Origin of the sequence: Acinetobacter sp. S40 (assembly GCF_016624705.1) — a bacterium.
Classification (GTDB): domain Bacteria; phylum Pseudomonadota; class Gammaproteobacteria; order Pseudomonadales; family Moraxellaceae; genus Acinetobacter.
In genome coordinates this window covers 1-55,074 of the sequence record NZ_JACVTU010000016.1, presented here as the reverse complement: position 1 = coordinate 55,074, position 55,074 = coordinate 1, and the positions used below count along the sequence as shown (strand labels likewise).

At 38.3% G+C, this 55,074-nt stretch carries 53 protein-coding genes; 30 read left to right on the top strand and 23 right to left on the bottom strand.

Annotated elements, in window-relative coordinates:
- Positions 1 to 390 precede the first annotated feature (390 nt).
- Both IAE19_RS14735 and cysK read left to right on the top strand, forming a co-directional pair.
- Positions 391 to 2,007 (top strand): Na/Pi cotransporter family protein, encoded by a 1,617-nt coding sequence (locus IAE19_RS14735; RefSeq protein WP_200461667.1) that lies wholly within the window; start codon positions 391 to 393, stop codon positions 2,005 to 2,007.
- Positions 2,008 to 2,177: 170 nt separating this feature from the next.
- Positions 2,178 to 3,176, top strand: coding sequence for a cysteine synthase A (gene cysK / locus IAE19_RS14730; protein WP_200461666.1), 999 nt, complete (start codon positions 2,178 to 2,180; stop codon positions 3,174 to 3,176).
- A gap of 57 nt (positions 3,177 to 3,233) precedes the next feature.
- On the opposite strand, the gene IAE19_RS14725 is transcribed toward cysK, so the two are convergent.
- From IAE19_RS14725 to IAE19_RS14695, 7 genes are all read right to left on the bottom strand, one after another.
- Positions 3,234 to 3,734 (bottom strand): lytic transglycosylase domain-containing protein, encoded by a 501-nt coding sequence (locus tag IAE19_RS14725; RefSeq protein WP_320159391.1) that lies wholly within the window; start codon positions 3,732 to 3,734, stop codon positions 3,234 to 3,236.
- Positions 3,735 to 3,988: 254 nt separating this feature from the next.
- On the bottom strand, positions 3,989 to 4,933 hold the full coding sequence (locus tag IAE19_RS14720; protein ID WP_200461664.1) for a phosphatidate cytidylyltransferase: 945 nt from the start codon (positions 4,931 to 4,933) through the stop codon (positions 3,989 to 3,991).
- A complete protein-coding gene (locus IAE19_RS14715; RefSeq protein WP_200461663.1) occupies positions 4,930 to 5,616 on the bottom strand; it encodes a lysophospholipid acyltransferase family protein in 687 nt (228 codons plus the stop codon). The genes IAE19_RS14720 and IAE19_RS14715 overlap by 4 nt, the downstream gene beginning before the upstream one ends.
- Positions 5,617 to 5,629: 13 nt before the next feature.
- Complete coding sequence (locus tag IAE19_RS14710; RefSeq protein ID WP_200461662.1) at positions 5,630 to 6,070, bottom strand: hypothetical protein; 441 nt, start codon at positions 6,068 to 6,070, stop codon at positions 5,630 to 5,632.
- A complete protein-coding gene (locus tag IAE19_RS14705) occupies positions 6,067 to 7,431 on the bottom strand; it encodes a phosphatase PAP2/dual specificity phosphatase family protein (protein ID WP_200461661.1) in 1,365 nt (454 codons plus the stop codon). The genes IAE19_RS14710 and IAE19_RS14705 overlap by 4 nt, the downstream gene beginning before the upstream one ends.
- Before the next feature lie 8 nt (positions 7,432 to 7,439).
- Positions 7,440 to 9,185, bottom strand: a complete 1,746-nt coding sequence (locus IAE19_RS14700) for a bifunctional alpha/beta hydrolase/class I SAM-dependent methyltransferase (protein WP_200461669.1) — start codon at positions 9,183 to 9,185, stop codon at positions 7,440 to 7,442.
- Positions 9,186 to 9,206: 21 nt separating this feature from the next.
- Positions 9,207 to 9,851 (bottom strand): CDP-alcohol phosphatidyltransferase family protein, encoded by a 645-nt coding sequence (locus IAE19_RS14695; protein WP_200461660.1) that lies wholly within the window; start codon positions 9,849 to 9,851, stop codon positions 9,207 to 9,209.
- A 166-nt stretch (positions 9,852 to 10,017) separates the two neighbouring features.
- Here IAE19_RS14695 and ybaK point away from each other — a divergent pair, with 166 nt between their 5' ends.
- The 7 genes from ybaK to IAE19_RS14660 all read left to right on the top strand — a co-directional run bounded on the left by ybaK (position 10,018) and on the right by IAE19_RS14660 (position 16,577).
- Positions 10,018 to 10,485: a Cys-tRNA(Pro) deacylase gene (ybaK, locus tag IAE19_RS14690; protein ID WP_200461659.1), complete on the top strand. Its 468-nt coding sequence runs from the start codon at positions 10,018 to 10,020 to the stop codon at positions 10,483 to 10,485.
- A 285-nt stretch (positions 10,486 to 10,770) separates the two neighbouring features.
- Complete coding sequence (gene mtlD / locus IAE19_RS14685; RefSeq protein WP_200461658.1) at positions 10,771 to 12,912, top strand: bifunctional mannitol-1-phosphate dehydrogenase/phosphatase; 2,142 nt, start codon at positions 10,771 to 10,773, stop codon at positions 12,910 to 12,912.
- A 93-nt stretch (positions 12,913 to 13,005) separates the two neighbouring features.
- Positions 13,006 to 13,644, top strand: coding sequence for a 2'-5' RNA ligase family protein (locus IAE19_RS14680; RefSeq protein ID WP_200461657.1), 639 nt, complete (start codon positions 13,006 to 13,008; stop codon positions 13,642 to 13,644).
- A gap of 3 nt (positions 13,645 to 13,647) precedes the next feature.
- Complete coding sequence (cobU, locus tag IAE19_RS14675; RefSeq protein ID WP_200461656.1) at positions 13,648 to 14,169, top strand: bifunctional adenosylcobinamide kinase/adenosylcobinamide-phosphate guanylyltransferase; 522 nt, start codon at positions 13,648 to 13,650, stop codon at positions 14,167 to 14,169.
- Entirely contained in the window at positions 14,166 to 15,218 is a 1,053-nt protein-coding gene (gene cobT, locus IAE19_RS14670) for a nicotinate-nucleotide--dimethylbenzimidazole phosphoribosyltransferase (RefSeq protein WP_200461655.1), read from the top strand. Before cobU ends, cobT begins: the two co-directional genes overlap by 4 nt.
- A gap of 7 nt (positions 15,219 to 15,225) precedes the next feature.
- Entirely contained in the window at positions 15,226 to 15,831 is a 606-nt protein-coding gene (locus tag IAE19_RS14665; protein ID WP_200461654.1) for a histidine phosphatase family protein, read from the top strand.
- A 5-nt stretch (positions 15,832 to 15,836) separates the two neighbouring features.
- Positions 15,837 to 16,577 carry an adenosylcobinamide-GDP ribazoletransferase gene (locus tag IAE19_RS14660; RefSeq protein ID WP_200461653.1) on the top strand — a complete coding sequence of 247 codons (741 nt, stop codon included), beginning with the start codon at positions 15,837 to 15,839 and terminating at the stop codon, positions 16,575 to 16,577.
- Positions 16,578 to 16,591: 14 nt separating this feature from the next.
- Here the strand turns inward: IAE19_RS14660 and IAE19_RS14655 are convergent, their stop codons facing one another.
- A complete protein-coding gene (locus tag IAE19_RS14655) occupies positions 16,592 to 17,284 on the bottom strand; it encodes an LrgB family protein (protein WP_200461652.1) in 693 nt (230 codons plus the stop codon).
- Positions 17,281 to 17,715: a CidA/LrgA family protein gene (locus tag IAE19_RS14650; RefSeq protein WP_200461651.1), complete on the bottom strand. Its 435-nt coding sequence runs from the start codon at positions 17,713 to 17,715 to the stop codon at positions 17,281 to 17,283. Before IAE19_RS14650 ends, IAE19_RS14655 begins: the two co-directional genes overlap by 4 nt.
- A 110-nt stretch (positions 17,716 to 17,825) precedes the next feature.
- On the opposite strand from IAE19_RS14650, the gene IAE19_RS14645 reads away from it, so the two are divergent.
- The gene (locus tag IAE19_RS14645) at positions 17,826 to 18,725 is read left to right on the top strand and encodes a LysR family transcriptional regulator (protein ID WP_200461650.1); all 900 of its coding nucleotides are present in this window, start codon (positions 17,826 to 17,828) and stop codon (positions 18,723 to 18,725) included.
- Here the strand turns inward: IAE19_RS14645 and IAE19_RS14640 are convergent.
- From IAE19_RS14640 to IAE19_RS14630, 3 genes are all read right to left on the bottom strand, one after another.
- Positions 18,722 to 19,528, bottom strand: a complete 807-nt coding sequence (locus tag IAE19_RS14640; protein ID WP_200461649.1) for an alpha/beta fold hydrolase — start codon at positions 19,526 to 19,528, stop codon at positions 18,722 to 18,724. The genes IAE19_RS14645 and IAE19_RS14640 overlap by 4 nt on opposite strands.
- Before the next feature lie 5 nt (positions 19,529 to 19,533).
- A complete protein-coding gene (locus tag IAE19_RS14635; protein ID WP_227612280.1) occupies positions 19,534 to 20,259 on the bottom strand; it encodes a hypothetical protein in 726 nt (241 codons plus the stop codon).
- A 145-nt stretch (positions 20,260 to 20,404) separates the two neighbouring features.
- Positions 20,405 to 22,015 (bottom strand): purine-cytosine permease family protein, encoded by a 1,611-nt coding sequence (locus IAE19_RS14630; RefSeq protein ID WP_200461647.1) that lies wholly within the window; start codon positions 22,013 to 22,015, stop codon positions 20,405 to 20,407.
- Positions 22,016 to 22,235: 220 nt separating this feature from the next.
- On the opposite strand from IAE19_RS14630, the gene IAE19_RS14625 reads away from it, so the two are divergent.
- From IAE19_RS14625 to IAE19_RS14600, 6 genes are all read left to right on the top strand, one after another.
- Positions 22,236 to 22,487, top strand: a complete 252-nt coding sequence (locus tag IAE19_RS14625; RefSeq protein WP_200461646.1) for a hypothetical protein — start codon at positions 22,236 to 22,238, stop codon at positions 22,485 to 22,487.
- A gap of 6 nt (positions 22,488 to 22,493) precedes the next feature.
- On the top strand, positions 22,494 to 23,240 hold the full coding sequence (locus tag IAE19_RS14620; RefSeq protein ID WP_200461645.1) for a zeta toxin: 747 nt from the start codon (positions 22,494 to 22,496) through the stop codon (positions 23,238 to 23,240).
- Positions 23,241 to 23,341: 101 nt separating this feature from the next.
- Entirely contained in the window at positions 23,342 to 23,761 is a 420-nt protein-coding gene (locus IAE19_RS14615) for a YeeE/YedE family protein (RefSeq protein ID WP_200461644.1), read from the top strand.
- Positions 23,758 to 24,168: a DUF6691 family protein gene (locus tag IAE19_RS14610; protein WP_200461643.1), complete on the top strand. Its 411-nt coding sequence runs from the start codon at positions 23,758 to 23,760 to the stop codon at positions 24,166 to 24,168. Before IAE19_RS14615 ends, IAE19_RS14610 begins: the two co-directional genes overlap by 4 nt.
- Before the next feature lie 5 nt (positions 24,169 to 24,173).
- Positions 24,174 to 25,052, top strand: a complete 879-nt coding sequence (locus IAE19_RS14605) for an MBL fold metallo-hydrolase (RefSeq protein WP_200461642.1) — start codon at positions 24,174 to 24,176, stop codon at positions 25,050 to 25,052.
- A gap of 3 nt (positions 25,053 to 25,055) precedes the next feature.
- On the top strand, positions 25,056 to 25,415 hold the full coding sequence (locus IAE19_RS14600; RefSeq protein ID WP_200461641.1) for a YidH family protein: 360 nt from the start codon (positions 25,056 to 25,058) through the stop codon (positions 25,413 to 25,415).
- Between the two features lie 197 nt (positions 25,416 to 25,612).
- On the opposite strand, the gene IAE19_RS14595 is transcribed toward IAE19_RS14600, so the two are convergent.
- On the bottom strand, positions 25,613 to 27,325 hold the full coding sequence (locus IAE19_RS14595) for an electron transfer flavoprotein-ubiquinone oxidoreductase (protein ID WP_200461640.1): 1,713 nt from the start codon (positions 27,323 to 27,325) through the stop codon (positions 25,613 to 25,615).
- 137 nt (positions 27,326 to 27,462) lie between these two features.
- Positions 27,463 to 28,686: an MFS transporter gene (locus IAE19_RS14590; RefSeq protein ID WP_227610909.1), complete on the bottom strand. Its 1,224-nt coding sequence runs from the start codon at positions 28,684 to 28,686 to the stop codon at positions 27,463 to 27,465.
- A 381-nt stretch (positions 28,687 to 29,067) separates the two neighbouring features.
- Here IAE19_RS14590 and IAE19_RS14585 point away from each other — a divergent pair, with 381 nt between their 5' ends.
- Together IAE19_RS14585 and IAE19_RS14580 are read left to right on the top strand one after the other, a co-directional pair.
- Positions 29,068 to 30,285 carry a CaiB/BaiF CoA transferase family protein gene (locus IAE19_RS14585; protein WP_200461639.1) on the top strand — a complete coding sequence of 406 codons (1,218 nt, stop codon included), beginning with the start codon at positions 29,068 to 29,070 and terminating at the stop codon, positions 30,283 to 30,285.
- 134 nt (positions 30,286 to 30,419) lie between these two features.
- Entirely contained in the window at positions 30,420 to 31,265 is an 846-nt protein-coding gene (locus tag IAE19_RS14580) for an IclR family transcriptional regulator (protein ID WP_200461638.1), read from the top strand.
- A 48-nt stretch (positions 31,266 to 31,313) separates the two neighbouring features.
- Here the strand turns inward: IAE19_RS14580 and IAE19_RS14575 are convergent, their stop codons facing one another.
- Positions 31,314 to 32,495: an MFS transporter gene (locus IAE19_RS14575; protein ID WP_200461637.1), complete on the bottom strand. Its 1,182-nt coding sequence runs from the start codon at positions 32,493 to 32,495 to the stop codon at positions 31,314 to 31,316.
- Positions 32,496 to 32,691: 196 nt separating this feature from the next.
- On the opposite strand from IAE19_RS14575, the gene IAE19_RS14570 reads away from it, so the two are divergent.
- Positions 32,692 to 33,915 (top strand): CaiB/BaiF CoA transferase family protein, encoded by a 1,224-nt coding sequence (locus IAE19_RS14570; RefSeq protein ID WP_200461636.1) that lies wholly within the window; start codon positions 32,692 to 32,694, stop codon positions 33,913 to 33,915.
- A gap of 40 nt (positions 33,916 to 33,955) precedes the next feature.
- Here the strand turns inward: IAE19_RS14570 and IAE19_RS14565 are convergent, their stop codons facing one another.
- The 5 genes from IAE19_RS14565 to IAE19_RS14545 all read right to left on the bottom strand — a co-directional run bounded on the left by IAE19_RS14565 (position 33,956) and on the right by IAE19_RS14545 (position 39,293).
- Positions 33,956 to 34,801 (bottom strand): IclR family transcriptional regulator, encoded by an 846-nt coding sequence (locus tag IAE19_RS14565; RefSeq protein WP_200461635.1) that lies wholly within the window; start codon positions 34,799 to 34,801, stop codon positions 33,956 to 33,958.
- A gap of 115 nt (positions 34,802 to 34,916) precedes the next feature.
- Positions 34,917 to 36,122, bottom strand: a complete 1,206-nt coding sequence (locus IAE19_RS14560) for a 3-oxoadipyl-CoA thiolase (protein ID WP_200461634.1) — start codon at positions 36,120 to 36,122, stop codon at positions 34,917 to 34,919.
- Positions 36,123 to 36,140: 18 nt separating this feature from the next.
- A complete protein-coding gene (locus IAE19_RS14555; RefSeq protein WP_200461633.1) occupies positions 36,141 to 37,658 on the bottom strand; it encodes a 3-hydroxyacyl-CoA dehydrogenase in 1,518 nt (505 codons plus the stop codon).
- Between the two features lie 51 nt (positions 37,659 to 37,709).
- Positions 37,710 to 38,471, bottom strand: a complete 762-nt coding sequence (locus IAE19_RS14550; RefSeq protein WP_200461632.1) for an SDR family oxidoreductase — start codon at positions 38,469 to 38,471, stop codon at positions 37,710 to 37,712.
- Between the two features lie 33 nt (positions 38,472 to 38,504).
- On the bottom strand, positions 38,505 to 39,293 hold the full coding sequence (locus tag IAE19_RS14545; RefSeq protein WP_200461631.1) for an enoyl-CoA hydratase: 789 nt from the start codon (positions 39,291 to 39,293) through the stop codon (positions 38,505 to 38,507).
- A 316-nt stretch (positions 39,294 to 39,609) separates the two neighbouring features.
- Between IAE19_RS14545 and IAE19_RS14540 the strand changes: the two genes are divergently transcribed.
- The 6 genes from IAE19_RS14540 to IAE19_RS14515 all read left to right on the top strand — a co-directional run bounded on the left by IAE19_RS14540 (position 39,610) and on the right by IAE19_RS14515 (position 46,089).
- Positions 39,610 to 40,764, top strand: a complete 1,155-nt coding sequence (locus IAE19_RS14540) for an acyl-CoA dehydrogenase family protein (RefSeq protein WP_200461630.1) — start codon at positions 39,610 to 39,612, stop codon at positions 40,762 to 40,764.
- A gap of 64 nt (positions 40,765 to 40,828) precedes the next feature.
- The gene (locus IAE19_RS14535; RefSeq protein WP_200461629.1) at positions 40,829 to 42,109 is read left to right on the top strand and encodes an MFS transporter; all 1,281 of its coding nucleotides are present in this window, start codon (positions 40,829 to 40,831) and stop codon (positions 42,107 to 42,109) included.
- Positions 42,110 to 42,156: 47 nt separating this feature from the next.
- The gene (locus IAE19_RS14530) at positions 42,157 to 42,825 is read left to right on the top strand and encodes a 3-oxoacid CoA-transferase subunit A (RefSeq protein ID WP_200461628.1); all 669 of its coding nucleotides are present in this window, start codon (positions 42,157 to 42,159) and stop codon (positions 42,823 to 42,825) included.
- Entirely contained in the window at positions 42,825 to 43,475 is a 651-nt protein-coding gene (locus IAE19_RS14525; protein WP_200461627.1) for a 3-oxoacid CoA-transferase subunit B, read from the top strand. The genes IAE19_RS14530 and IAE19_RS14525 overlap by 1 nt, the downstream gene beginning before the upstream one ends.
- A gap of 99 nt (positions 43,476 to 43,574) precedes the next feature.
- Positions 43,575 to 44,843, top strand: coding sequence for a DcaP family trimeric outer membrane transporter (locus IAE19_RS14520; RefSeq protein WP_200461626.1), 1,269 nt, complete (start codon positions 43,575 to 43,577; stop codon positions 44,841 to 44,843).
- A 19-nt stretch (positions 44,844 to 44,862) separates the two neighbouring features.
- Complete coding sequence (locus tag IAE19_RS14515) at positions 44,863 to 46,089, top strand: MFS transporter (RefSeq protein WP_200461625.1); 1,227 nt, start codon at positions 44,863 to 44,865, stop codon at positions 46,087 to 46,089.
- 12 nt (positions 46,090 to 46,101) lie between these two features.
- On the opposite strand, the gene IAE19_RS14510 is transcribed toward IAE19_RS14515, so the two are convergent.
- A complete protein-coding gene (locus tag IAE19_RS14510) occupies positions 46,102 to 46,533 on the bottom strand; it encodes a PaaI family thioesterase (protein WP_200461624.1) in 432 nt (143 codons plus the stop codon).
- Positions 46,534 to 46,865: 332 nt separating this feature from the next.
- On the opposite strand from IAE19_RS14510, the gene IAE19_RS14505 reads away from it, so the two are divergent.
- Genes IAE19_RS14505 through IAE19_RS14490 form a run of 4 tightly spaced genes read left to right on the top strand, consistent with a single transcriptional unit; the run spans position 46,866 to position 51,238 of the window.
- Positions 46,866 to 48,668, top strand: coding sequence for an acyl-CoA dehydrogenase C-terminal domain-containing protein (locus IAE19_RS14505; RefSeq protein WP_200461623.1), 1,803 nt, complete (start codon positions 46,866 to 46,868; stop codon positions 48,666 to 48,668).
- A gap of 56 nt (positions 48,669 to 48,724) precedes the next feature.
- Positions 48,725 to 49,513 carry a 2-(1,2-epoxy-1,2-dihydrophenyl)acetyl-CoA isomerase PaaG gene (paaG, locus tag IAE19_RS14500; protein WP_200461622.1) on the top strand — a complete coding sequence of 263 codons (789 nt, stop codon included), beginning with the start codon at positions 48,725 to 48,727 and terminating at the stop codon, positions 49,511 to 49,513.
- Positions 49,514 to 49,559: 46 nt separating this feature from the next.
- Positions 49,560 to 50,318 (top strand): class II aldolase/adducin family protein, encoded by a 759-nt coding sequence (locus tag IAE19_RS14495; protein ID WP_200461621.1) that lies wholly within the window; start codon positions 49,560 to 49,562, stop codon positions 50,316 to 50,318.
- Positions 50,315 to 51,238, top strand: a complete 924-nt coding sequence (locus IAE19_RS14490; RefSeq protein WP_200461620.1) for a 2-hydroxyacid dehydrogenase — start codon at positions 50,315 to 50,317, stop codon at positions 51,236 to 51,238. Before IAE19_RS14495 ends, IAE19_RS14490 begins: the two co-directional genes overlap by 4 nt.
- Before the next feature lie 77 nt (positions 51,239 to 51,315).
- Here IAE19_RS14490 and IAE19_RS14485 read toward each other — a convergent pair whose 3' ends face one another.
- Positions 51,316 to 52,209 (bottom strand): LysR family transcriptional regulator, encoded by an 894-nt coding sequence (locus tag IAE19_RS14485; RefSeq protein ID WP_200461619.1) that lies wholly within the window; start codon positions 52,207 to 52,209, stop codon positions 51,316 to 51,318.
- 118 nt (positions 52,210 to 52,327) lie between these two features.
- On the opposite strand from IAE19_RS14485, the gene IAE19_RS14480 reads away from it, so the two are divergent.
- Positions 52,328 to 53,524, top strand: a complete 1,197-nt coding sequence (locus IAE19_RS14480; protein ID WP_200461618.1) for a YbfB/YjiJ family MFS transporter — start codon at positions 52,328 to 52,330, stop codon at positions 53,522 to 53,524.
- A 377-nt stretch (positions 53,525 to 53,901) separates the two neighbouring features.
- On the opposite strand, the gene pcaU is transcribed toward IAE19_RS14480, so the two are convergent.
- On the bottom strand, positions 53,902 to 54,726 hold the full coding sequence (gene pcaU / locus IAE19_RS14475) for an IclR family transcriptional regulator PcaU (protein ID WP_200461617.1): 825 nt from the start codon (positions 54,724 to 54,726) through the stop codon (positions 53,902 to 53,904).
- Between the last annotated feature and the right edge of the window lie 348 nt (positions 54,727 to 55,074).

The following is a 55,074-nucleotide window of genomic DNA, read 5'->3' as shown; positions in this document are numbered from 1 at the left end:
ACTAGCCAGTGACGGGGCTTCTTTTTTTACTAAGTATTATGCTGAAATAAAAATGAAATTTATAAATATATGGATATATATTTATCTATTGATAAAATTGCATGAGCTGCGATAAAAATTCATCTATTTAAACTATAGAGGGAGCTATCCACCTCTATATAAGATTTTTAGTAAATTTACTTATCACCGAAGTGATTGGCTATTGAGTTAGGATCTGGGAATGGTGAAAAAGAGCTATAAAGTTAAAATTTATAATTTTTAGAGCATCATCAATTATGAAACACTTTATTCTAAGACATAAATCCAATATAAATATTAAAATAAAACAACTGCTGTTAATTTTAACTCTGTAAAGGCTTTCAATCTGCAAATTATAAAAAGGATGCTTTTGTGCTCAATGTCATTGTTCCGTTAATGGGTGGAATAGGTTTATTTCTTTTAGGTATGTCTTTGATGACTGATAGCTTAAAAGCAATTGCGGGCGAGGCATTACGACAATGGTTAGTTCGTTTTACAAGTTCACCAATGAAAGCTGTTTTATCTGGGATTGGTTTAACCGTTGTGGTGCAGTCTTCAACTGCTACGACTTTGGCAACAATTGGTTTTGTGAGTGCTGGAGTGCTCAGTTTTAGTCACGCGATTGGTGTCATTATCGGTGCCAATATTGGGACAACCAGCACGGGCTGGATGGTAGCCTTACTTGGATTGAAATTTTCTATTTCGAGTTTTGCTTTACCTTTGATTGGCATTGGCGCTTTACTAAAATTATTAGGTAAGGAGAAAATTGCATTTATTGGACTGACTTTGGCTGGTTTTGGTCTATTATTTTTTGGTATTCAGCTGCTACAAGATGCCATGAGTGATGTCGCAGAGTTAATTGATCTGTCACGCTGGGCAGAACCGACTTTGTTAATGCGGTTATTTTTAGTATTGATCGGTATCTTTATGACCATCGTATTACAGTCTTCTAGTGCTGCAATTACAACGACACTGGCTGCTTTGTCGACTCAGACAATTAATCTGGAACAAACATTAGCATTGGTGATTGGTCAAAATATCGGAACAGTGGCCACAGCGGTTCTGGCTGCGATTGGAGCAACGACAAGTGCAAAACGAACTGCTGCGGTTCATGTTATTTTTAATATCGTGACAGCTTTTTTTGCTTTTATTCTCTTATCACCTGCATTTGTATGGGCATACAACCATATCGAAAGTATTCATCAGTTAGGCTCAGTTTTATTGGTGGCTGCATTTCATACGTCTTTTAGCTTATTAGGGGCATGTATTTTTATGCCACTTTTGCCTAAATTTGAACAATTGATTATGCGATTATTGCCAGAGAAAGAGCATTCAACGACACGCTATCTCGATGAATCACTTTATAGTGTTCCTGCACTTGCCATCGCTGCGGTAGAACGGGCACTTTTACAATCAATATCAGATATGTACTGTATTTTTGTAGGTTGTATTCAGGGCAGAGTGGTCGCAACATTAGTCAAAACAGATGAGTTTGATTATACGTTGGGAAAAATTGAAAACTATCTCGATAAGATGTCTGTTCCACAATCTTTAGCAGATCAACATCGCTTGGTTATTTTATTGAGGCTAGTTGTGTATGTGCGTGTGCTCAAAAATGATTTAAGTAATGTGGCGCATATTGAGACGATTCAGAATCAAAGGAATATTGATCAGCTAGCCACCCAATTCGCAATCATTCTTGAGCAATATATTCCACATTTACTACATGAACCATTTATTAAAATTCCAACAATACTTGTGGGTGAGTTGGTTAATTTTGCAGCAGGTATGCAAGCACAACAGGAGTTGGTTCGACAGCAAATTATTGAGGTTTCTTCGTCGAAAACGCTGTCAGCAACTTATACTTTAGAGCAACTTGCTGCACAACGTTGGTTAGAGCATTTAGTGATTCATTGTAGTCGTGTTGCTGTTTTATTGGGTGATACTGAACAGATATCAGTGAATGAAGAATTAGGGATAACGCAATAATAAAGTTGAATGTTTTATATGAACTATTACTTCTGGAGTAATAAGCTTTTAAGTGCATCTTAAAACTTTATAAATCAAAATTTTGCATAAATCTTGGTTTTTCTACTTTCCTCCTTAGCTGACAGGCCTATAATATTTGAGAATCATTCCAAATCTAATAAGGAAATAACATGTCGACCGATCAACAATTTAAGGCACCTGCGAACTTAGGTATTGCAGTTTATTCTGACAATGCAGAAGCAATCGGTAATACTCCATTAGTACGTATTAATCGTCTTATCAAATCTGGTGCAACTGTTTTAGCAAAAGTGGAAAGTCGTAATCCTGCATTTTCAGTCAAATGTCGTATTGGTGCTGCACTAATCGCAGATGCGGAAAAACGTGGTGCACTGAAAGCTGGAATGCATATTGTAGAACCGACCAGTGGAAATACGGGTATTGCTTTAGCATTTGTTGCGGCAGCAAAAGGTTATTCAATTACATTGACGATGCCTGCCAGTATGAGCCTTGAGCGTCGTAAAGTGCTTAAAGCTTTTGGTGCAAATTTGGTGTTAACTGAACCAGCAAAGGGAATGAAAGGAGCTGTCGATGAAGCCGTGCGTTTAGCTACTGAGCAGCCAGACCTATATTTTCTTCCACAACAGTTTGAAAATCCAGCCAATCCTAAAATTCATGAAGAAACTACAGGTCCCGAAATTTGGGATGCAACTGATGGAAAAGTTGATATTCTAGTTGCTGGTGTAGGAACGGGTGGAACGATTTCAGGTATTTCGCATTATTTTGAAAATATCAAAAATAAAGCACTTTATTCTGTAGCAGTTGAACCTGCGGAATCTCCGATTATAAGTCAAACTAAACGGGGTGAAGAGATTGCACCTGCGCCCCATAAAATTCAGGGTATTGGTGCTAACTTTATTCCAAAAAATTTAGATTTGAATATTGTGGATGAAGTAATGCCAATTGGTAGTGAAGAAGCAATTGAATGGGCACGTAAATGTGCAACTCAAGAAGGCATTTTGGTCGGTATTTCAAGTGGGGCAGCACTTGCTGCTGCGGCAAAAATTGCAGAACGCCCAGAGAATGACGGAAAAACTATCGTGGTGATTTTACCCGATAGCGGTGAGCGTTATTTATCTTCTGTATTGTTTGAAGGTTTATTTGAAGAATAAATAACTGGGGATAGAAAGGTTATTCAATATAAGCTTTCTATCCAAATCGCCTAAGTTCTATAGTTCTTTCTTTAGGGCTTTTTCAAAATGTTTAACGGAACGTGCATATTTTTTTGCTTTATGCCGTGTCCAAAAGCTGGATTTATAGCCAGTTGGACCAACATTATAATAAGCACTGGCTTTAAACCAGCTTCCAGCCATCTCATTATAATGACCTAAAATATAAGCACTACATTGAATATTGGTATATTCATCTGCCAAATTTCCTGGACAAGGTTGTCGCCAATAGCTAGGGATAATTTGTGCAAGACCGACTGCACCGCCCGAGGAACGTGCATAAGAATTATAGTTTGACTCCTGACGAATGGTGGCAGCTATCAATAATGGTGGAACACTATAGCGATCGGCGCTTTGGATTATCATGGGAGATAAACGATTGGCTGTCGCCGGTGAAACAGCATACGCTTTTTGTAATCCACTAGAAAGTTTATTTGAGCGTTTTTCTAAGGAACCACTCTTAGGGCCAAGGGTTGTGCAACCTGTAAATAGAATACATATAAAAAGACTAAAAAAAGCGTTTACTGAAGAAAAATAGGTATAAGTTTTTTGCTGTAAATGAGGTTGTAAATATGAAATCAAGCTATGCAACCTATCCAAAATTTTGACTCTAGGATGGTAGTTTGATGTTATCAACTCGTCAATATTTTATAACTTTTCAATAACAAGAGAAAAGCAGAGTTCTTGAGCTGACAATCTAATTTTTCTCCATATTTATCAAGAGTCTTTATCGAGTATTTTATAACATTAGGTCATCAACTCCACCAATATCTTAAAATATGAAAGAAAATAGGAGCAGAAAAACAAATAGAATCAATACGATCTAGCATACCGCCATGTCCTTGAATAAGCTGTCCCCAATCTTTAACGCCACGATCGCGTTTAATTGCGGACATGACTAAACCGCCAAAAAATCCAAAAATACAAACGGTGAGCCCAATCCCAGCAGCTTGCCAATAATTAAACGGAGTGAGCCATTTCATTGTAATGCCCAACAGCGTTGCCAATACAATACCGCCTAATAAGCCTTCAATAGTTTTTGAGGGTGATAAAATAGGCGCTACTTTATGTTTTCCAAACAATTTTCCGCAGATGTATTGCAAGACATCTGATGCCTGTACCACCATAATAAGCCAGATTGCTAGCCAAATTTTATCCCCCTGAAAATCTGAAAGTTTTAAATTTAGTAGGGCGGGAACATGTGAAATACAGAATACACACACCATAAGTCCCCATTGTATTTTTGCGCTTCGCTCTAGAAAATGAGTCGTATCTTCTTGTTTTAGACTGGCAATTGGAATCAATAGGAAAACATAAAGTGGAATAAAAATAGAATACAGACCATACCAGTCGATATAAACTAAATAATATTGATAAGGTATGACAAAATAAAAGCCGATGAGTAATGGAAAATAATCCCCACGCCGCGTGGGTAAAAGACTAATAAACTCGCGCAAAGCAAACAGGGAAATTAAAGCAAACAGAATAATAAATGCAATTTTTCCTAGAAGAATGGCTGCTGCGAGTACAATTAGCATAACCCACCACGCATTAATCCTGGCATTGAGGTTATCAATAACAGATACAGATCGTTCGCCTGCACGTTGTTTTAGAATAAAGCCAACACTAGAAGCAAAGACTAAAATCGAGGCAAAAATTGCAAATAGTAGATACGTTTGATACACGTTATTGGTGATCATTGATATTCAGCCTCTTTAAGTTTTAACAGCTCTTGTCGGGCATGAGTTAAGAAATTTTCTTTATCCAGTGTATTAATATTTTTTAGGGGGCATCCAAAAATAACTGTGGAAAGTAAAGGTAAGGGAATAAAAGCACCTTTTGGCATGACTCTTTTTAAATTTGAGATCCATACTGGAACTACTTCAACCTGTGGAAATGCTTGACTCAAATGATATAAACCGCTTTTAAAGTCTAAAAGTTCAACATCATCATTTAAATTTCGAGTTCCTTCAGGGAAGAAAATAATCGAATATCCTTGTGCTAGTACCTCTTTTACAGGTTGCAAAGGATCTTCATTGTTCTCACGACTGCGGCGAATAGTTACCCCTGAAAAAGTATCCTGAATAAGAAAACGGCGAAAACCATCTTTTAACCAATAATCAGACGCTGCAATAGGTCGGGTTTGTCGTCGAATGGCCTTAGGTAATGATGACCAGAGTAAAATGAAATCAATGTGGCTATTGTGATTTGCATAGTAAATACGTTGTTTGAGTTCAGGTTGACATCCCACCCATAAACTACGCGCGCCTGTAAGCGATCTTGCGCCACGTCGTGTTAAAAAAGCGATAAATCTGGCAATAGTTTTACTGATCATATTTTTATATTTGGAACAATTAATTGAATTAGGTATGAATGGATTCATGGTTTCCTCAGATTTATTGATTACAGAGGAAGCCAATAAATACAATAAGTATAAGGTATTGTAATATAAGCAACAGTATTTGCAGTTTGAATAACTTTAGACAGCCTTTCAGGCGCAGTTGCCATGAGCGTCCAACTTTTGCTAGTGGTATAAGTTTGAGCCCAATAAGAGCTTGATCTAGTTCTTCAGTGGCTTTATCTAAAGATTGTGACGAGGAAAAGCCTGTTTCGGTAATGAACAGGATTAAATCTACATCAAATTTGACTCGAATTGAAAGGTAATGATGCATACATAAAAGTAAAAATATAATAAGCAGGTAAGCCCAGAGTTCTAACGTTTGGCCTCCATAAAAGAAGGTCGCCATGACAGATAGAACAAAAGCCACATAGCCTGAGAGTAATAAAGAAATGGTGTTATTCAGCAATTTAGAAATAATAGTTAATTGCAAAATCATGGTGATAGCCCCATTTGCTTAAGCTGATAGAGGTTAATCTGCTGAATATGTGATTCGTTCAGCTTGACCCATGGCCGGCCTTTTCGCACGATTTGTAACGCATTTTTACTGTTCACTGCATGTTTATGTTTAATAAGCCATGCACATAAAATCGATGTACTTCTTGAATAACCCAAAGCGCAAAATATCAGGATTTTCTTTTGGTGTAAGGTATTAGATCTATTCAGGTTCAGCAAAAGATGATCGAAAGCCTCTACCGCATATTCGAGTTGATTCGCTTGTAATGGGATTAGATCCAGACTTAAATATTGACCATAATCTTTTGTGGTGTGGACTGGCAACTCAGCACAACAGTCAAAAATGCCATTGTATAGCTGTATTTGGTCAGGAGATGGAATTCGTCCAAGATAAATGGTGAGTTGATCTATATGGATAATTTCTGAATCATTAGGATGCTTATATGTCCGGATTCGACTATTTAACCATGCGAATAATAAATAAGGAAAAAATAATATAAGTGTGGCAGGGCTCATCTTTCCATCTGATTGTTTTTGAAAGAAATAAGGTCGTACCAATACATAAGCAAATCCCACTAAAAACAAACTCAATGCAGGATAAAATAACCATAGTGCCCAGCTTTGTAAGTACGATGCTAGCGCGGCTAAAAGAATGGAAGCTAGGATATAGTAACTTCCAAGTTTAATATGTTTTATTGTTCTTTGTTGCTGATTTTGCTTAGCGTATGGTGCTTTTATATTGAGTGGATATAACCATACGCACCATGCACCCACAATTAATCCTGTAGGAATATCAATAAAATGGTGTTGCCATGTAGTCAGTACAGAGAGTCCAATCAGTACTGACCAAAAATCAACTAGCCATTTAAAAGGTGATCGAATATGGCGACGGTAAAAGTCCCATAAAATAACCAATAATACAATGTGCAGAGAAGGGGCCTGATTAAAAGGTTTGTCAAAACCCATCAAAATATCAAACCAGACGCCAAAAAAACCATGAAGTTCAGGACGTTCAAAACTAAACTTGAGCGGAAATAGTAAGAAACAGCAAATGGATAAGAGTTGGGCTGTAAACAGCCGTAACACATGCTGTCTCAGTTCAAACTTATTCCAGCATAGAAGTAAGGAAAGACCGTAAAAAAAATCGATTGACCAATAGGGAATAATGGTCCAAGGCCAAAGAGGAATATTTTTTTCCCATGCAAAAACGATACTCGGCACATGGCGTAAGCTAGCTGTATAATGATTGGCAAACCCATAACTTAAAAAGAAAAAGGGTGCAAGAAACATCAGACACAAAAGTCCCCATTTCCATGTTCCTTGCTGCTTTTGTAATGCTTGCATAGCAGACCTTATAATTTTTGGGCAACTGAAACAGTGAAAATGCCATATTCATCAATAGATTGATCAATTTTCTTGAAACCTGCTTGTTCCACGAGCGCATCCATTTCAGCTTGAGATCTTAAGCGCATCACCCATGCTTCACCTTGACGATGTGATGTTAATGCACGGGCAATAAATTCCTGCTGAGGATGCCAGATTTGCCCGGTATAAATGATATAGCCCTCTTGTTCAATTGCATGCGAAAGACCTGCTAAAGAACGTCTTATTAAATCATTGTCGCTAAAAAGTTCGTATAGGCCAGAAACCACTGCCAAATTAACTTTAGGTTCTATACTCGCAAGTGAGTTTTCATCAAATGCATCCCCTAGTTTAAACTGTGCAATATCCTGAAGATTACGTTGTTTAATCAGTTCAGCGCCAGATTCAACATTCAATTCGCTATAATCACGTAACAGAATGGAATCTGGTCGCTGACTGAATTGACTTACTGCATCCAGAATATAACGACCGTGTCCTGCTGCTATATCCAGTATTTTAAGTGGCTTTTGAGCCTGTATAAGTTTTTCGGCATATTTTGATAAAAGCTGTTCAAGGTGTTGTTTACGTACACGTATACCACGCCAGCCAATTGCATTTAAATATTGCTGATCAATGATTTTGCCAAGGATATTGCGACTTTCAGGAGCATTTCGATAAACAAAGTCAAGCGTACTGCCAGAGTCATAGCCAGTTTCTTCACCAATTTTTAAACCCTGTGATAAATGACTTCCGATCTTCAGGTTTTTCTTGGTAATGGACCAGAACCAGTTTTTGAGGGAATTTGGCGGCAAAGGTGAACTTAATTGTTCCGCAGTTGCACAGCTTGGTCCAATTTTGTCAGCATGGAGTACGTCAATTTTTTCAGGGTTTTGGACAAAACTTTGTTGAATAAAACGGCGAATTTTTTGAAAGGCAATTTCACGATCTTTTTCACCAAGCGTGTCGTGATAAAAACCTTCAAGAATATGAAACTCTTTTTGTGGATGTGGTAAACGTTCATAAAACAAACGTTGGGGTTTTTGTTCAACAACAAAATCTGAACCTGAACATAGTATTTGAGTGGGAATAAAAATATTTTGAGCATCTTCCACAATACGTTTAGATGTATTATATAATCCAAGCAACATACGCACTGAAATGGCTTTAGCAATTTGCGGGTCAGATTCATACTCCTTGGCGCGTTGTGAATCATGAGTGAGCATTTTTGCTTTGACATAACTTGTGATAAAGAAATTACCACGCAATTTACTCAGTAAAGTCAAACCTGGCTTGGCAAAAGGTACGTAAAGTTTAATATCAAAAGCTGGAGAAGCTAGACATAAAGCCCGAAGGTTAGGGGCATAATCATGTACCCAAGTTGCCGCCAAGACTGCGCCTACACTTTGTCCAATCACCACCATATTTTGGGGCTGAATTTTATACTGATCTGTAATATGCTGGATAAAATATTGAATATCTTTAACGCATGCAGAAAAGCTGGGTGCATCACCACGTTCGCCTGGTGATTGACCATGGCCGCGTGCATCCCATGCAAAAAAATCAAAATCAGGAAGTTTAAGTTCCACGACTAAATGTGCCATACGCTGTGAATGTTCATGACCGCGATGAAATAATACAATGGCTTTATGATCTGGATTTTGCAAAGACGCCCAACGTTGATAAAATAAACTAGTGCCGTCATGGCTCACAAATTGATGTTGTGTATTGTTATGCATCATTATTTTCCTAAATAAAATTTAAGTTATCAAAATCGCATTTTTTATACGGTTATAAATTGTTAGAACCAATAATATACTTATGATAATCAACATACCGTTGCTACTATAATTGAATAAGGTTTGGGGAATGAATGGAGTGAAATAAGAGCCAATGACTATAAAGATAGCTAAAACACTAAACCAAAATGCACGATCACTTTTACCCATTGGCCCATCATAACGCCGCTGTTGACCAATTAAAGGCGCTATAACACCTGCGTATTCACTTAAAAGTGCTAAAAAAATAACAAGAAAAAGCAGAGAAGGAGAAATAAAGTTGATTACGATAAAGCACCCATATAAAGCTGTATCAGAAATAACATCACAAAGCTCATTGAAATATGCCCCTAATCGAGTCTGTTGGTTAAATTCCCGAGCCAAAATGCCATCAATCGCATTGAAAGCCATTCGAATAAGCATCCAGAAGGGAATGAGCAAAAAGCCTAAATAGTGAGACTGACGATCTGGTTCATATAAATAAAAAAGTCCACATGAAAGTCCAACTGAAATCAACATGGCAACCAGAGTGACTTGATTAGCGGTAATACCGAACTGATATAAGCGATTCACAAATGGACGTAAGAAGTTTTGAAAGGCTGGTTTTAATTGATAAATGGACGCCATTGTTATTTTAAATTTAAAATCAAAAACTTATTCTAATCATTTTAATTGATAAGTTGCAAGTCTATATTTTGTAAAGGTATACGCTGTAAAATAGTCGAGTTAAATTTAAAAATTTTTTAAAAGAAATTATAATAAAATCCTTTTTTATACTCTTACTACAGAAATTATGACGCCTGCTTGTAAACTACTTAAAACCAATAAGATTGAATATAGTATCCATGAATATGAGCATGATATTCATGCAAAAAGTTTTGGTCTCGAAGCAGCGGAGAAATTAAATTTAGAAGTTGCAGATGTGTTTAAAACATTATTGGTCACGGATGATAAAAATTATTTTGTAGCGATTTTGCCTGTCAATCATCAGCTCAATTTGAAAAAAGTTGCTTCTGCATTGGGTTGTAAAAAATTACATATGGCAGATCCGAAGGATGCTGAACGTTTAACGGGTTATTTAGTGGGAGGAATTAGCCCATTAGGTCAGAAAAAACGGCTTAAAACAATAGTTTGTCAAAGTGCCGAAATAAAAGAAAAAATATATGTCAGTGGAGGCAAACGAGGACTGGATATTGGATTAAATCCACAAGCTTTGGTTAGGCTTCTAGAAGCTAAATTTGCTGATATTATTGATGAATAAAAAGGATACCGTCATACCTTTTCAAAAAGAATGTGAATGAATGGTCTATCTTAGTCGAAAAATATCTGCACCAGTCTTCTTATGCTATGCATTTTATTTTTCCAGTTTTATTTTCACATTTTAAAAAATTAATCAATAATTTGGGATGGATTTAAACAAAATTTTTTTAATTTTTGATCTTAAGGACAAAAAATAACCAAAACTGTTTCATTTGATAACAAAGCATATTTTTTGCACGTTTTTTGTATACCCTACATAAAAGGAACTAAAAAACGAGGTAAATCAATGCTGATTTTTCATGGATCTCCTGTTCAAGGTGCACTTTTTGATATGGATGGAACAATGTTTGATACTGAAAGATTACGGTTTCAAACATTGAAACAGGCATCTCAAGAACTCATTGGACAAGCATTTTCCGATGAATATTTAATGCAATGTCTGGGACTGAGTGCCACCACTGCGGAACAACTAGCCAAAGCACAGTATGGTGCAGAGGTGCCTTATAAAACCATTCGTCAACGTGCTGATGAGTTAGAGCTTGAATTGGTTCGCAATGAAGGAGTTCCTATTAAAAAGGGGCTTGTACAGGTTTTAGAACGGTTAAGAAAATCAGGATTGCGTATGGCAGTGGCGACTTCGAGCCGCCGTGCAATAGCAGAAGAATATTTAATTAATGCCAATGTTTATAAATTTTTTGATGTGTTGGTGTGTGGTGATGAAGTTGAAAGAGGTAAACCACACCCTGAAATTTTTGAAAAAGCCGCTGAAAAATTAAATTTGGAAACAACAAAATGTTTGATGTTTGAAGATTCTGAAAATGGGATTTGCTCTGCACATGCAGCAGGCGGCATGACGATTTTGCTGAAAGATATTAAAGCACCCAATGAGCATATGTTGTCCAAAGCCAATTTTTACTTTGAGACAATGTATGACTGCCTGGAAGATCTGGATCAATATGTATCCGCAATGGAAATGCCTATTTTACAGGAGTCATTTCCCCAAACAGTGAATCAGCTTACTGTTGGAATTCACGGATTCGGTGCAATTGGTGGTGGTTATATCGCTCAGATTTTATCACATTGGGATGGTTATACGCGTCCTCAGCGTATTATTGCCTCAACTCGTAATAGCTTATACCGTGAAGCGGTGAATGCCTTTGGTACTTATTGCATTCGTTATGGGCAAGTTTCTTATGATGAACGAATTGAATACATGTCAGTCATTGATGCAGATAATGAACAGCATATGCTGGATATGTATATGGAGTCGTCTTTAATTGCACTGTGTTTGCCTGAACACGCCATTGCAACAGAAGCGAAAATTATTGCCAAAGGATTGTATGCACGTTTTGCTTCACAAACGATGCAAAATACACGTCCACTGACGGTTTTAATTATTTTAAATAAAGTCGGTGCTAAAAAACTGGTCGTATCTCATATTCGTGAGCAACTTATTGCTTTATCGAATGTTGAGATTGCCGACCAAATTATGACTCAGCATTATTTTTGCGATACTGTCGTCAACCGTATGGTTTCCAAACTTTCTGAACAAAATCTGTATCGTCAACTCAAAATTAAATATAACTTTTTCAAACAACATCAATCAGATGCTGAAGATGAAAATGTTGAAATTGAAGATACCGCCAAACTTTCAACTGAACAGGAACATCAGGCATCCTTATATATTGATGATATGCGCCGTAATTTTCAACCGAGTCATATCTTACAGACCATGGACTTGATTCTGTTCAATAGTGAAACAGATATGCCGATCTATGTGGAGAATAACAGTCCATTATTAATAAAAATGCGTCAAATGATTTTGGTGGATAATATTGCCGATATTCAACTGATCAAAAATCGTCTTTGGAATGGCGTTCATGCCATGATGTCATGGTACGCCTCATTGGTAGGGCATGAAACTATTGGTGTAGCAATGGGAGATGCACGTGTACAGTCTCTGGTTGAACATTTAATTCAAGAGGTGAGGCAAGGTCTAGCTGCATATTTACCAACACGTGCCAAAGATTTGGAGAGACTGGCAAAAAGTTTCGTAGAGTCTTGTCAGTATGCTTACAAGGATCCATGTCAGCGTGTAGCGCGTGATCCATTACGAAAATTAAATCATAATGAACGGGTTATGGGTTCAATCGCAAATAATCTACATTTTGATCAACCCATAGACAGCTTATTATGGGGTGCAAGTCTGGGCTACTTCTACGCAATGAAAATGTTCAACATCAGTCTTGAAGATATCAATGAGCATTTGCAATCAAATATTGCTCTATTTGATTTAACGTCTGCCCAAAAACAAAAAATTGAGTTAAAGATACAGCAACATCTGGATCAATTACAGGAGAATCCCACGTGTTTAAAACAATTCAAAAGCTTTGCTTTGCCTCAAGATACACAATCTTCCTATGCTTAAATACCTAAAAAGCTTTACTGCTAGCTGATAATTTGAGTTTCTCACACCAAAAACCATGCTTTAATAAAGCACTTTGATTTTTGGTGTTTTTTCTTGTATTTGAAATCTCATGGTTGGGTTATTCCAACCTTAAGTCGTGATTATCCAGAGTGGCATCGTGGACGTACTACCTATGCACTGTGGTACATCTTAATTGATCGAGAAAAATATCCAGAATTAGTCGATAAGCTAGACCAATTACAAGCTTCATTTTCAGATCTGTTATTGAAAAATACGCAGCGTCAATATCATATTACTTTATATATTTGTGGCTTTTTGACTGAGCAAAAGCCCTTATATAATGATGATTTTTCAATGCAGTGCTTTGAACAGCAACGTTGGCAACTTTTAAATCAATGCAATAAAACCTCATTTCAACTTGAGATAAATGGTTTAAACAGTTTTACTAGTGCCTTATTTATAAATGTAAATGACGATAATAATCAACTCACGGATATTAGGCAAAAACTGCATCTACCAGATCATCAGGAAATTGCCGCTTTACAATATCATCCGCATATTACACTTGGACTTTATCGTGATGCTTATCCAAGTCAACAGATTTTTAACCGTATGCAGAAGACTCCAGAGATTGATTTAAAAATTACGATCGATCAGCTGCATTTTGGTTATTATCAGGCACAACAATTACAAAGCCCTTTACATTCGGTTTATTGCTTACAATTGGAATGATCTATGTTACATCTCATTTTAGGCGGTGCGCGTTCAGGCAAAAGCCAACATGCGGAGTCGATTGCTCAGGCCCAAGCTCATCCTGTGACTTATATCGCAACTGCACAGGCTTTAGATGAGGAAATGCAGCGACGTGTACAGCATCATCAACAGCAGCGACCAAGTGAATGGCGAGTGATTGAAGAACCCATTGCACTGGCACAACAACTTGAACTGATTGACCAACCGCAACAACTTATCTTGGTAGATTGTCTAACCTTATGGCTCAGTAATCTTTTACTATTGGATAATCCAGATGGTCAGCTTATTGAATGTGATAATTTGCTTCAACTTTTGCCTAAGTTATATTCAGATATTATTTTAGTCAGTAATGAAACGGGACTAGGTATTGTCCCTATGGGTGAAATAACACGGCGTTTTGTAGATGAGTCTGGACGTTTACACCAGCGGTTAGGGAAAATTGCAGATAAAGTCGAGTTTTGTGTCGCAGGGTTCCCAATGTTATTAAAAGGAGAAAAATCATGAGTTGGTGGTTAGAACAAGTTAAAGCAGTTGATGAACAAACCAAACAGGCTGCCATACACCGCCAACAACAATTAACTAAACCCACAGGTTCGCTTGGAGATTTAGAGGCGATAGCAATCCAACTTGCGTCTTTACAACAGAACGTTCATCCACATGTGAATCAACCTTGGATTACCATTTTTGCAGGCGATCACGGTGTGATGCAGGAAAATATTTCTGCCTATCCACAAGCTGTCACGCGTCAAATGCTACAAAATTTTGCGACAGGTGGAGCTTGTATCAGTGTGATTGCACGGCAATATGCAGCTACATTGCAAGTTATAGATTGTGGGACGGTGGGTGAAGATTATCATTATGACAGCGTAGAAACTCATTGTATCCGAGCTGGAACAGCAAATTTTGCAGTTGAATCTGCCATGAGTGAAACTGAATGCTATCAAGCTATGGATTTAGGTCGTAATAGCGCTGAACAAGCGATCGAAGCCCACGCTGATATTTTTATAGCAGGAGAAATGGGCATTGGTAATACCTGTTCAGCCTCAGCATTGGCTTGTTTATTACTGAATGAAAAAGCAGAGCAATTGACTGGTGTAGGCACAGGAATTGATACTGAAAAGTTAAAACATAAAAAGCAAGTGATTGATCAGGCAGTTGTACTGCATAAAACTCGTGTAAAAGAGGATACGTTTAAAATAATGGCTGCAGTAGGTGGCTTAGAGATTTCTGCGATGACGGGTGCCTATATTCGTTGCGCACAGTTCGGCTTACCGATGATCGTTGATGGCTTTATCAGCTCCGTTGCAGCACTTTGCGCCGTGCGTTTAAACCCTAGTGTACGCCAGTGGATGCTCTTTGGACACCAATCTGCTGAATATGGTCATCGCCGCATTTTAGCTGAATTAAATGCCCAACCTATTTTGAGCCTAAACTTACGTTTAGGTGAAGGAAGTGGTGCAGGAGCCGCCTTGGGTGTCATTCAATTAGCTTGTACTTTACATAATCAAATGGCGACCTTTGTTGAAGCAGCAGTCACAGGTGATCAGGTTTAAGACGGATATGCGACCAGTGCTGAGGATTGATGTATTACGTCATGGGGAAACCACCTTGAACCATACTTTGCGAGGTCATCTGGATGATGCATTAACGCCAACGGGTTGGCAGCAAATGCACAATACGATTGAACAATTTCAATCTAATGCATGGCAAGCAATCATGGCTTCGCCTTTACAGCGATGTGCAACTTTTGCCCAATGGCTTGCTAATGAAAAAAATCTTCCTCTTTGGATAGACGCAGATTTTAAGGAACTGAATTTTGGGAATTGGGAAGGGATTTCCACGCAGCAAATTTATGAAGAATCACCTGATTTATTGGCAAACTTTTGGCAAAAACCCACGTTATATCATGCGCCAAATGGCGAAAAATTATTTGATTTTCAAACGCGAATCGTACAGGGTTTATTGTCGTTAATAGAAAAAATGTATGCTCAACAATTTTCTAATATTTTATTGGTTACACATGGCGGCGTCATTAAGTTGATGCGTTGTTTGGCACAACAACAGCCACTGGACAATATTCTAAAAATGCAAGCAGAATTAGGGCAAGTTTATCATTTTCAGTTGAGTTTTGATGATCACAAACAATTGCAAATTGCTGAGGAATAGTGCACATGTTGCCTTTTTGGATTGCATTACAGTTTTTGACAGTAATTCCTGTCCGATTATCGCGTATACCGAGTCAATCTGAAAATGCGCAGTCCGTTTTATATTATCCATTTGTTGGATTATTCATTGGCCTAATTTTATATGTCTTAAGTTTATTGCTTAATCCAGTGCCACATCTCCTAAGTGCGAGTGTTATTTTAGTGATCTGGGTCTGGCTAACGGGTGGATTGCATCTGGATGGTCTAGCAGATACTGCTGATGCATGGGTCGGCGGTTTTGGTAATAAACAGCGCACGCTTGATATTATGAAAGATCCAAGTTGTGGGCCAATAGGGGTATTAAGTCTTTTTGCGTTATGTTTACTAAAGTTCAGTTGTATTTATGTCCTACTTGAGCAAAATCTGGGTTTATTTTTATTATTTGTCCCCATGCTAGGGCGAATTGTTCCATTAATTTTATTATTAACTACAACTTATGTACGAGAAAAAGGCTTGGCTCGACAGCTAGTGGATCATTTGCCAAGGGGTTTTGCATGGTTGATTAGCGGCATGGTCTTATTGAGCCTGATCTATTGGAAATTACAAGGCATTTTAAGCTTACTGTTTTTTGTAGGAGGGCTAAGTTATTTACGGCAAATTTTTATCAAACGCATTAATGGCATCACGGGAGATACCATCGGTGCGAGTATAGAATTGCTGGAAACTCTATTATTATTGAGCTTTAGCCTGGTTGGATTTTATCTATAATTTGGAGGTTTAGTTTAAGCCAATAATTTAAAGATAAGATGAACCAGAAAAGGCCCCACAATCACCATAAAAATACCGGCCAAAACCATGGTTAAACTAGCAATAACACCTTCCTCTTTATTGCGCATATAAGCTTTACTTGTGCCAAAACCATGTGCTGCATTTCCAAGGGAAGCCCCATTCGCCAAATATGATTTAAGCTTTAAACTAGCCAAAACCAAATCACCAAAAACGATCCCTACAATCCCGGTAATAATGGTAAATAAGATAACCAACTCTACAGAACCTCCAATGTGCTGAGTCAACTCCATTGCAAAAGGCGTAGAAATTGAGCGTGACATAAGGCTATAGGTGGTTTGTTGGTCGAAATGAAAAAGGCGTGCCAAATAAAATGCACTGACCATACCCGCCGTCATACCTACTATGATGCCCATACCAATCGATAATGCGTGTTGTTTGATTACATTACGATATTCATAAATGGGAATGGCAAATGCAACTGTAGTTGGACCAAGCATCCAGATGACCCATTGGTTATCCTGCATGTAAGTTTCATAGGACACATGAAAACTTAATAATAAGCCAATAATAACGACAGGGACTAAAATAGCAGGTGAAAAGGGTAAATACGGTAAACGACGATAAATTGGTTTTGCTAAGACATAACCGATTAATGTCCCGACTAAACAAATTAAAGCAATATTCATGGTTTTGCTCCATGTTGTTGCAGGGTTTGGGCTTTTGTTTTGTGGCGCTGTTCTAATCGTATTTCAAGTTTAAAGCATAGATGAACGGTATAGGCGGTAAATACCATGACACAGACTGTCCCAAGCAGAACGGCACAGATTAATTGCCAGCCTTCAGTTAAAAAAAGGGTTTTATAATTGATCAGACCCACCACACAGGGAATAAAGAATAGAACTAATTCGGCCAACATAAAGTCTGAACCAGTTTTGATCCATTCTAATTTAAATATACCGCTCAGTAGTCCAGCCAAAACTAGAAAGAGTCCAATCACACCCGCCGACACAGGGAGATTCAATCCATGTTGTAATACTGATCCAATCCACCAGAAACATAACAACAAACCAATTTGTGCAATGACTTTGGCCGAATATGTAAAACGCGATTGCGACACTGAATAACCTATGAATGAAATGATGAGCGGGGATGAAATAATTGTAGAATGAATTTTTATGTCATATTATGAATAATAAATAAATAATTATGCCTTTATGGAATAATTTAATGGATATTAAAGCACTTAAAATTTTTGTACAAATTATTCAAAGCCAAAGCTTTACCGTAGCGGCTGAACAACTTTTCATGACACAGCCGACAGTGAGTAAAGCAATTGCTGCACTGGAACAGGAAATGGGCACTACCTTATTTAAAAAAGGTGACGCGGGACGTAAACGTGAAGTTGAACTGACATATACAGGTCAACAAATTTATCAACATGCACTCAAAATACTGGATGAACAAAAAAAGATTTATGAAACCCTGCAAGATATTAAACATTTGAAAAAAGGCAAACTGACTTTAGGCTTACCGCCTTTAGGTTCTGTATTATTGACATCCTTGATTGCATTGTTTCATAAACAATATCCGAATATTGAATTACAGTTTATGGAGGTTGGCTCCAATGCGATTTCAGAAGCAATTTTAAATCGAACGTTGGATGTAGGAGTACTTTTAAACAATCAAAACCCGATCTTGGCTGAAATTCCAATCATCGATTCACCATTATGCCTCGTCTCAAGTCCTGATTCAAAATGGAAAGGATGTGCTCATGTTGAGTTGATTGATTTAAAAGATCAGGATTTTTTATTTTATGATGATCGTTTTGCGTTAAATAAATTGATTCTCGAAGCCACCCAAAAGCTGGGATTTGTGCCTCATATTGTATGTAAAAGTAGCCAGTGGGACTTTATCGTAAAAATGGTAGAACACCGTATGGGGATTGCTCTCATTCCACAAATTTATTGTGAGCAATTGGACCCCAGAAAATTCAATATTAGCCTGATTAAAGACACACCTATTCGCTGGAAACTTACAATGGCATGGAATACGTCTGTTCCCATGACGGCTGCAGCTAAGGCATGGCTCGATATTGTGAAGACTCATCAGGATGAAATTCATTTTTAGTTAAGCCAGTTTTGAATAACATCAATGATTTGTTCTGGCTGTTTAATCCAGACACTATGCTGATTGCCTTGAATACATCTTCTCAAATCGAGCTGTTTAATTTGAGGATTACTATGATAGTGAGCTAAGCCCATTAATGAGGACATAGGTGCCCATTCATCGCCCTTCATTTGAATAAAAAGAGCTTGGTTATCTGAAACATGAGTCGGCTTTAAAATGTGATCATATGTTCCTGTCAGCCCTATTCTACACCAATCCTGAATAAGAGATTTTGCTTCTTTATTGCCAAAGCCAATCTTGTTTCCTGGTAAATAACCATAAATTTGAATGAGAAGACTAAAAATTGATATTGCTTTTAAAATTTGAATTTTACCCTTTAAATCCCAATAATGTAGTCCAATATTGCCTGTTGCAATCCCAATCACTGTAACGTCATGTTGTTGGCTATACAATGTAGCTAAATGACCGCCTAAACTATGCCCAAGTAATACCAAGTTCTGTCGTGAATGAGGTTGTGGGGCTAACTCTATAAGTTGGGGAATAAAATCTTGCAATAAATCTTTATAGCCGTAATCAAAGTGTCTAGAAACTTTTGGGGTATTTCTGTTACATCCAGGATAATCAGCTGCTATTGTATTGAATCCATTCGTATTTAAACCCCTAATAATTTTTTGATATTTACCAATTTCAACGCCGATAGCCGGAAGAATAACAATCGTTTTTGCATATTGATTGATGATATTTACTTCTGCAGAAATCTCATTTGATTTTGGAAAGTGAATAAGTTTCTGGATGCATTCCATATATTTTAGTCCTTAAAATGATTCAGTTGAATCAACGTTGCGAGTCCTAATGTGTTTAAGAAGGCTGTTCTAGAATTCGGATGTCGTCTTATTTCTTCTTTTATTAGTGTTTTAAAAACAGTATTAAATTTTTCACGTGGATAATCTTCCAAACAACGTTCTCGGAATTGTGTAGGTATGAGATAAAGTTCTGACCCAATCACATCACAACTGGTTCCTTTTTGTAGCATAATCACTTCTTTAGACTGACTCCAATCAGTAAAGCCATTCATGTGCATACAAATCGCATCAGTAATTAAGTCAATCTTATTTTTTGTATAATGGTGATGCTGACATAGATGTTCGGCTTTTATGGCACTTTTAAGTGTAAAACACTGACAATTTGTAGATTCATGCTGATCAACTAAGCCAATATCATGTAAAAGTGCCGCTACTAAAAATGCTTCAGCGTCATACTGCCAATGATTTATTTGACTAAACGCCACACCCCAAAAATAGCTGCGCCAAGAATGATGAATTAAAGCCCTATTTTGTGTTTCTTCTAGCTGTTCAATTGCAGCTTTGACCAAAACGCTATCTGGTAATGGTACAGCATCATAGTTTATCTCATGAACAGTATGCTTTAGCAAAAGTCCTGCACGGTGTAATAGGTGTTGTGTAATTGGGCTGAATGTTTTACGTAACAGATATGATTTTTCTTTGAAATTAATTCTACCTTGTGTTTTTTTCATCCATATATAAGATCCTAACATTTTTATACTCTTGCATTAATTAGAGTAATTACTCTAATTAATGCATCTGTCAAAATCAAGTTAATTGACTCCGCCCTGACGAATCAAGGCGGAGTCAATTAAATTATTATGTGATTCAATTTTTTTATTTTTCCATCGTTTTACATAATGAGCAGATTACGCCGTTATGTCGATGTGAATACATAACATCTGGGCGCTCATAATCTTGATCGCAAGAAACGCAGGCATATACCGTAGCAACGGGCGTACCTTCGGCATCAAAGCGTGGTTCACTAATACCATCATCATGTTTTTTAATGTAATACTGACCTTTGGTGATTAGGCCCATAACAGGGGTAAGTACAAAACCCACAATCAACGCAATTAATGGAGAATAAGAAGAGAGGAAATCTCCTAATAGACCAAAAAACGCTGCAATTGACAAGCCAGCAGCAGCGCCAAACGCAACCAAGCCAACAGGATTAAAGTCATACAGCATTTCACGACGGTATTCAGGTTGTTTTGGAGAAAGTTTTAGTAGGTGTTTATTAATGGCGATATCGGTTGCCACCACAACAACCCACGCAATCGCAAAGTTTGAATAAAAGCCAAGAATTTTGCCCAGTACAGCAAACATATTGCCTTCCATAAGTGCAAGGGCAACGGCTAGATTCACTAATACAAATATGATACGTCCCGGATATTTCTTGCTGATACGCGTATAAGCACTGGTCCACGCTAAAGAACCTGAATAAGCATTGGTCACATTAATTTTAATTTGGGAAATTACCACAAGAATCACAGCTAACGCTAAAGCTAACCAACCGGGTAACATGTCATGAAAAGCAGCATTAAATTGTTGTACAGGCTCAGTGGCATTGATACCAGGTAATTTGGTCAATAAATAAAAACCTAAAAAGGCGCCAATAATTTGTTTAATCGCACCAAGAATGACCCAACCTGGGCCAGCAGAAATCACCGCTGCCCACCACGACTTACTATTTTCTTTGGTTTTTGCTGGCATAAAACGCAAGTAATCAATTTGTTCGCCAATTTGCATAATTAAGGATAGACATACGCCCGCGCCCAACATAATCGCGGCCATATCCATGGGCGCATAACCACTATTGCCTGCATAAGTTGCAAAAGAACCCACCAGATTGGGTTCTTTATGAATTAGATAAGCCACAGGCCCAATCATAAGAATAAGCCAGATTGGAGTTGTCCAGACCTGTAGTTTACTTAAAGCTTTCATTCCATAGATGACTAAGGGAATAACCATAATAGTGGATATTAGATAACCTGCCCATAATGGAATGCCCAAGCCTAATAACAGGCCTTGCGCCATAATGGAACCTTCCAGCGCAAAAAAGATAAAAGTAAAGCTTGCAAAAATAATACTGGTAATCACTGAACCAAAATAACCAAAACCTGCACCACGAGTGATCAGGTCGAGGTCAATATTGTAGCGTGCTGCATAGTAAGCAAGGGGAATCCCTGTAATGAAGATAATAATGGCTGCAAAGAGAATAGAATAAATGGCATTGGTTGTACCATAAGTCATGCCAATACTGGCACCAATAGAGAAATCTGCAAGATAGGCAATACCACCAAGCGCTGTAATGGCAACAACTTTTGGACTCCAGCGACGAAAACTATGTGGCGCGTAGCGTAATGTATAATCTTCAAGTGTTTCATTTGCTGCATTATTTGGTTTGGTTGCATCAAAAGAATCCGTTACTGATGTGTCATGCATTCTTTATGACCTTATTTAAGTGGTAATATGGTGCATAAAGCAAGCAATGTGCCAACCTTAATAATAAAAGTGAGGATATTTGCTTAAAGGATAGAAGATGAAGGCATTAAAATTAATCTGATGAATATCTATAATTGAAAAAAGCTGCTCAAATAGACAATTTTTAAAATTATGCTAAGATAACTAAAACGTATTTTTATATGAATACGGGAGATCACGCATGACAGCATTTGTTGCAATGAAAGCCAGTCTAAGAGAGGAAGAAATGATTCCACATCTTGCTGTGGAGGCGTTTCGTCATGCTTTTTTTCACGCGTCACAATCCTCTTCAGTGGTTTATGCTAAAGATCAATATTTGCTTAAGCAATCATCCAATGGTGAAATAGAAGTCTTAAAAAATATTGCATCTTATTATATTGACGTTCCTGTGTCAGAAACGATTTTAAAACGTAAGAAAAAGGTGGCATTTTAATTTTATATGCCACAACCCAGAATAAGAATGTTCGCAGGTCCAAATGGATCTGGTAAAAGCACTATTAAAGATTATTTGCTGCCACGACATATTGGTGCTTATTTAAATGCAGATGAATTAGAAAAGCAGCTATTTCAGTATCAATCTTTTTCTTTGGCTGAATTTCATGAGTCATTGGAAAATCAGCAGCTAATTGAATTTTTAAAAGAAAAAAAACGTACAGTGAATCAGAGAATGATTCCTTTACTTCAGACTGAACCTATTATTTTAGCCAATGGCAATATCGCTTTTGATGCCAAGGAAATTGATTCTTATCTAGCAGCAAGAATCATTGATTTTATTCGCCTTAAATTTCTTGAGTTGAACATTAGCTTTACCTTTGAGACAGTAATGTCACATGTTAGTAAGGTTGAGTTTTTACAACAAGCCAAAGCTCAAGGTTTTCGAACGTATCTGTATTTTGTTTCTACGGTTGATCCTGATATTAATATTAATCGAGTGCAATATCGAGTGAGTCAGGGCGGACATAATGTACCTGAAGATAAAATCAGAACGCGTTATCACAGAAGTATGGATTTACTGTTAGAGGCAATTGATACCTCAGATCGAGCTTACATTTTTGATAATTCTTCAGATGGGACACAAGCATCCTTTTTAGCAGAAATTGAAAAGTCAGAAATTCTTAAGCTTAATAAAAATTTGCAGAAATTTCCTAAATGGTTTGTTGATCGAGTCTTAAATGAGTTTATGTAAACTGTTCATCTATTCTTTAATTGTGAAGATTAATCAAAGTAGTATTGATTAAATTATAAAAATATATATTATTATTTTATATATTGTTTTAAGGCTAAATGATGCACAGTTTTTTGTTGGCTTTTATCGGAGGCTTATTGCTCGGAATAGCTGTGATAGGTTATCTGTATGTAAATGGCCGTATAGCAGGTGTCAGTGGTTTACTCGCACAGGCAATAAATCCTGAAACGCTTACTAAAACACCAGCAATTTGGTTCTTACTGGGTTTATTCATTACGCCGTTTTTTTTCCATTATTTCTATACACCTGAAATTAAAATTAATTCAAACCCCTATGTATTGATACTCGCAGGTCTATTCGTCGGCTTTGGTACACGTATGGGATCGGGTTGCACTAGTGGTCATGGTATTTGTGGTTTGAGTCGTTTATCCAAGCGGTCTTTAATCGCCACAACCATGTTTATGTTGGCAGGATTTATTACAGTTTATGTGATTCGTCATGTATTAGGAGTTAACCAATGAAAAATATATTTGCTTTTCTATTTGGTTCTCTTTTTTCATTAGGTCTAATGATTTCAGGCATGTCTAATCCTGAAAAAGTTCTCTCATTTTTAGATGTATTTGGTACATGGGATGCAAGCTTGGCCTTTGTCATGATAGGAGCAATTTTAGTGGCTTTTATTCCATTTCAAAGAATGAAACGACATCCTATAACTATTTTTAAGGAAAAAGTTGAGCTCCCTCAAAATAATCAGATCGATAAAACCTTGGTTGTAGGGTCATTTATCTTTGGCATTGGGTGGGGGATAGCAGGAATATGTCCTGCACCCGCATTAACCTTGATCGCATTAGGACATTATCAGGCGATATATTTTATTGGAGCGATGTTAGTTGGAATTATTCTTTATCGAAAAATAGTAGGGACATAAGTGATATGAAGACTCAGAAACCACTAGTTAAAAGTTTTTTTGATGAGGCGACTAACACCTTTACTTACGTTGTCACAGATGCTGATACCAAACAGAGTGCGATTATTGATAGTGTGCTGGATTATGATGCAGCTTCAGCGACCACATCCACCATTCAAGCGGATAAAGTCATTCATTATGTCCATGAAAATAGCCTAAGTATAGAATGGATATTAGAAACACATGTACATGCTGACCATTTGACGGCTTCACAATATTTAAAAAAACACTTAAGTGGCAAAATTGCCATGAGTGGGAAAATTTCAATCGTCCAAAAAGCATTTAGTCAAATTTATAATCTTGATCCCCAACATTTTACGCAATACCCAGCCTTTGACTATTTATTTGATGATGATGAGCATTTTAAAATAGGCAATTTAGATGCTTATAATATTCCCACACCCGGACATACACCAGCATGTTTAAGCTATGTCATCGGTGATGCTGTTTTTGTTGGGGATACATTGTTTATGCCAGATTATGGTACAGCACGTTGTGATTTTCCGAATGGAAGTGCAGCTCAACTCTACGATTCAATTCAACGTTTATATGTTTTGCCTGAACATATGCGTATGTTTCTATGTCACGATTATTTGCCTAAAACAAGAGATTATTTCGTAGGTGAAACTGACGTCAAAACACAAAAGCAATCAAATATCCATATTCATTCAGGCACTACGAAACCAAATTTTATTAAAATGCGTGAAGCTAGAGATGTTACACTGACTATGCCAAAGCTGATTTTACCTGCCATTCAGATCAACATGGATGCTGGAAATTTTCCAATGCCTGAATCAAATGGTCAATCTTATTTAAAATTACCGCTAAATTATTTTAAAGTCTGAGTTATGTCAAATTTAGAAGATCCCCGCGTATTACTTGCTCTTGAGCGAACCTTACTTGCATGGAATAGAAGTAGCCTAGCTTTAATTGCTTTTGGATTTTTAATTGAAAAATCGACATTACTTATTCATCTTATAGATCCAGTCCGCTATCACGATAAAATTTTGTTTAATCGTTGGCTAGGCGTACTTGTCATCGTTTTGGGATTAATGATTAGTGTATTATCGGTTATTCAGTATCGAGTTGCGCTTAAGTCACTTACGCCGTTAGAAATGATTGAAGGTTACCGGACCAATTTACCTATTGTATTAAGTTACTTCACTATATTAAGTGCGATTATGCTGATTATTTCTTTTTGGATTTAATTTTTAACCATAGCCCCCTTGGGGACTATGGTTACCTAAAAAATAATATAACGCACTAATATAATTAGTGTTTATATATAAGTTTAAAACAAACTTATATATTTGGTTCGGCCTTTTTTATTAAAAAATAACCATATTCTTAACGTTTACATATTTGGATATGAGGAGCGACTAAAGCTCTGCAAGAACTATCCAAATTACATATTTGGATAATTCGGCCCACCACCGCCTTCTGGCGCTACCCATGTGATGTTCTGAGATGGGTCTTTAATATCGCAGGTCTTACAATGCACACAGTTCGCTGCATTGATCTGAAAGCGTTTAGAACCATCATCGTTTTCCATAATTTCATAGACACCAGCAGGGCAATAGCGCTGCGCGGGTTCATCCCATTTCGGTAAGTTGATGTCCACTGGAATAGATGGTTCGGTCAGTTTCAAATGCACTGGCTGATTTTCTTCATGCACAGTATTAGATACGAATACCGAAGACAAACGATCAAAAGTCAATTTACCATCTGGTTTTGGATAGTTTGGCTTAAAGGTTGAAGTATCCACTGTTTTCAGTACAGCGAAGTCTCGTTTAAGATCATGCAAAGTGAATGGCACTTTTAAAACATTTTGATCAATAAAGTTAAATGCACCCCCCATCCACTGACCAAATTTGTGCATTGCGGGGCCAAAGTTGCGTGAGTGATATAACTCTTCTTTCAACCAGCTATTATCAAACTTTTGTGTATAAGCATTCAGTTCTTTATCAAAAAAGTCTTCACCATCAACCACACGAGCAATGGCTAAATCGCCCCCTTTTTCTACTCCACGCGCAATCGCTTCAAATACTGCTTCACCACACAGCATGCCTGATTTCATTGCGGTGTGAGATCCCTTGATTTTGGCAAAGTTTAGGAAACCTGCATCGTCACCAATTAAGCAACCACCCGGAAATGTCAGTTTGGGTAAAGAATTAAGACCCCCTTTGACCACGGCGCGCGCGCCATAAGAAATACGTTTACCACCTTCCAAATATTGTCTGATAAGTGGATGAGTTTTCCAGCGCTGCATTTCCATAAATGGATACATGTGCGGATTTTCATAAGATAGATCCACGATCATGCCTAAAGTCACCTGATTGTTTTCAGCGTGATATAACCACCATCCACCAGAAGAACCAGTTTCAGATAAGGGCCAGCCAGCACCATGCATCACTAAACCTGGTTTGTGTTTAGCTGGGTCAATTTCCCAAAGTTCTTTAATGCCGATCCCGTAATGCTGAGGATCGGTGTCTTTATCCAAGTCATATTTGGCAATTAAACGTTTGCCTAAATGACCTCGACATCCTTCAGCAAAGAGCGTGTATTTAGCGTGAAGTTCGTAACCTGGTGTGAAGTTAGCGGTTGGCTGTCCATCTTTAGCAATACCCATATCACCAGTTTGAATACCTTTTACCGTACCATCTTCATGGTAAAGCACTTCAGATGCAGCAAAGCCAGGGAAGATAGAAACTTCAAGTTCTTCGGCCTTTTGACCTAACCAACGCACCACATTGCCCAGCGAGATGACATAATTGCCATCGTTATGCATGGTTTTAGGCACCATCCAATACGGCATTTTTTGTGATTTGGTATCGGACAACAAGAAATAAGTTTCATCATCTGTGACAGGAACGTTTAATGGGGCGCCTTGTTCTTTCCAGTTCGGAAATAGTTCATTAATGGCACGTGGTTCAAGCACTGCACCAGAGAGGATATGTGCACCAACTTCAGAGCCTTTTTCCACGACACAAACAGAAAGATCGGGTAAGTTTTTTTCAATCGCTAATTGACGAATTTTAATCGCAGCTGATAGACCCGCAGGTCCTGCACCAACGATGACAACATCAAATTCCATTGATTCTCGTTCAAAATTATCCATAATAAAAAAGAAATTTAGTTTCGCTTGTCGATATTTTAATTTGTTATTTTTAATAAAACAAGATTTATTTATAGATAAAAAAAGCCAGTAGGGCTAATACTGGCTATTAACTGGAAAGAAGTTAAATAATGGTATGATTATGATTTTTGTGGATCATACTGTTTTTCTTTAATGAAAAGCGCAGGAATTACGCCACAAATAAAGTATGCTGCGCCCATAACTACAAAGCCTAATCCGATAGAACCACCAGAGGCTAAATAACCTATGGTTGCAGGAGCAATGGCGGCACCTAATCGACCAACATTATAAGCACCACCAATGGCTGTACCACGAATCGCAGTTGGAAAGCTTTCCGTCATATACGTTGCATTTACACCATATGGAATGCCATATAGGAAACCAAAGATCACTAATAAATACAGAATATTGGCAGGGGAATTATAGAACACAATAAGTGGAAGGAAGATCGCAGTTCCTATGGCTCCAAAAGCGTAAGTAAAACGACGTCCAAGTTTATCGGCCATGTAACCAGCCAATATTTTACCTAAAATCATGGCGGTATAAGTACCAACCATGTAGGCGGTCATTTCCTTAAACTTCATGCCAAGTTCACTCTCAAGATAAGATGGCATCCAGTTATTTACACCATAGTAACCAAACTGCAAGAAACCAGCGGTCAATGCCCAGAGAATGAACATATTACGATTGCGTTTATCTTGAAAAATGAGTTTGAATGCAGATTCTTTTGGTTGTTCAGTACGTTGGATAGGCTGTAAGCGTGATTGTTGCCATGCAGTTGGTTCTGGTACAAGAACATGCATCAGCACGGCCATAATTACAGGAATAATGGCAATAAAAAACAGCATACGCCAGCCATGATCGGGAATAATCCAGCCAGCCAGTAGAGTTGCAACAATATAACCTACTGTCCAGCCTGCCTGCAAAGTGCCTAAAACCGTTGTGCGATAGCGTGTAGGCACATATTCTGCCATGAGAGTATTACAGGCAATATATAACGAACCCAATCCAAGAGAAGCAAAGAAACGTAAAATACCAAATTGTAAAAAGCTTTGAGTTAGTCCAAGTCCACAGGTTAATAATGAAAAAACCAGAATAGAAACAACGACAATGCGGACTCGCCCAAAACGGTCAGAAGCCCAGCCCCCAAAAATTCCGCCAATTGCCATACCAGCTAGGGTAAAACTACCTAACATTCCAGCTTCGACTGAGGTCAAGCCAAAATCTGCTTTAATACTGTTTAGACTATAAGAAAGCAACATTAGATCAGCGCCATCAACCAATAGCGCCAAAAATGCAAATAGAAATGCAATTTTCCATGTATTTGGCCCAACTCTGGACATCAATTCATTTGTATTCACAGCTATATTCCTTTACCACAGATAAAATATCCATACGATTAAACTGACGTTTTAGTCTTTAAAAGTCAGTAAATAGTATTGAGAGATTTTTAAAAATTTTTCGGATAGTAAAACAAAGAATCAAATAAAACAATAATTATAAAAATAAATATCGCTATGCGATATTTTGTTATTCTCATTAAATTTATGTTTTTTAATAAGAAATTTTATTAAAATAGAAAAGTACAACTTTAGTCTGTCCTTTATCAATATTTGCTATTGAGCTGAAACGGTGTATATTAGTCTTTTAATATCGCTATGCGAAACTTAATATTAATTTAGATATTAAATATTTCGTCGATTTTGGTTGTTATAGGAAGAAGTATGGGTGCTCTAGAAGGATTTCGTGTTCTAGATTTAAGTCGGGTTCTGGCAGGTCCGTGGTGTGGGCAAATTCTCGCTGATTTAGGTGCAGAGGTCATTAAGGTCGAACGTCCTAAACGTGGAGATGATACGCGTTCTTGGGGGCCACCTTGGATGAAAGATGACGAAGGACGCGACACACATGAAGCTGCTTATTATCAGTCGACCAATCGTAATAAACTTTCTGTTGCTATTGATATTGCAACCCCAGAAGGTCAAGAAGTAGTGCGAGCTTTGGCACTTGAATCAGATGTCGTTATTGAAAACTACAAGACAGGTTCATTAAAAAAATATGGGCTGGATTATGAAACATTATCCAAGTTAAACCCTAAATTAATCTATTGTTCGATTACAGGTTTTGGTCAAACAGGGCCTCGTGCCGAAGAACCTGGTTATGATTTCATTATTCAGGGTATGGGCGGACTTATGTCTGTGACCGGTGAAAAAGATGACTTACCAGGCGGTGGACCGCAAAAATTAGGTATCGCATTTTCTGATATTACCACTGGCTTATATTCAACAATTGCGATTCAGGCGGCATTATTGAATCGAAATATTACGGGCTTGGGTCAGTATATCGATATGGCGTTACTCGATGTGCAAATTGCGACGTTGGCAAATCAAGGGATGAACTATCTGGCATCAGGTAAAGTACCAGGCCGTTATGGCAATGCTCATGCCAATATTGTGCCTTACCAAGTGTTTAAAGCATGCGATCGTGATTTTATTATTGCCTGCGGCAATGACACGCAATTTATTCAGTTATGCCAAGCAATTGGTTTACCTGAACTACCGATTAATCCCAAATTTACCCGAAATGCAGACCGTATCAAGCATCGCGAAGAAATCACTCAATTATTATCCGCACATTTTGCGCATAAAACTGCTGATGAATGGGTTGCAATGATTCATGCTGCAAAAGTTCCTGTTGGTGTGATTAATAATCTAGAACAAGCATTTGAAGAGCCTCAAGTCGTTGAACGAAAAATGTTGGTCGATATGCCACATCCGCAACGTAAAGATCTGAAAGTGATTGGGTCTCCCATTAAGATGTCTCGAACACCTATTGAATATAAACATGCACCTCCGATGTTGGGACAGCATACAGATGAAATACTTTCCAGAATATTGACCAAACAAACGCTGGATGAGCTAAAATCGAAAGGAATTGTAGAATAAGGCTACAAAAAGGTGGAAATAGCAAAAGAAGTAAACGTTTTTCTACATGCTTCTTTTGCTATTAATAGAATAAATAGATTATAATTTTCGCAATGCGAAACATTAATTAATTGAGTTGAGTACGCTCTAATACCATGACTGATTTAAACGAAACCGAACAAACTGAAAAACTACTGGTTCCGCTGCGCCATGAATTACTTCATCCCATTGAAGATATGCAGGAAGAAGATGATCGTCAGTTTATTACTGCGCTTGCGCGTGGTTTAGAGCTTTTACGCTGTTTTTCAGCCAAACAACCGCATCTGGGCAATCAGGAATTGTCTCAAATGACAGGTTTGCCTAAACCGACTATTACGCGTTTAACCCATACGTTGTCACGTCTTGGTTATATTCGTCAGGTGCCTAATTCAACTAAATTTCAGTTGTCCGTTGGTGTTCTTGCATTTGGTTATTCCATGCTTGCAAATGTATCTGTACGCTCAATTGCCCAACCTTATATGAAAGAACTTGCCGATTATGCAGGTGCTGCGGTTGCCATGTCGACACGTGATCGTTTAAACATGATCTATTTAGACGTAGTACAGGGTAAAGGGAATGTAACCATGCGTCGTCAGGTGGGAACCTATTTGCCGATTCATCTAAGTTCAATGGGCCGCGCGTGTCTGGCTGCTATGCCTGAAGATGAACGTGACTTTCTGTTGAATGCTATCCGCAATAAACACAAGGAAGACTGGATTAAGATTAATCGTGATCTAGATAAAGCCTTCAAAGATTATCAGGACTTTGGTTACTGCTTCTCGATTGGAGATTGGCATAAAGATGTAAATTCTGTGGCTGTGCCTTTGTTGCATGAGCAGCATGGCTTATTGGTGTTTAATTGTGGCGGGCCAAGCTTCATTATGAAACGTGAGAAATTGGAAGAAGATATCGCACCGCGTTTATTGCATATGGTCAATAATATCAAAACTGAAATTGGTTAATCTCTATTTCATATATCACCGCCAGTAACGATAGAATTACTGGCTTTTTTATTGCGTTAAAATCGGCGATGATTTTGCATCACGAAGACAACCGTAAAGTGTCAAAATTGCAAAAAATATTCCTAAAACACAAACACCCTGCCAGCCATAATGTCGCCATGCATAACTACCCGCAGTTGTTCCAACTGCACCTCCAGTAAAATAACTGGTCATATAAATAGCATTAAATCTTGATCTCAGTTGTTCATTTAGTTTAAAGACAATGCTTTGATTAGTGACATGAACAGCGGAAAGACAAGAATAGATCAAGACTGTTGCAAGCACATAAAATACAAATGATACAGGCAATAAACTAAAGAAAATCCAGCTCAGAATCAGCCCAAAACCACAGCAGATCGAAATTTTATGAATATAGCCTTGATCAATATATTTTCCTGAAAAATTGGCAATAAACGTCCCAATAATTCCGACAAAGCCAAACAACCCAATAGTAAAGTCGCTAAAATAATAGGGTGCAGGTGCGAGCAAAAGTGACATAGTCGTGAAGGTCATGCTAATGCCAGCAAAGGTGAGAAAACCAATATAGCTTCGACGGCGTAATCTTTGATTTTCCTTAAAAATAACGGGAATGGATCGAATTGTTTTAAAATAACTTTCAGACTTTGTGGCGGGAAAAGAACCGATTTTGTGATATAAAATTATGGCAATTGCCAATAATAAGAAGCCACTAATTAGATAAATAATATTCCATGCAAATAATGTCGACATTAGTCCTGATAATGAACGCGCCAACAAAATACCAATCATTAAACCACTGATGAGAAAACCAACAACACGGCCACTATGCTGAATGGGAACCAAACTAGCAGCTAGAGGCAGTAATAGCTGTGCTGAAACGGAAAATAATCCGGTGATCAATGTTCCTAGCATGATCAATCCGATATGATTGGAAAATCCACTAATCAGTAAACCCACAGATGCCAACAACATTAGAATAAATAATAGCCGTCTTTTTTCTAAAATATCCCCCAAAGGCATGAGAAAAAGTAACCCACTGGCATAGGCAATTTGAGCCAGTGTGGGAACCCAAGCAATCGTGGTTTCTGAAAGATGAAGTGACAAAGCCATCGAATGAACTAAGGGCTGGCTAAAATAATTACTTCCTGAGCAAATACCAGCAGCAACTGCCATCAAAATAACGGTTGGTGTATAGATACTCGAAGATTTCATGTACATTCACTTGAGTTTTGCAATGCAATGGTATTGCACAGAAGAGGGAAAACTAAGCTTAATCAAAAATAAATATTTTTACAATAATAATAGAATTTTATTTTGCAATGCGATATTTTGATTTATTATTTAAGCATCGAATGTAACTTCGATTTTAAGGAATAACTAAATTTTATCAACAATAATGAGGAATGATATGGGTGCCTTAACAGGATTTAGGGTTCTGGATTTAAGTCGTATTCTGGCTGGCCCGTGGTGCAGTCAAATTTTAGCGGACTTGGGTGCAGAGGTCATCAAGATTGAAAAGCCATTTCATGGCGATGACACAAGGATCTGGGGGCCTCCATTTCTCAAAAATAATGAAGGTGATGACACAGGCGAGTCGGCTTATTATTTATCAGCAAATCGTGGTAAACATTCGGTTGCGATTGATTTAGCCAGTACTGAAGGTCAAGCATTAATTAAAAAAATGGTGCTAGAAAGTGATGTTCTTATTGAAAACTATAAAGCGGGCTCTCTTAAAAAATATGGGCTGGATTATGAAAGCTTAAGTCAGATCAATCCAAAACTAGTGTATTGCTCAATCACAGGTTTTGGACAAAAAGGGCCGCGTGCTGCTGAACCGGGCTATGATTTTATTATTCAAGGCATGGGCGGCATGATGAGTGTCACTGGTGAACGGGATGATTTACCTGGTGGCGGTCCACAGAAAGCAGGTTTGGCATTTGCAGATCTGACTACAGGTCTGTATGCCGCAATTGCGATTCAGGCAGCTTTATTGTCTCGTGTCACCACAGGCGAAGGTCAACATGTTGATATGGCATTACTTGATACTCAAGTGGCTTCGCTTTCGGTATTGGCCATGAATTATTTAACTTCATCGAAAATACCAGGACGCTTTGGTAATGCTCATGCCAATATTGTGCCTTATCAAGTGTTTAAAGCCCAAGAAGGTGAATTCATTATTGCCTGTGGTAATGATCAACAATTTAAAGCACTATGTCAAAGTATCGGTTTACCTGAACTTTGTGAAGACCCTAAATTTGCAAAAAATAAGGGCCGAGTCATGCATCGCGAAGAAATCAGTGCGATTCTACAACAGCATTTTATGACTCAACCCGCTCAGACTTGGGTCGATCGTATTCATGCAGTTCAAGTCCCTGTAGGCATGATTAATAACTTACAACAGACCCTAGAAGAAGAGCAGGTGGTTTATCGGGAAATGGTGGTGAATATGCAGCATCCTCTCCGGTCAGATTATGTTTCAATTGGTTCACCCATCAAATTATCCAAAACACCTGTGCAATATGTCAAAAGCCCGCCATATTTAGGTGAAGATACTGATCAAATTTTAAATCGTTTTTTATCAGCAAGTGAGTTGCAAGAGTTAAAAGACAAAAAAGTTGTTCAACAAGGCTAAAATGAAAGGAGCAGTTAATTAAGCTGCTCCTTTGTTATATTTATAGGCTTTCTGTTAGTGCATCTTGAATGCTATTTACCATATATCTCAAGCGAGGACCGATCTCTTCAATTAATTTTTCTGAACTTAATAAATAAGCAGGGGAACCGCAGTTAAACACATATAGTCCATGTTTAGAGCTTACCAAGGGGACAGCAACGGAGTTAATCCCTTGTTGCCATTCACCTAAAGATAAACAATATCCATATTGGTTATACTGTTCAAAAGCTCGTTCCAATTTTTCTTTAATATCTGGCCATTGTTCGGGTTCACGTTTTTTAATGGCATCTAAAAGTAAATTTCTTTCATATTCTGGTGTTGCGACTAAACAGGCGCGACCCATCGAGCTGTTATGTAAGGGCAAAGTTGAGCCAATTGGACGGCGTAGTGTGCTATTGGTTTGCACTACATCCAAATACAGCATGTTTAGACGATCGCGTGCTGCCAGTGCCACAGGAGCATGCGCATAGAGACTCATTTCTTCCATAAAAGGATGAGCTGTAGTACGAATAGTAAGGTTTGATAATGCTGCATAACCTAAAGAAAGTACGCCGATATCTAGCATGTATTTAGGTGAATCTGGCATTTGTTTCAAATAGCCTAAGCTAACTAAAGTATTTGTAATTCTGGCAATGGTTGGCTTTGGTAAACCTGTCATTTTTGCAAGTTCCAAATTCCCTAAAACTTGGTGTTGTAAAGAGAAACAACGAAGTAATTCCAATCCACGTGCCAATGAAGCAATAAACTGAGGATTATTTTCACGATGAATATGAGAGATAGGATCTAAACGAATTTCATCAAAATGAAGAGTTTTATCATTCTTTTTAGTTTCAGCGCTTTGGGCCATTGAGTTCTCAAATTAAAGACTATATCAGGATAATAGAGCATTTTATTTTGCATTGTAAAATGAATCCATTCATCACTGCGCTGGTGTGATGAATGGATATTTGAAATGAAAAAGATTATGAAACGTTTTCAATTACCATTGCCAAGCCTTGACCTACACCAATACAAAGGCTGACCACTGCATATTTTTTATTACGACGTTGTAATTCACGTGCTACAGTCAGAGCCAAGCGCGCGCCCGATGCGCCCAATGGATGACCGATCGCGATTGCACCACCATTTGGATTGACACGAGGATCATTAAAATCAACGTCTAAACCTTTTAGGCAAGATAAGACTTGTGAAGCAAAAGCCTCATTGATTTCAATGATATCCATATCATCTAAGGTTAAACCTGCACGAGAAACTGCTTTTTTGATAGCTTCGATAGGACCAGCCCCCATAATACGGGGTTCAACACCAGCCGCCGCAGCGGATAAAATTTTTGCCATTGGTTTCAGGCCATATTTTTGACCTGCTGCTTCAGAACCGACCAGAACAGCTGCTGCACCATCATTAATACCCGATGCATTACCCGCAGTGACGACACCACCTTCAAATAAAGATTTTAATTTGGTTAAAGCTTCAACAGTTGAACTCGGACGCGGATGTTCATCTTCAATCACTTGTTTTGGTGGTAATTTTTTGCCTTGAGAAACTTCAACAGCGGTAATTTCACCTGCAAAGAAACCATCTTCTTTAGCTTTTTGATATTTTGCTTGAGATTGAGCAGCAAATAAATCGGCTTGTTCACGGGTAATACCATATTCAACTGCAACATTATCACCCGTTTCTGGCATTGAGTGGCCGCCATATTGCGCAACAATTTTTTTATTTGGAAAACGTGAACCAATTGTAGTATCAAAGATTTTAGCTTCACGGCTGTAAGCACTTTCGGCTTTACCCATAACAAAAGGAGCGCGTGACATACTTTCTACACCACCCGCAACATATAAATCGCCTTCACCACAGGTAATGGCGCGTGCAGAGTCAATAATTGCACCTAAACCGCTTGCACATAAACGGTTGACTGTTTGACCCGGTACAGTTACGGGCAAACCTGCCAATAATGCTGCATGACGTGCAACGTTGCGACTGTCTTCGCCAGCCTGATTGGTATCACCTAAAATAACATCTTCAATATCTGCACCAGATACACCTGTTTTTTCAATCAAACGTTGAATGACCAAACCCGCGAGGTCATCGGGACGTATTGATGCAAGCTCACCAGCATGGCGACCAAATGGAGTACGTAAACCGTCATAAATATAAGCGTTTAACATGGAAATTCCCTTTTTAGATTAAGCAATAAATGTAAGTGGAAGATGAAGTGCGACACGGCGTTGTAACCACGGGCTAGGGCGGTAACGTGGGTCGTAAGTCAATTCAGAAATGCGGTTTAAAATCAATAAAATCTTGTCTGCACCGAGTACATCGCCCCATTCAATCGGGCCATATGGATAACCCAGACCTAGACGCACAGCAGCATTAATGTCATCCACCGTTGCAATATTTTGTTGAGCAATGTCACAACCTAAATTAATCACCATTGCCAATACACGTTGTGCAACAAAACCAGTACTTTCGTTAATACAACTTACGATCGCACCATCAAGATTAAATAAGGAATGAGCAGCTTGAACATAACTGGTTTCAGTGGCAAGTGATGGCATTAAGGTACGATGCTTTTCGATACCATAGAGCATATCAATAGCAACACTGTGTGCTGGATTCACTTGTAGGCGCTGCGCTGCATGAGTAGTATCTTCGCCATAACATGCCAAGAGACATAAGCTTTCTGCTTGCGGTGTTATTCCTGTATCGAGTTGAACATTCTGCGCTGTTAAATAGGCCTCAAGCACTTTTTTATCATCTGCAAAATCAGCCGCAATCCAGACAGCAGGATAACGATCTAAACGCTCAACCATTTTGACAGGTGTGTCACCCGTTTTGCTTCCAGTGCGGTAGTCATAAAACCCTTGACCTACTTTACGGCCCAACTGTTTTGCTTCCAGCATTTGTTTGGTTAATGAGTTCGGACGATAGCGAGCTTCTTCATAATATTGATGATAGATCGATTCCATCACAGGATGAGAAACATCCAAACCTGTTAAATCCATTAACTCAAATGGCCCCATTCTAAAACCAACGCCATCCCGGAGAATGCGGTCAATTTCGCTAATATCTGCGACATTTTCATTCAGAATTTTAAGTGCTTCGGTGCCATACGCACGACCCGCATGGTTAATGATAAATCCTGGGGTGTCTTTTGCGACAACTGGACGATGACCAAAAACACGGGATAGTTGATTTAGCGTGTCAACATGCTTAGGATCTGTTTTTAGACCTTGAATGACTTCCACCACTTTCATGAGTGGTACAGGATTAAAAAAATGGTAACCAATTACGCGTTCAGGATGTTTACAATTTGCCGCGATCGCTGTAATTGAAAGTGATGATGTATTAGATGCCAAAATAGTGGTTTCTGGAACAATTGCTTCAAGTTGATCCATGAGCGATTGTTTGATATCCAGACGTTCAATAATGGCTTCAACGATGAGATCACAGTCTTTTAAATCGGTAAGTTCATTGGCAATTAAAAGATTAGCATTGGCTGAATCGGCTTGTTCAGTCGTAATCTTATTTTTATCAAGTAACTTTTGAAATGTCGCTGCTAATTTTTCCTTTGCCTGTTGTGCTGCGCCTGTTTTGGCGTCATACAAATAAGTAGTATGGCCTGACTGAGCTGCAATCTGAGCAATACCGCTACCCATTACACCTACGCCGATAATGGCAATTTTATTAATCTGTTGTGTCATGATGACTGTCCCAAGATGCTGTAATCATTTGAAAAATAAGGATATGAAAATTTAAGTAAGCCGCTGTTTGTCGCCATCAATAGGTAATATCTGCCCTGAAATGGAACTCGCACTGTCTGATGCCAGAAAAACACAAAGATCTGCAATGTGTTTTGGATTGACAAAATGTTTTAGCGATTGATTGGCTAAAGCATTTTGCGTCGCTTCATCCAGCGAAATATTCATGGCATCTGCACGTGCTTGCAATACCCGTTGTACACGTTCGCCATCAACTGCACCCGGAAGTACTGCATTTACACGAATATCAAAGGCACCTAATTCCATCGAAAGGGTTTTGGTAAAACCAATTATTCCCCATTTTGAAGTTGAATAGGCCAATCTAAAGGGATAGCCCATGCGTCCAGCAATGGAAGAAAGATTGATGATCACACCAGATGGTGATTGCTTTAAATAAGGAATAGCCAATTTGGTCATCATAAAAGTACTGTTCAAATTCAGATTTAAAACCTGCGTCCAGTCTTCAAAACTCAGTTCTTCTGCTGCAACGGTTGGGCCAGAAACTCCAGTGTTATTGACTAAAATGTCCAATCCACCCAATTGCCGTAAGACACTTTCAAACATTGAAGGAATAGCATCCATTTGGCCAAGATCACAGCAGGCGATATGCAATTGTGGATAGTCCTGTTTAAACAGCTTTAAACTATCTTCATTAATATCGCAGACGAAAACCTCATCATCTTGTTTTAAAAAAGCTTCAGCAATACAGCGGCCAATTCCTGAGCCACCCGCACTAATAAGAACTTTACGTGCCATTATTTCATTCCCTAAATATTCGTCTATGAAGATTTATTTACCTTGGTAAGATGGTTTGCGTTTTTCAATAAACGCACTGATACCTTCATTTTTATCTTCAGTCGAGAACAGTAATTGGAATGATTTGCGCTCTAAAGTTAAACCTGCATTCAATGGCACATCTTCGCTCATTAAGGCAACTTCTTTGATTTGCTGTAAAGCAATCGGTGGCATTTTTGCTAGACTTTGTGCCATTTTGATTGCAGTTGGAATTGTTTGATCATCTTCGGTTACTTGAGAAACCAGACCAATCACATAGGCTTCTTCTGCTGGAACCATTGCACCCGTCATAATCATACGCATGGCATGGAATTTTCCAACGGCGCGGAATAAACGTTGTGTACCGCCTGCACCAGGCATTAAACCAACTTTAATTTCAGGCTGTCCGAAAATTGCACCCTTACCTGCAATGATGATGTCACTGTGCATAGCAAGTTCACACCCGCCACCTAACGCATAACCATTTACAGCCGCAATTACAGGTTTTGGACATTGTGCGATAGCATTCCAGTAACGTTCGGTATGGCGAAACATCATTTCTGTTGAAGTCGCAGTTGCCATTTCTTTAAGATCAGCACCAGCTGCAAAAACTTCGTCGCCGCCTGTCAAAACGATCGCGTTGATGTGTTCATTAAAACTGAGTTCATTAAATGCTTGTGCAAGTTGTTTACGTACTTCTGTATTTAATGCATTTTTTGATTCTGGACGATGAATTTTGACAATTGCAATCTTCTCTATGGAATAGTCTATTTCAACAAAATTATCCTTTTTAATTTCTGTCATTTTTGCATCCTTTGTTTCGCACATCAAAACTGTATTCCTCATATAATGCTTAAATAGTAAAAATTTTCAAGTGCTTTTTCTTACATATTCTTATTGTATCGCAAGGATAAATAATAACTGCTTGAAATATAAGCACCATATGGTTATTAATTTCGTTAAACGAAATTTATTTTTAAAAAGTATTGAAATGTTGGTTTTAATTCTCGTAGTATGAAACCAATCAAACGCAGAACTAAATTTTGTGAAACCTTGTGAACTGGCTAATTTGCGAAACAGTCAGTGAAAACAGCGAAACATATGAAATGGGAGATCGCTCATGATCCGCGATGAAGGAATGTTGCAACAATTACTCTCGACTATTCGAGATTTTGTAAAGAATGAACTAGTTCCAAGAGAACATGAAGTTGATGAACTCAATGATATTCCACAAGATGTTATTGAAAAAATGCGTGAGTTGGGTCTATTTGGATTAACTATTCCCGAAGAATACGGTGGTATGGGCCTCACCATGGAAGAAGAGGTCAATGTCGCTTTTGAGTTGGGACATACTTCTCCAGCATTTCGATCGTTAATTGGTACAAATAACGGAATTGGCTCAAGCGGTTTGATTATTGATGGTACTGAAGAGCAAAAACAAAAATATTTACCACGTTATGCCAGCGGTGAAATTATCGGTTCATTTTGTTTGACCGAACCAGAAGCGGGTTCAGATGCTGGTTCATTGAAAACCAACGCAGTAAAAGATGGTGATTTTTATATCTTAAATGGTACAAAACGTTTTATTACCAACGCACCACGAGCTTCAACTTTTACCGTTATGGCACGTACTAACCCAGAAATTAAAGGGGCAGGCGGTATTTCTGCATTTTTGGTTGAAGCAAATACACCTGGGATTTCACTGGGCAAAATCGATAAAAAAATGGGGCAAAAAGGTTCCCATACCTGTGACGTCATTTTTGAAAACTGCCGTATTCCTGCCTCTGCTTTAATTGGTGGTGTTGAGGGTGTTGGCTTTAAAACAGCGATGAAAGTCTTGGATAAAGGTCGTCTACATATTGGCGCATATAGTGTTGGTGTTGCAGAACGTATGTTGGATGATGCATTGCTTTATGCAGTTGAGCGTAAGCAATTTGGTCAGCCGATTGCAAATTTCCAACTTATTCAAGCCATGCTCGCAGATTCTAAAGCGGAAATTTATGCTGCCAAATGTATGGTTTTAGATGCAGCACGTCGTCGTGATGCAGGTCAGAACATAAGTACCGAAGCATCATGCGCCAAAATGTTTGCGACTGAAATGTGTGGTCGTGTTGCAGATCGTTGTGTGCAAATTCATGGGGGCGCGGGTTATATCAGCGAATACTCAATTGAACGTTTTTATCGTGATGTACGTTTATTCCGTCTTTATGAAGGTACAACTCAGATTCAACAAATCATTATTGCGAAAAATATGATTAAGGAAGTGACTGCTTAACTTTTTAGTGAAGTAAACATGAGGCAATTGGATGCCTCATGTATTTTTGTCTGAGGAAAGAGACATGACAACAGATACAATTACATCAAGTAGTACAATACAGGCGATTCAAACGCCTAGGAAAATCTGGATTACCGCCTTTATATTTGCTTTCCTTGCTTTACTCTGTGATGGTGCAGATTTGGGCTTTTTGGCTCTGAGTTTAACCAGTCTTAAAACAGAATTTCATCTTACTGGGGTACAAGCGGGAACATTAGGTAGTTTAACCTTATTTGGTTCAGCCATTGGTGGTTTATTTGGTGGATGGGCCTGCGACCGTTTTGGTCGTGTGCGTATTATTGTTTTTTTTATTGCCTATTCTTCGATTTTGACTTGTGCCTTGGGTTTTACTCATTCTTTTGAACAGTTTGCCATTGTACGTGTGTTTGGCTCTATGGGTTTAGGGGCTCTCTATATTGCCTGTAATGTACTCATGTCTGAAATGGTACCAACTAAACATCGTACTACAGTGCTCGCTGCTTTAATGACGGGTTATACACTGGGTTCATTATTGGCCACGCTTTTGGCTGGTCATATTATTCCAGATCATGGTTGGCGCTATTTATACTGGTTATCTATCACTCCAATTGTATTGTCTTTCTTTATGTATTTCATGGTGCCTGAACCAGAATCATGGAAAAAATCTCGCCAGATCCGAGCTGCTCAAACGGATGGCGGTATGAAAGCAGTAAAGCGTGAAAATCCGTACCGTGAAATCTTTAAAGAAAAGAAACATGGAATTATGTTTTTGCTTTGGGTTATCAGTACTGGCGCATTACAGTTTGGCTATTATGGTGTAAGTAACTGGTTACCAGCTTATCTAGAGTCTGAGCTCGGCATTAAATTTAAAGAAATGGCAATGTATATGGTGGGTACCTTCATCATTATGATCTTTGCCAAAATTATTGCTGGGATGATTGCTGATCGCTTGGGTCGTCGTGCTGTATTTGCCTTCGGAACGATTGGTACTGCGTTGTTTATTCCAGTAATCGTGTATCTGAATACACCTGTGAATATTCTTTGGCTAATGCTGTTTTTTGGTTTCCTTTACGGTATTCCTTACGCTATCAATGCCACGTATATGACAGAAAGCTTTCCAACCTCTATTCGTGGTTCGGCAGTTGGTGGTGCATACAATGTCGGTAAAGTTCTGTCTATTTTCTCTCCACTTACTATTGGTTATTTATCACAAAACGGTTCGATTGGCTTAGGTCTGTTGGTCATGGCAGGTGCTTATTTTATTTGCGGTGTGATTCCTCTGTTATTTATTAAAGACCGACTGTTTAACCCGCAAAAAGCCGATTAAAAGCTCATTAAGTAACGATATATTTTAAGGACAAAGGTATAAATCGCATGGTAAATAAAATCACGACTAATATCGAGTCAGTTCTGCGCAGTATTCCAGATGGTTCAACCATCATGGTCAGTGGTTTTGGTGTCACAGGGCAACCTGCTGAACTTATTGAAGCCATGATTGATTGTGGGCCAAAAGAACTTACAGTCATTAATAACAATGCTGCTTCGGGCGATCATGGTTTAACCAAACTGTTACTTTCTGGTCTGGTAAAAAAAATGATCTGTTCCTTTCCAAAGTCAGCAGGTTCTACCATTTTTCAGGATTTATATCGTGCTGGAAAAATTGAATTAGAACTGGTACCTCAAGGCAACCTTGCCTGTCGGATTCAAGCTGCGGGTGCAGGTTTAGGGGCAATTTTTACCCCAACAGGCTACGGCACCAAAATCGCTGAAGGAAAAGAAACCCGGAATATTAATGGCAAGAATTATGTACTCGAATATCCGCTTGAAGCTGATTTTGCCTTGATTTATGCCGATAAAGCCGATCGATGGGGCAATTTAACCTATCGAAAAGCAGCACGTAACTTTGGCCCGATTATGGCGAAAGCTGCTAAAACCAGCATTGTACAGGTACATGATGTAGTTGAGTTGGGAAGTCTTGATCCTGAATGCATTATTACACCAGGAATATTTGTGCAACATGTCGTGAAAGTGGGAGATATCTGATGACCATTCAAAAGAGAAGTCGCGAAGAAATTGCCGCTGTAATTGCTCAAGATATTCCTGATGGTTCATATGTCAATTTAGGCATTGGTTTACCAACCAATGTGGCCAAATATTTACCAAAGGACAAGGAAATCTTTTTACACTCTGAAAATGGCGTATTGGCTTTCGGCCCACCACCCGTAGCAGGTGAAGAAGATCCTGATTTGGTTAATGCAGGCAAAGAGCTGGTGACTTTATTACCTGGTGGTTGCTTTATGCATCATGGAGATTCCTTTGACATCATGCGTGGTGGACATTTGGATATTTGTGTTCTCGGTGCATTTCAGGTTGCTGTAAATGGTGATTTGGCGAATTGGCATACAGGTAAGGAAGATGACGTTCCTGCGGTAGGAGGTGCAATGGACCTTGCGGTTGGTGCAAAACGTATCTTTGTTTATATGGAACATACCACCAAAAAGGGTGAGGCCAAAATTGTCAATCAACTGACCTATCCTATTACAGGTGAGCAATGCGTGGATCGTATCTATACCGATTTGTGCATTATTGAGCTTAAAAATGGTCAAGCGCATGTCATTGAAATGGTGGACGGTCTGAATTTAGATGAACTTCAGGCAGTCACCGCATGCCCACTGATCGATGCTCGTATTTAAATTTTAATTTCTTTTTTAATTTAACCTGTATATGGCAATCGGATTTAACAGGGGCATATACAGGTGAATCTATCTAACAGATATCTTTAAGGAATAAAGATGAAAAAACTTATGTTGGCTGTAGCCTGCGCTACGGCTTCAGGGGCGCTTTTTGCAAATTCTACCGATACGACTGAACAACGTATTAATGCGCTGGAAAATGAATTGCAGCGATTAAAAGCAGAATTGAATGCGCAAAAAAATACGCAACAAGATTTACAAGTCAAACAGCAAAAAATTGAAGAAAATACCGAAAAATTAAAAACCTCTACGTGGACAGATAATGTCGATTTTTATGGCATTTTACGTATGGATGCCGCAGTTGATTTTAAATCTGCACCGACAGCACGTGGACGTACTTCAGGTAAAATTAACGCCGCGCCATATGACTTAAACAACCACACACGCTCAGATGTATCTATTGCTGCAACTCGATTTGGTGTCAATATCAAAAATTTGGGAGGAAATGACAAAGTTCAAGCCAAACTTGAGGGTGATTTCTGGGCCAATGGAGGTAAGGGCGAGGGTGCATTCCGTGTCCGTCATGCCTACGTGACTTTTGACAATTGGTTATTTGGTCAGACATGGTCACTTATGTCAAATATGGAAACTGCTACTGAATCGGTTGACTTCACTCAGTTGTTAGGTATTTCCTACACTCGTTTGCCGCAAATTCGTTATGAATGGAAATTTAATCCGCAGCATACCTTGGATGTTGCCGCAGAATATACCAGTGATCGTACTTCGGCATTGCCATCATTAACCGCCAAGTATCTTTATAAACAAGACGGACTATTAGCTTTGGCCCAAGGTTTCGTGAATGAAAAAGAGGCTGAAATTGATAATGATCAACTGAAAAAGACCAGTTGGGGCGTTGGAGCAGGATTTAAATATCGTTTTAATCCTAAGCAAAGTGTACAAGCCAATTATTTCCATATCAAAGGTGACCAGAAATTTGTGCCTTATAGCACCCAAGGTTCAACTTCTGATGGCAGTGCATGGGGCGGCGATTATTCAGTAAATACGGATCAATCATCTTTACTGTTAAGCGAGTATGATACATTTACATTGGGGTATTCACATCGATTTAATGAATCTTGGCGTAGCAGTATTGCCGCATCTATTTTTAATTATGATGATGATAATGCCTATGCCAAAGCCAATCCAACGGCAAATAAACGTTTAACTGATTATGTTATCAATGCCTTTTATACCCCTACTAACAATGTAGATTTAGGTCTTGAATATCATCATGGTAAACGTGAAAGTTTTGATGATAAAGAAGCAGATATTTCACGTATCAACTTCGTTTCAATGTATAAGTTCTAATATCAGTATTTGAGAAAAAATGTCTAAAATAATTCCATCCAGTACAGAACATATGGATATGTCTAAAGGTCTGGTGTTTATACTGGCAATGACTTGCGGTATTTGTGCTGGGTCGAATTATTATAATCAACCGTTGATTTATTCGATTGCGCAGGCATTGGGTGTCAATCCTGATCAAGCTGCACTGGTGATTGTGATTGGGCAGCTTTCCTATGCAATAGGTTTATTTATATTAGTTCCTTTAGGCGATTTATTTGAAAAACGTTCTTATATTGTTTTACTAATGTCCTGTACAGGTTTGGCTCAGATAGGTCTTTCCTTTAGCCCAAATCTGAGCGCACTTTATAGTTTAACTTTTCTTTCCACGTTTTTTTCAGTTTCAACTCAGGTTTTAGTTCCCTTTGCGGCTGGATTAGTTACCCCACAAAAAAGTCCGCAAGTCGTAGGTTCACTCATGAGTGGACTGTTTATGGGAATTTTGTTGGCACGATCCATCGCTGGACTTTTATCAACTATTTGGTCTTGGCATGCCGTTTATGTATTGAGTGGTTTTATTATTCTGACTTTTGCCTGTATTGTCTGGTTTAAGTTACCCATTGCTAAAAAAACAGCCCCTTTAAAAGTCTGGCAAATTTATGCTTCTTTATTTACTTTGGCTGTAGAACAACCTCATTTAATTCGTCGTGGTCTAGTTGGGGGGATTGGCTTTGGAATATTAGCACTCATCTTTACCACGATGACTTTTTTACTCGCCAATGCTCCCTATCATTTTAATGATTTCCAGATTGGATTATTTGGTATTGTGGGCTTAGCAGGCGTATTTGCAACACCTTGGGCTGGTAAAAAAATTGCACATCAGCAAGAAAATATCACCGCGCTCATTAGCCTGACTCTTTTAGTTTTGGCTTGGTTTCCCTTGTTTTTTGCCCAAAAGTTTTTAGTGTTATATGCCTTTGGCGTGATTTTAGCTTATTTCGGATTGTCGGCACTGCATGTACTCAATCAAAATCTAGTCTATCGGATTTCGGCTCAAGCGCGTTCGCGTATTAATTCTATTTATATGACGTTTTATTTTGGTGGAGCCGCTTTAGGATCATTTATTGCGGTTTATACATGGAAGCATTATGGGTGGATCGCATGTGCCTGTATTGGTTTATGTATGGCGATGATTAGCTGTATGATTGATCGTTATGATTTTTATAAAATGCGCCAGCCTCATAAAAGTGGATTAAGCAATCAAGCTTAATCCGGTGATTGATTAACGACGAATAATCATGAATGTTGCTGAGGCAAAAGCATAAATTTTCCCATTATCATCGACAATTTTGCCTTCGGTGGTAATGATATTACGACCAGCATTAATCAGTTCGCCATGTGCATAGTAAGCAGTATCTATCTGCATCGGGCGAATCATTTTGACATTTAAATCAATCGTACCGTAACCCACATTTGCATGCAGTACCGAATGTGCAGCACCCCCTGTTGCTGTATCTAATGCAGTGGCACAAAAACCGCCATGTACGCCCCCTTGCACATTTAAGTGGGTTTTATTAGGTGTTACTTTATAAGTTACTTTGCCTTCTGAGGCTTCAATAAGCTGCATAGGCAGAGTTTGGGCCATGGGTGACGAAGAAACTTCGCCATTTTTAAGAGAATTTAAGAATTCTAAGCCTGTTTGAGGTGCTTGCATGGTTCATCCTTGCTATAAAACATGGAAAATACCTTACTATAAAAATCATATTTTCGGAATATTATTTTGCATAACAAAAATTGAACCATAAATAGTAAAAGCAGGTGGTTTTGCAGATTTTATATATAATTAATTGTATTTTATACATTAATTTTAATAAATTTATTTTTATAAAAAATCATATTAATTTATAACGGTAATAAAAATTAAATTTTGCAGAAATAAATTTTGCAATATGAAATTTTTTTAGATATTTTTAGTAAATGAGGAAATGAATTTCAAGAAACTTAAAACATGCTTTTAAGTTAAACAGAGAATTAAGGAAATAGGATATGCCTGCATATAAAGCTCCCATACGCGATATACAATTTGTTATGCATGAAGTATTTGATGCGGAACAAAATTATCAAGGATTTCCAGAATATGCGGATCAACTGACGCGCGATGTACTTGATCAATATTTAGAGGCGACAGCAGATTTTTGTGAAAATGAATTGGCGCCACTAAATCAGTCAGGTGACCAAGAAGGTTGTCATCTAAACCAAGGCGTCGTTACCACGCCTAAAGGCTTTAAACAAGCACATCAAAAATATGCTGAACTAGGTTTTACATCGTTAACCGCAGATTCAGCATACGGTGGACAGGGTTTACCTACTTCTTTACGCATTGCATTATCTGAAATGTTATACGGCTCAAACTGGGCATGGTCGATGTATCAGGGGCTGTCTCACGGAGCAATGCGTACACTGGAACATCATGGAACTGACCAGCAAAAACAGCAGTTCTTACCGAAGTTGATTGCGGGAACATGGATGGGAACCATGTGTTTAACTGAATCCCATGCGGGTTCTGATTTAGGTTTAATCCGAACTAAAGCGGAACCACAGGCCGATGGAAGTTATGCGATTACTGGCGAAAAAATCTTTATTTCAGCTGGGGAGCATGATCTGGCCGAAAACATTGTGCATATCGTATTGGCACGTTTACCCCAAGCACCCGCAGGAACAAAAGGGATTTCCTTGTTTATTGTGCCAAAGTTTAATGTCGATGAATCTGGCAATATTCAGGATCGCAATCAAGTGGTCTGTAGCGCGATTGAACATAAAATGGGGATTCATGGCAATGCCACCTGTGTAATGAATTTTGATGCAGCCAAAGGTTATTTGATTGGCCCTGAAAACCGCGGTTTAAATTGTATGTTTACCTTTATGAATACAGCACGTATTGGTACAGCCGTACAAGGGGTAGCTGCCTCACAAATGGCGTTTCAGGGCGCATTAAACTATGCTAAAGACCGTTTGGCCATGCGTGCTCTGGGTAGTGCAAAATTTCCAGAGAAAAATGCCGATCCGATTATTGTGCATCCTGCGGTTCGTAGCATGTTAATGACACAAAAAGCGTTTGCAGAAGGTGGTCGTGCACTGGTGTATTTTTTAGCCCAACATGCCGATATCATTGAGCATTCATACGACTCTCAAGCTAAACAATTTTCTGATGAGCTTCTTGCGTTTCTTACCCCAATTGCCAAAGCATTCTTGACCGAAACAGGCAATGAGTCCGCCAAACATGGTGTGCAAATTTTTGGTGGGCACGGTTTTATTGTGGAGCATGGCATGGAACAGATTGTCCGTGATGCTCGTATCTCGAGCTTATATGAAGGAACGACTGAAATTCAATCCTTAGATTTGCTCGCGCGTAAAGTACTAAAGTCTGAAAATAAATTGCTAAAAAATATGATTGATTTAATTGAAAAATTTATCAGTGAAAATCAGACAAATTCAGTTTTAAAATCATATGTGGATCAGTTATCTCAGTTAAAAACTGAATGGTTGGATCTCACTCAGCACATTGCAGAAAAAGCAAACAATCATCCAGACGAAATTGGCGCAGCATCTGTCGACTATCTTTATTACTCAAGCTATATCGTTTTCGCTTATTTGTGGGCACGTATGGCAAAAATTGCGCAACAAAAATTAGAGGATGGCACAACCGAACATAAGTTTTACCAGGCTAAACTCAGAACAGCCCAGTTTTTTTATGACAAGTTATTAAATCGGACTCAACAGCATGCAGCCTCCATTAAATCAGGGGCCGAATCTGTCATGGCGCTAGATGCAGAAGATTTTGCTTTTTAAAGATAAAGGGATATAGAGAGGGTGAAAAACCATCTTTTAAACTGTAAGGATTTGATATGGATTTTCAATATATATTGACGCATGTTGAACGCAGAATTGCATATTTAACATTGAATCGACCTGAAGTCTTAAATAGTTTTAATGAACAAATGCATCAGGAAGTTGCTTTTATTCTGGATCACTGGCAACAATCTGAGCAAATTAAAGTGATCGTTATCACCGGTATGGGGAAAGGTTTTTGTGCGGGGCAGGATTTATCAGCGCGAAAACCTGAAATGATTGAACATCCAGACTACGATGCTGGCGCTTCTCTTGAGAAATACTATAATCCGCTTATTTTAAAAATTGCTCAGATGCCTAAAGTCGTGATTGCTGCGGTGAATGGCGTAGCAGCTGGTGCTGGAGCCAATATTGCATTGGCATGCGATGTCGTGGTGGCCAAACAATCTGCTTCATTTATTCAGTCATTTTCTAAAGTGGGTTTAATTCCTGATGCAGGTGGAACATGGATATTACCTCGTTTAGTTGGTCATGCCAGAGCAAAAGCGCTGACTTTTCTTGGAAATAAATTACCCGCTGATAAGGCATTACAATGGGGCATGATTTGGGAGGTGTATCCAGATGATGAATTCCAGAATCAAGTAAATGCCTTGGCTGAAACTTTGGCCTTACAGCCATCTTCATCGGTCAGACTAATTAAAAAAGCATTGAATCTGTCAGGACAAAACTCGCTTGAACAACAACTAAATCTTGAGCGAGACTTGCAAAAAGAAGCGGGAAAATCGACAAATTATCGAGAAGGTGTTCAAGCGTTTATGCAAAAACGTTCAGCCAATTTTGATTAGATAATCACGATTTTATTCATGATAAATACAGAAAAAGGATGCTGTGATGTCAAGTTTACAACAACAGGTTTCAGCAACTGAATGGGCTGCCAGATGTCAATTGGCGGCGTTATATCGGTTGATTGCTTATTATCGTATGACAGACTTAATTGACACGCATATTAGCTTACGTGTTCCTGACGAAGATGGTCATTTTTTAATTAATCAATATGGCATTCCTTTTGAAAAAATGACGGCATCTCATTTGGTCAAGATTGATTATGACGGCAATATTGTTGCTACTCATGATCAAGGAAAAATGGTCAATGTAGCAGGGTTTGTGATTCATTCTGCTATTCATTCCGCACGACAGGATTTACATTGTGTGATTCATACGCATACAGCTGATGGAATTGCCGTGTCAGCGCAAAAACAGGGATTATTGCCGATCTCGCAACATGCATTGAAATTTTATAACAAAATCAGTTATCACGATTATGAAGGGGTTGCTTTATTGACGGAAGAACGTGAACGTTTAATACAGGATTTTGGACAAAATCGGGTAATGATTTTACGCAATCATGGTTTGTTGGCTGCTGGAGATAATGTTCAACGGGCTTTTCATGAAATTTACTTTTTGGAACGTGCCTGTCAGGCACAAATTAAAGCACTTGCCGGTGGCTGTGAATTAAATATTCCAAGCCAACGAGTCTGTGAACATACAACTGCACAATTTGAGTCCAAAGCCATTGAACGTATTATCTCAAATGCGTGGAATGCAGCGTTGTCCTTGATTGAGGGACAAAAAGAGGAATATTGCTCATGATCATCATCGCAACGACTGTCCCTAAAGTACAAAAATGGCTTGAAGATGCATTGGCCGAATACGCACCACAAGATGCTTATTGTTTAGCGCATAGTGAACAAGCCCAGCAGGCAACTACAGCTATTTCATGGTTTCCAGATCTGGATTATCTTGAAACTTTACCCAATCTTAAACTGATCCATTCAATGGCGGCTGGCGTTGAACACTTAAATTTAAAACGCATTGGTGAGCGTTATGCGGTTTGTCGTGTTGTAGATGAACATCATCAAAAAGGTATGTACGATTATTTGCAATGGTGTGTCTTGTATTATCAACGTTTTTTTGATGTCTTGATCGCGCAACAACAGCAGCAACGCTGGAAGCAACCTCCGCAAAAATCCAGTTCAGAGGTCAAAATCGGAATTATGGGTTTAGGACAAATGGGCGGCTTTATGGCTGAAAAATTTGCCCAACTGGGATATCAGGTTTCAGGTTGGTCAAGAAGCTTAAAGCAGATACAAGGCGTAACTTGCTACGCGGGTAATGAACAAAAAAAGGATTTTCTTGCAAACAGTGAAATTTTGATTAATCTATTACCTTTGACTGAAGATAATTTTGGCATATTAAATGCTGAATTATTTCAACAACTTCCTCGCGCTGCTTGTATTATAAATTGTGGCCGTGGACAACATTTAAATGAACAGGATTTACTAGAAGCACTCAATTCTGAACAACTACGAGGTGCTATTTTAGATGTGTTTACAAAAGAACCGTTAGCTCAGGATCATCCTTTCTGGCAGCATTCTAAAGTTTTGGTTACGCCCCACGTCGCTTCACATGCACCGTGGTCGGCAGTTATTGGACAAATCATTGAAAATGACAATCGTGTGCAGCAAGGGCGGTCATTGGTCAATCAAGTCAATGTCGTAAAAGGGTATTAAGATTTGCTTTGAATCGAAGGAAAGATGAAGGTTGCATTCAACTTTCATCTTTTATTTAAAACGACTATTTAAAAATATTAAACAACGTCTAAGGTTTTAGGCTGCTCTAAAACATCCGTTACTTGTTCAATAAAGTGTCTGAGATTACCACTCCAACTTTGTGGTTTGTTGGCGATTAGATACGTATTAATTTTACCAATTTGATCATCAATCTCAAAAAATTGTAGTTCATCTTTATAAGATGATTTTTCAATATAAGAACGTGGCAATATTGCATAACCCATGCCCAAATGCACACAGCTTAAGATTGCATCCAGATTTCCCATCTCAGTCAGTTGTGAAGGCGGCAAGTCATAGCGTTGTAAAAAAGATTCAATACATTTTCGATAAAAACAGCCCTGACGAATTGCAAGGAATGGAGTATTTAACAATACTCTCTTGTCTGGAAATTTATTTATTTCCGTGGGGCAAATTAACACCAAATGTTCCGTCCAAACATGCACATTATAAAAGTCAGGCAATGCTTGTGAACTGGCAATAAAAGCACAATCGAGCTCACCCGCATAAACGCGGTCAATCAGCTCACGTGTTGTGCCAGTATTTAGATGCAATCGTAATTTAGGTAATTGCATAACTATCGATTTAAATAATTGGGGCAGACGCGTTGCTGCGGTGGTTTCCATGCTGCCAATTTTTAATGGAATGTCATGGCATAAAACTTGATTTGAAAAGTGAAATTTAGCTTGTTGATGCAGCGCAACCATTTGTTCTGCATAATAATATAATTGCTGGCCTGCACTGGTCGGGCGAATGGGAGATTGACGTGACAGCAATTCACAATTTAATTCATCTTCGAGCTTTTTTATATGATTAGTAATATTGGATTGGACGGTATGCATCTGAATCGCTGCATGAGAAAAACTGCCACATTCCAGTACTTTTAAAAAAATTTCCAAGGATTTTAACTGCATTGCTGTGGTCTCAAAAAGTAGGCCTATCTCAAAATAAGATACCAACTATCAGTATAAATCATTTTACCAGATACAAATAACACGATTTAATCAATTAAGTTTAAACAGGATTCAACGTATGCAAAATACTTCCAGATTATTTTGGGTGGCCTTTTTGTCAACCTGTCTGGGAATCGGGTTATTTAGATTTTCCTATACTTCTTTAATGCCGCTTTTGGTTGAACAAAAATGGTTTACTGCAACATTTGCAAGTTATTTAAGCAGTGCAAATTTATTGGGTTATCTGCTGGGCGCCCTATTGGCACATCCTGTTTCCAGATATATTCAGCCTAGAATATTGATTATTGTTAGCGCATTTTTAGGTGCTTTTAGTCTTATATTGTGTGCAATACAGGGCTTGCCTGATGCTTTATACATTATCTTTCGGGTGTTCTCAGGAATCGCAGGTAGTACTTTGATGGTACTTGCACCTAGTTATGCATTGAAACGAGTGGTAATCGAATTACGTCCCAAGCTGAGTATGATCGCTTTTAGTGGAATAGGCGCAGGGGTTGTAATTTCAACATTTATTGTCCCTTATGCAGCACATATTAATGTCGGGTTAGGTTGGTTATTTCTAGGAATTTTAAGCCTTTTCTGTAGTGTCGTAATTTTAATTGGATTACGCCATCAACCTGAGCTAATTGAAACAGCACATGCTTATGAATCCATTATTATTAAATCAGACAAACGAATTCTAGCAGCCACTTTTATTACTGTTGCATATGCTCTAAGTGCGATTGCTTATATTCCACATAGCCTTTTTTGGATTGATTTTATACAACATGAATTACATCAAAGTGTTCAATTTGCCAATCAACAATGGGCCTTTTATGGAATAGGATCCATGTTAGGAGCTGTGTTTGCTTTTTATTGTGTTAAATATTGGCAACTTACAGGGGCGTTATGGCGTTGTTATTTACTTTATAGTCTGGCAATTTTTATCCCAGTCTATTTTCATACTTTTTATAGTCTGGCTGTTTCCTCTTTTTTAACGGGTTTGTTAAATCCAGCTGTGGTTTCACTGAGTTCAAGTGCTTTATTAACAATATTAGGTACTCAAAATCATCAATATGCCTGGAGTATAGCCACTGCTGCCTTTGCAACAGCACAACTTTTGGGTGGCGTTGTCATGAGTTTTTTACATACTCATGGCAGTTATTACACACATTTATTTTTCCTTGGTGCCGTTATTATGGTGGTTGCTTTGGCTTGTAGCTTGTGTTTTTACACGATTCAAAAATCACATTTGAATGGGTTAAGAGGGGAAGGTTAATGCATTATGTTTTTGGGGTTTTACGTATCCTTATGATATTGATGATAAGCATGATTATTCTTCTGGGTTTATCAACATGGGATAACTTTTTTAGTCCTGAATATTTGAACGAGTCTAGAGAGCATTTCTTACAATAAAATTCAAATATATGAATCAATATTGAATCTTCATTCAAGACTAAATCGTCATATAAAATGAAGATTCACATAAACTATCTAAATACTATTCAGTGTTTGAATTTTAAAGAATGATGCATATTAACGCAGTACTGAATTTATTTAATAAATTTGTGGCTATTTTCTCACCAATAGAGCCTATTTCGTATTTTTTGAAAAATACAAAGGTTCGATGATCGAACAGGAAGTTTAAAATTTAAATTATAAAATATTGCGTAACTCTCTGGCTGTTTCCTGTAGCAAGGGCAAGATATGCTGAATTAAATATTCCTTTGTCGTTCGCATGGTGGGAGACACAATATTAAGTGCAGCTACAACACGGGATTGTTGTCCGTAAATAGGCACTGCCAAGGCATGTACACCAAGCTCATGTTCCTCACTTGAATAACACCAGCCTTGTTCTTTAATTTCTGCTAAAAGTTTTAAAAAATCAGCATTATTTGTATAAGTGTATTTAGTCAGGCGTTGCAAGGGATGTTGCGATAACCACTCTTCTTGCTCATGGTCATCCAGATAGGCCAAAAGGATTTTACCTGCGGATGTCGCATGGGCTGGTAAACGGTTTCCCAAATGAAGCCCATAAGGATTTACACGGTCTGTTTGCTGATGTGCTGCACTTCTGGCAATAGTAATCGCTTCGTAGCCGTCTAGCACCATGACTGAATAAATAAGAGAGGTTTGTGTTGTCAACAAATTAAGTAATGGTTGGGAAATTTTGGGAAGATGAGCACCACCAAGATAAGATCCTGAGAATTTTAATATTTTTGGAGTAAGATAAAAATAATGGCCATCTGATTCGAGGTAACCAAGATATTCTAAAGTTAATAAATGGCGGCGTGCAGCCGCCCGAGTCATTCCTGTTTTTTCGGCGGCCATGGTAATATTTAGACGATGACGATCTGTACCAAAACTATCTAAAATCGCCATGCCTTTACCAATACCAGCAACAAAATCTTCATGGCGAATCGTTTTTTTGTTACTGGCATTGTGAAGAATCTTTTCTTCTTTGACTGTTTTATGATCCATATTTGCTAACATTTCCATTGCTTCATACGTTTGTCATATTGACAGCAATACTATAACGCTAAATTAGAATAACCGAACTATGTTTTGTTCGATCATCGAACAAATTATTCATACATCGAACAAAACCTACCAAACTACTCTGGAACTCAAACAAAAAATTATAAAAAATGATCAGACAAGGGAATCCTACTGAATGACTAAGGAATAGTATTTGAATTTGCATGAAATGTTCTTCCTTAGCCATATCCTAGTTTTCCACCTTTCTAATTTTGCTTGATGCACAATGGAGTTATCTAAATGATAGATAAAAGTGCAGCGACCCTACCGGAAGCGCTTTCCCAGATTAAA

What these genes read in the sequence shown, in the direction of transcription:
- IAE19_RS14665 (WP_200461654.1), top strand. Translation starts at nt 15,226, where the DNA reads ATGCGACCAGTGCTGAGGATTGATGTATTACGTCATGGGGAAACCACC.
- IAE19_RS14720 (WP_200461664.1), bottom strand. Translation starts at nt 4,933, where the DNA reads ATGATCACCAATAACGTGTATCAAACGTATCTACTATTTGCAATTTTT.
- IAE19_RS14695 (WP_200461660.1), bottom strand. Translation starts at nt 9,851, where the DNA reads ATGGCGTCCATTTATCAATTAAAACCAGCCTTTCAAAACTTCTTACGT.
- IAE19_RS14560 (WP_200461634.1), bottom strand. Translation starts at nt 36,122, where the DNA reads ATGTTAAACGCTTATATTTATGACGGTTTACGTACTCCATTTGGTCGC.
- IAE19_RS14610 (WP_200461643.1), top strand. Translation starts at nt 23,758, where the DNA reads ATGAAAAATATATTTGCTTTTCTATTTGGTTCTCTTTTTTCATTAGGT.
- IAE19_RS14705 (WP_200461661.1), bottom strand. Translation starts at nt 7,431, where the DNA reads ATGCAAGCATTACAAAAGCAGCAAGGAACATGGAAATGGGGACTTTTG.
- IAE19_RS14550 (WP_200461632.1), bottom strand. Translation starts at nt 38,471, where the DNA reads ATGGCACGTAAAGTTCTTATTAGTGCGGGTGGCTCAGGAATTGGCCGC.
- IAE19_RS14640 (WP_200461649.1), bottom strand. Translation starts at nt 19,528, where the DNA reads ATGGAATGCATCCAGAAACTTATTCACTTTCCAAAATCAAATGAGATT.
- IAE19_RS14595 (WP_200461640.1), bottom strand. Translation starts at nt 27,325, where the DNA reads ATGGATAATTTTGAACGAGAATCAATGGAATTTGATGTTGTCATCGTT.
- paaG (WP_200461622.1), top strand. Translation starts at nt 48,725, where the DNA reads ATGGATTTTCAATATATATTGACGCATGTTGAACGCAGAATTGCATAT.
- IAE19_RS14630 (WP_200461647.1), bottom strand. Translation starts at nt 22,015, where the DNA reads ATGCATGACACATCAGTAACGGATTCTTTTGATGCAACCAAACCAAAT.
- IAE19_RS14515 (WP_200461625.1), top strand. Translation starts at nt 44,863, where the DNA reads ATGTCTAAAATAATTCCATCCAGTACAGAACATATGGATATGTCTAAA.
- mtlD (WP_200461658.1), top strand. Translation starts at nt 10,771, where the DNA reads ATGCTGATTTTTCATGGATCTCCTGTTCAAGGTGCACTTTTTGATATG.
- IAE19_RS14645 (WP_200461650.1), top strand. Translation starts at nt 17,826, where the DNA reads ATGGATATTAAAGCACTTAAAATTTTTGTACAAATTATTCAAAGCCAA.
- ybaK (WP_200461659.1), top strand. Translation starts at nt 10,018, where the DNA reads ATGACGCCTGCTTGTAAACTACTTAAAACCAATAAGATTGAATATAGT.
- IAE19_RS14520 (WP_200461626.1), top strand. Translation starts at nt 43,575, where the DNA reads ATGAAAAAACTTATGTTGGCTGTAGCCTGCGCTACGGCTTCAGGGGCG.
- cobU (WP_200461656.1), top strand. Translation starts at nt 13,648, where the DNA reads ATGTTACATCTCATTTTAGGCGGTGCGCGTTCAGGCAAAAGCCAACAT.
- IAE19_RS14485 (WP_200461619.1), bottom strand. Translation starts at nt 52,209, where the DNA reads ATGCAGTTAAAATCCTTGGAAATTTTTTTAAAAGTACTGGAATGTGGC.
- IAE19_RS14570 (WP_200461636.1), top strand. Translation starts at nt 32,692, where the DNA reads ATGGGTGCCTTAACAGGATTTAGGGTTCTGGATTTAAGTCGTATTCTG.
- IAE19_RS14625 (WP_200461646.1), top strand. Translation starts at nt 22,236, where the DNA reads ATGACAGCATTTGTTGCAATGAAAGCCAGTCTAAGAGAGGAAGAAATG.
- IAE19_RS14590 (WP_227610909.1), bottom strand. Translation starts at nt 28,686, where the DNA reads ATGTCCAGAGTTGGGCCAAATACATGGAAAATTGCATTTCTATTTGCA.
- IAE19_RS14480 (WP_200461618.1), top strand. Translation starts at nt 52,328, where the DNA reads ATGCAAAATACTTCCAGATTATTTTGGGTGGCCTTTTTGTCAACCTGT.
- IAE19_RS14700 (WP_200461669.1), bottom strand. Translation starts at nt 9,185, where the DNA reads ATGCATAACAATACACAACATCAATTTGTGAGCCATGACGGCACTAGT.
- IAE19_RS14710 (WP_200461662.1), bottom strand. Translation starts at nt 6,070, where the DNA reads ATGATTTTGCAATTAACTATTATTTCTAAATTGCTGAATAACACCATT.
- IAE19_RS14490 (WP_200461620.1), top strand. Translation starts at nt 50,315, where the DNA reads ATGATCATCATCGCAACGACTGTCCCTAAAGTACAAAAATGGCTTGAA.
- IAE19_RS14530 (WP_200461628.1), top strand. Translation starts at nt 42,157, where the DNA reads ATGGTAAATAAAATCACGACTAATATCGAGTCAGTTCTGCGCAGTATT.
- IAE19_RS14565 (WP_200461635.1), bottom strand. Translation starts at nt 34,801, where the DNA reads ATGGCCCAAAGCGCTGAAACTAAAAAGAATGATAAAACTCTTCATTTT.
- IAE19_RS14510 (WP_200461624.1), bottom strand. Translation starts at nt 46,533, where the DNA reads ATGCAAGCACCTCAAACAGGCTTAGAATTCTTAAATTCTCTTAAAAAT.
- IAE19_RS14660 (WP_200461653.1), top strand. Translation starts at nt 15,837, where the DNA reads ATGTTGCCTTTTTGGATTGCATTACAGTTTTTGACAGTAATTCCTGTC.
- cysK (WP_200461666.1), top strand. Translation starts at nt 2,178, where the DNA reads ATGTCGACCGATCAACAATTTAAGGCACCTGCGAACTTAGGTATTGCA.
- IAE19_RS14580 (WP_200461638.1), top strand. Translation starts at nt 30,420, where the DNA reads ATGACTGATTTAAACGAAACCGAACAAACTGAAAAACTACTGGTTCCG.
- IAE19_RS14525 (WP_200461627.1), top strand. Translation starts at nt 42,825, where the DNA reads ATGACCATTCAAAAGAGAAGTCGCGAAGAAATTGCCGCTGTAATTGCT.
- IAE19_RS14505 (WP_200461623.1), top strand. Translation starts at nt 46,866, where the DNA reads ATGCCTGCATATAAAGCTCCCATACGCGATATACAATTTGTTATGCAT.
- IAE19_RS14575 (WP_200461637.1), bottom strand. Translation starts at nt 32,495, where the DNA reads ATGAAATCTTCGAGTATCTATACACCAACCGTTATTTTGATGGCAGTT.
- IAE19_RS14540 (WP_200461630.1), top strand. Translation starts at nt 39,610, where the DNA reads ATGATCCGCGATGAAGGAATGTTGCAACAATTACTCTCGACTATTCGA.
- IAE19_RS14615 (WP_200461644.1), top strand. Translation starts at nt 23,342, where the DNA reads ATGCACAGTTTTTTGTTGGCTTTTATCGGAGGCTTATTGCTCGGAATA.
- cobT (WP_200461655.1), top strand. Translation starts at nt 14,166, where the DNA reads ATGAGTTGGTGGTTAGAACAAGTTAAAGCAGTTGATGAACAAACCAAA.
- IAE19_RS14600 (WP_200461641.1), top strand. Translation starts at nt 25,056, where the DNA reads ATGTCAAATTTAGAAGATCCCCGCGTATTACTTGCTCTTGAGCGAACC.
- IAE19_RS14535 (WP_200461629.1), top strand. Translation starts at nt 40,829, where the DNA reads ATGACAACAGATACAATTACATCAAGTAGTACAATACAGGCGATTCAA.
- IAE19_RS14605 (WP_200461642.1), top strand. Translation starts at nt 24,174, where the DNA reads ATGAAGACTCAGAAACCACTAGTTAAAAGTTTTTTTGATGAGGCGACT.
- IAE19_RS14495 (WP_200461621.1), top strand. Translation starts at nt 49,560, where the DNA reads ATGTCAAGTTTACAACAACAGGTTTCAGCAACTGAATGGGCTGCCAGA.
- IAE19_RS14585 (WP_200461639.1), top strand. Translation starts at nt 29,068, where the DNA reads ATGGGTGCTCTAGAAGGATTTCGTGTTCTAGATTTAAGTCGGGTTCTG.
- IAE19_RS14655 (WP_200461652.1), bottom strand. Translation starts at nt 17,284, where the DNA reads ATGAATATTGCTTTAATTTGTTTAGTCGGGACATTAATCGGTTATGTC.
- IAE19_RS14555 (WP_200461633.1), bottom strand. Translation starts at nt 37,658, where the DNA reads ATGACACAACAGATTAATAAAATTGCCATTATCGGCGTAGGTGTAATG.
- IAE19_RS14715 (WP_200461663.1), bottom strand. Translation starts at nt 5,616, where the DNA reads ATGAATCCATTCATACCTAATTCAATTAATTGTTCCAAATATAAAAAT.
- IAE19_RS14620 (WP_200461645.1), top strand. Translation starts at nt 22,494, where the DNA reads ATGCCACAACCCAGAATAAGAATGTTCGCAGGTCCAAATGGATCTGGT.
- pcaU (WP_200461617.1), bottom strand. Translation starts at nt 54,726, where the DNA reads ATGGATCATAAAACAGTCAAAGAAGAAAAGATTCTTCACAATGCCAGT.
- IAE19_RS14545 (WP_200461631.1), bottom strand. Translation starts at nt 39,293, where the DNA reads ATGACAGAAATTAAAAAGGATAATTTTGTTGAAATAGACTATTCCATA.
- IAE19_RS14635 (WP_227612280.1), bottom strand. Translation starts at nt 20,259, where the DNA reads ATGAAAAAAACACAAGGTAGAATTAATTTCAAAGAAAAATCATATCTG.